This window comes from Micromonospora sp. NPDC049274 (assembly GCF_040678875.1).
In the GTDB taxonomy this organism is placed as follows: domain Bacteria; phylum Actinomycetota; class Actinomycetes; order Mycobacteriales; family Micromonosporaceae; genus Micromonospora.
In genome coordinates this window covers 216865-274535 of the sequence record NZ_JBFAQS010000001.1, presented here as the reverse complement: position 1 = coordinate 274535, position 57671 = coordinate 216865, and the positions used below count along the sequence as shown (strand labels likewise).

At 72.2% G+C, this 57671-nt stretch carries 41 protein-coding genes and 1 pseudogene (1 of these 42 running past the window's edge); 7 read left to right on the top strand and 35 right to left on the bottom strand.

The features are described from left to right. The 6 genes from AB0K10_RS01200 to AB0K10_RS01175 all read right to left on the bottom strand — a co-directional run. Positions 1–82: the start of a tetratricopeptide repeat protein gene (locus AB0K10_RS01200; protein WP_363678707.1), read on the bottom strand. It extends 575 nt beyond the left edge of the window; the window shows 82 of its 657 coding nt (coding positions 1–82); the start codon lies at positions 80–82; its stop codon lies beyond the left edge, outside the window. Beyond that, positions 82–669, bottom strand: coding sequence for a DinB family protein (locus tag AB0K10_RS01195; RefSeq protein ID WP_363678705.1), 588 nt, complete (start codon positions 667–669; stop codon positions 82–84). Before AB0K10_RS01195 ends, AB0K10_RS01200 begins: the two co-directional genes overlap by 1 nt. A 113-nt stretch (positions 670–782) precedes the next feature. Continuing rightward, positions 783–1223 carry a hypothetical protein gene (locus tag AB0K10_RS01190; RefSeq protein ID WP_363678703.1) on the bottom strand — a complete coding sequence of 147 codons (441 nt, stop codon included), beginning with the start codon at positions 1221–1223 and terminating at the stop codon, positions 783–785. After that, positions 1223–5662: a toxin glutamine deamidase domain-containing protein gene (locus AB0K10_RS01185; RefSeq protein WP_363678701.1), complete on the bottom strand. Its 4440-nt coding sequence runs from the start codon at positions 5660–5662 to the stop codon at positions 1223–1225. Before AB0K10_RS01185 ends, AB0K10_RS01190 begins: the two co-directional genes overlap by 1 nt. Positions 5663–5677: 15 nt before the next feature. Next, complete coding sequence (locus tag AB0K10_RS01180; protein ID WP_363678699.1) at positions 5678–6010, bottom strand: hypothetical protein; 333 nt, start codon at positions 6008–6010, stop codon at positions 5678–5680. Next, entirely contained in the window at positions 6007–6429 is a 423-nt protein-coding gene (locus tag AB0K10_RS01175; RefSeq protein ID WP_363678697.1) for a YbaB/EbfC family nucleoid-associated protein, read from the bottom strand. The genes AB0K10_RS01180 and AB0K10_RS01175 overlap by 4 nt, the downstream gene beginning before the upstream one ends. Before the next feature lie 78 nt (positions 6430–6507). Between AB0K10_RS01175 and AB0K10_RS01170 the strand changes: the two genes are divergently transcribed. Next, positions 6508–7749 carry an SUKH-3 domain-containing protein gene (locus AB0K10_RS01170; RefSeq protein WP_363678695.1) on the top strand — a complete coding sequence of 414 codons (1242 nt, stop codon included), beginning with the start codon at positions 6508–6510 and terminating at the stop codon, positions 7747–7749. Positions 7750–7825: 76 nt separating this feature from the next. Here the strand turns inward: AB0K10_RS01170 and AB0K10_RS01165 are convergent, their stop codons facing one another. The 9 genes from AB0K10_RS01165 to AB0K10_RS01125 all read right to left on the bottom strand — a co-directional run bounded on the left by AB0K10_RS01165 (position 7826) and on the right by AB0K10_RS01125 (position 15669). Beyond that, a complete protein-coding gene (locus AB0K10_RS01165; protein WP_363678693.1) occupies positions 7826–8494 on the bottom strand; it encodes a hypothetical protein in 669 nt (222 codons plus the stop codon). A gap of 107 nt (positions 8495–8601) precedes the next feature. After that, positions 8602–9357, bottom strand: coding sequence for a G5 domain-containing protein (locus AB0K10_RS01160; protein WP_363679556.1), 756 nt, complete (start codon positions 9355–9357; stop codon positions 8602–8604). Positions 9358–9732: 375 nt separating this feature from the next. Continuing rightward, positions 9733–10569 (bottom strand): ABC transporter permease, encoded by an 837-nt coding sequence (locus AB0K10_RS01155; RefSeq protein ID WP_363678691.1) that lies wholly within the window; start codon positions 10567–10569, stop codon positions 9733–9735. After that, on the bottom strand, positions 10566–11474 hold the full coding sequence (locus tag AB0K10_RS01150) for an ABC transporter permease (protein WP_363678689.1): 909 nt from the start codon (positions 11472–11474) through the stop codon (positions 10566–10568). The genes AB0K10_RS01155 and AB0K10_RS01150 overlap by 4 nt, the downstream gene beginning before the upstream one ends. Beyond that, positions 11471–12625 (bottom strand): ABC transporter ATP-binding protein, encoded by a 1155-nt coding sequence (locus AB0K10_RS01145; protein ID WP_363679554.1) that lies wholly within the window; start codon positions 12623–12625, stop codon positions 11471–11473. The genes AB0K10_RS01150 and AB0K10_RS01145 overlap by 4 nt, the downstream gene beginning before the upstream one ends. Before the next feature lie 2 nt (positions 12626–12627). Further along, complete coding sequence (locus AB0K10_RS01140; protein ID WP_363678687.1) at positions 12628–13812, bottom strand: spermidine/putrescine ABC transporter substrate-binding protein; 1185 nt, start codon at positions 13810–13812, stop codon at positions 12628–12630. Positions 13813–14038: 226 nt separating this feature from the next. After that, positions 14039–14224 carry a DUF397 domain-containing protein gene (locus AB0K10_RS01135; RefSeq protein WP_363678685.1) on the bottom strand — a complete coding sequence of 62 codons (186 nt, stop codon included), beginning with the start codon at positions 14222–14224 and terminating at the stop codon, positions 14039–14041. Next, positions 14215–14985 (bottom strand): helix-turn-helix transcriptional regulator, encoded by a 771-nt coding sequence (locus AB0K10_RS01130; RefSeq protein WP_363678683.1) that lies wholly within the window; start codon positions 14983–14985, stop codon positions 14215–14217. Before AB0K10_RS01130 ends, AB0K10_RS01135 begins: the two co-directional genes overlap by 10 nt. A 315-nt stretch (positions 14986–15300) precedes the next feature. Beyond that, positions 15301–15669, bottom strand: coding sequence for a DUF3499 domain-containing protein (locus tag AB0K10_RS01125; protein ID WP_266249057.1), 369 nt, complete (start codon positions 15667–15669; stop codon positions 15301–15303). 153 nt (positions 15670–15822) lie between these two features. On the opposite strand from AB0K10_RS01125, the gene AB0K10_RS01120 reads away from it, so the two are divergent. Then, entirely contained in the window at positions 15823–16272 is a 450-nt protein-coding gene (locus AB0K10_RS01120; RefSeq protein WP_007455785.1) for a metallopeptidase family protein, read from the top strand. 70 nt (positions 16273–16342) lie between these two features. On the opposite strand, the gene AB0K10_RS01115 is transcribed toward AB0K10_RS01120, so the two are convergent. From AB0K10_RS01115 to AB0K10_RS01090, 6 genes and pseudogenes are all read right to left on the bottom strand, one after another. Then, the gene (locus tag AB0K10_RS01115; protein ID WP_007455784.1) at positions 16343–16600 is read right to left on the bottom strand and encodes a WhiB family transcriptional regulator; all 258 of its coding nucleotides are present in this window, start codon (positions 16598–16600) and stop codon (positions 16343–16345) included. 458 nt (positions 16601–17058) lie between these two features. After that, complete coding sequence (locus AB0K10_RS01110; protein WP_363678680.1) at positions 17059–17388, bottom strand: phospholipase; 330 nt, start codon at positions 17386–17388, stop codon at positions 17059–17061. A gap of 20 nt (positions 17389–17408) precedes the next feature. Continuing rightward, positions 17409–18804, bottom strand: a pseudogene (locus AB0K10_RS01105) (DUF4331 domain-containing protein). Positions 18805–18855: 51 nt separating this feature from the next. Continuing rightward, complete coding sequence (locus AB0K10_RS01100; RefSeq protein ID WP_358106100.1) at positions 18856–19134, bottom strand: hypothetical protein; 279 nt, start codon at positions 19132–19134, stop codon at positions 18856–18858. Positions 19135–19298: 164 nt separating this feature from the next. Then, positions 19299–21842, bottom strand: a complete 2544-nt coding sequence (locus AB0K10_RS01095) for a bifunctional FO biosynthesis protein CofGH (protein WP_363678678.1) — start codon at positions 21840–21842, stop codon at positions 19299–19301. A gap of 322 nt (positions 21843–22164) precedes the next feature. After that, the gene (locus tag AB0K10_RS01090; RefSeq protein WP_363678676.1) at positions 22165–23157 is read right to left on the bottom strand and encodes a hypothetical protein; all 993 of its coding nucleotides are present in this window, start codon (positions 23155–23157) and stop codon (positions 22165–22167) included. A gap of 98 nt (positions 23158–23255) precedes the next feature. On the opposite strand from AB0K10_RS01090, the gene cofD reads away from it, so the two are divergent. Together cofD and AB0K10_RS01080 are read left to right on the top strand one after the other, a co-directional pair. Beyond that, the gene (gene cofD / locus AB0K10_RS01085; RefSeq protein WP_363678674.1) at positions 23256–24203 is read left to right on the top strand and encodes a 2-phospho-L-lactate transferase; all 948 of its coding nucleotides are present in this window, start codon (positions 23256–23258) and stop codon (positions 24201–24203) included. Next, on the top strand, positions 24200–25288 hold the full coding sequence (locus tag AB0K10_RS01080; protein WP_363678672.1) for a coenzyme F420-0:L-glutamate ligase: 1089 nt from the start codon (positions 24200–24202) through the stop codon (positions 25286–25288). Before cofD ends, AB0K10_RS01080 begins: the two co-directional genes overlap by 4 nt. Before the next feature lie 169 nt (positions 25289–25457). Here AB0K10_RS01080 and AB0K10_RS01075 read toward each other — a convergent pair whose 3' ends face one another. Both AB0K10_RS01075 and AB0K10_RS01070 read right to left on the bottom strand, forming a co-directional pair. Further along, positions 25458–26456, bottom strand: coding sequence for a winged helix-turn-helix domain-containing protein (locus AB0K10_RS01075; RefSeq protein ID WP_363678670.1), 999 nt, complete (start codon positions 26454–26456; stop codon positions 25458–25460). 290 nt (positions 26457–26746) lie between these two features. Then, a complete protein-coding gene (locus AB0K10_RS01070) occupies positions 26747–27793 on the bottom strand; it encodes a hypothetical protein (RefSeq protein ID WP_363678668.1) in 1047 nt (348 codons plus the stop codon). 102 nt (positions 27794–27895) lie between these two features. On the opposite strand from AB0K10_RS01070, the gene AB0K10_RS01065 reads away from it, so the two are divergent. Then, on the top strand, positions 27896–28471 hold the full coding sequence (locus AB0K10_RS01065) for an NUDIX domain-containing protein (protein WP_363679552.1): 576 nt from the start codon (positions 27896–27898) through the stop codon (positions 28469–28471). On the opposite strand, the gene AB0K10_RS01060 is transcribed toward AB0K10_RS01065, so the two are convergent. Continuing rightward, positions 28419–29510, bottom strand: coding sequence for a sugar phosphate nucleotidyltransferase (locus AB0K10_RS01060; RefSeq protein ID WP_363678666.1), 1092 nt, complete (start codon positions 29508–29510; stop codon positions 28419–28421). The two genes, AB0K10_RS01065 and AB0K10_RS01060, sit on opposite strands and share 53 nt — an antisense overlap. A gap of 64 nt (positions 29511–29574) precedes the next feature. Then, on the bottom strand, positions 29575–30720 hold the full coding sequence (locus AB0K10_RS01055) for a glycosyltransferase family 1 protein (protein ID WP_363678664.1): 1146 nt from the start codon (positions 30718–30720) through the stop codon (positions 29575–29577). Positions 30721–30872: 152 nt separating this feature from the next. Between AB0K10_RS01055 and AB0K10_RS01050 the strand changes: the two genes are divergently transcribed. Next, complete coding sequence (locus AB0K10_RS01050) at positions 30873–31562, top strand: TIGR03089 family protein (RefSeq protein WP_363678662.1); 690 nt, start codon at positions 30873–30875, stop codon at positions 31560–31562. A 69-nt stretch (positions 31563–31631) separates the two neighbouring features. Here AB0K10_RS01050 and AB0K10_RS01045 read toward each other — a convergent pair whose 3' ends face one another. Together AB0K10_RS01045 and AB0K10_RS01040 are read right to left on the bottom strand one after the other, a co-directional pair. Continuing rightward, entirely contained in the window at positions 31632–33641 is a 2010-nt protein-coding gene (locus AB0K10_RS01045; RefSeq protein WP_363678660.1) for an acetoacetate--CoA ligase, read from the bottom strand. Positions 33642–33783: 142 nt separating this feature from the next. Continuing rightward, a complete protein-coding gene (locus tag AB0K10_RS01040) occupies positions 33784–34302 on the bottom strand; it encodes a hotdog domain-containing protein (RefSeq protein WP_363678658.1) in 519 nt (172 codons plus the stop codon). A gap of 23 nt (positions 34303–34325) precedes the next feature. Between AB0K10_RS01040 and AB0K10_RS01035 the strand changes: the two genes are divergently transcribed. After that, positions 34326–34994: a hypothetical protein gene (locus AB0K10_RS01035; RefSeq protein ID WP_363678656.1), complete on the top strand. Its 669-nt coding sequence runs from the start codon at positions 34326–34328 to the stop codon at positions 34992–34994. A 100-nt stretch (positions 34995–35094) separates the two neighbouring features. Here the strand turns inward: AB0K10_RS01035 and AB0K10_RS01030 are convergent, their stop codons facing one another. From AB0K10_RS01030 to AB0K10_RS00995, 8 genes are all read right to left on the bottom strand, one after another. Continuing rightward, complete coding sequence (locus AB0K10_RS01030; protein ID WP_363678654.1) at positions 35095–36387, bottom strand: multidrug effflux MFS transporter; 1293 nt, start codon at positions 36385–36387, stop codon at positions 35095–35097. A gap of 456 nt (positions 36388–36843) precedes the next feature. Then, positions 36844–37644, bottom strand: coding sequence for an alpha/beta fold hydrolase (locus AB0K10_RS01025; protein ID WP_363678652.1), 801 nt, complete (start codon positions 37642–37644; stop codon positions 36844–36846). An 11-nt stretch (positions 37645–37655) separates the two neighbouring features. Beyond that, positions 37656–44831, bottom strand: coding sequence for an amino acid adenylation domain-containing protein (locus tag AB0K10_RS01020; protein ID WP_363678650.1), 7176 nt, complete (start codon positions 44829–44831; stop codon positions 37656–37658). Beyond that, the gene (locus tag AB0K10_RS01015; RefSeq protein ID WP_363678648.1) at positions 44831–50629 is read right to left on the bottom strand and encodes an amino acid adenylation domain-containing protein; all 5799 of its coding nucleotides are present in this window, start codon (positions 50627–50629) and stop codon (positions 44831–44833) included. The genes AB0K10_RS01020 and AB0K10_RS01015 overlap by 1 nt, the downstream gene beginning before the upstream one ends. Continuing rightward, entirely contained in the window at positions 50626–54312 is a 3687-nt protein-coding gene (locus tag AB0K10_RS01010; RefSeq protein ID WP_363678646.1) for an ATP-binding cassette domain-containing protein, read from the bottom strand. The genes AB0K10_RS01015 and AB0K10_RS01010 overlap by 4 nt, the downstream gene beginning before the upstream one ends. A 2-nt stretch (positions 54313–54314) precedes the next feature. Beyond that, a complete protein-coding gene (locus AB0K10_RS01005; protein WP_363678644.1) occupies positions 54315–54869 on the bottom strand; it encodes a DUF6817 domain-containing protein in 555 nt (184 codons plus the stop codon). Beyond that, positions 54866–55837, bottom strand: a complete 972-nt coding sequence (locus AB0K10_RS01000; protein WP_363678642.1) for a TauD/TfdA family dioxygenase — start codon at positions 55835–55837, stop codon at positions 54866–54868. The genes AB0K10_RS01005 and AB0K10_RS01000 overlap by 4 nt, the downstream gene beginning before the upstream one ends. A 45-nt stretch (positions 55838–55882) precedes the next feature. After that, on the bottom strand, positions 55883–57671 hold a 1789-nt coding region (locus AB0K10_RS00995), incomplete at its 5' end, for a condensation domain-containing protein (protein WP_363678640.1).

Sequence of the window (57671 nt, the reverse complement as noted above, 5' to 3'; positions counted from 1 at the left end):
ACGACTTCGCGTCGCCGCCGAAGACCGCCTGCTCGTAGCGCTCCCGCGCCCGCGTCAACCGGACGTCGAACCCCTCGGCCATCACTGCCCCACCCTTCCGTCGATACGCTCGCGTAGGAGATCGGCGTGGCCATTGTGCCGCGCGTACTCCTCGATCATGTGCACCAGCAACCTGCGCAGCACGATGACGTTGCCGTCCCGCTGCCGCCCCTGCACTCCCAGATCCGCCGCCTCGGAGACGAACCGCTCGGAGAACTCCACCTCCGTACGCCAGGCCCGGTACGCCTCGTCCACCACCGCCGGATCGGCCACCGCGCCGTCGAAGTCGCCGTCGGGATCGTCGTCGGAGCAGTACAGCTTGGGCGCCACCTGGCCGGCCATCGTCCTGCGGAACCACCCACGCTCCACTTCGGCCAGGTGCCGAATCAGCCCGAGCAGCGACATCGTCGACGGCGGCACCGCACGCCGGGCCAACTGCTCGACGTTCAGGCCGGCACACTTGAGTTCGAACGTGAGGCGCTGGTCGCGCAGATACTCGACGAGGACGCTCCGCTCGTCGGCGAAGTTGCCATCCGAGCGCGGATCCTCGTCCGGATGAACGAACAGGTACGACCAACCGAAGGCTCGCGTGGGCTCGGGGGTCGTCGCCTCGGCGTACGAGTCAGCCATACGGCGACTCTCGTCGATGCCCACCCACCTCGGCAACCGGACGCGCGCTCCCCAGCGACGGGAAGTCGCGAGAGCTCCGACAGCCCGGCTCGCGCCTCGGTTCCGCACCTGGATCACGTTGCGTGGTCCGCCGCCACCTCGGGATCGGCACCCGGGTCGCCGGCTGCGCGCAACTGTTCCTCGAACATCACGAAGGTCCGCTGTCGGATCCCCCGGATGAGAGCCCGTTCCTTCGGGGACAACTGTCGCCCCTGAGCTTTCGCCGCGTCTCTGAGCGCCTGCACGGTCTCGTAGAGGGCGAAGATGGGGCCTTCGCCTTCCAGGTAGTGAGCCCGGAAACGCTCAACCTCCTGCACGAAGTCCTCGGGCGTCCGCCGGAAAATGTCGCCCCCAACGCCGAGGGTGATCTCGCCGAAGATGTCGTTCTTCTCCTGCCATCCCCCACTATCGATCGAAAGGCGCCAGACCCGAGCGCCACCATCCGGCGTTTCCACGATCTTCACCGGCGTTGAGTAATAGAGGTAGTAGGAGGGAAGCGAAATATCTCCGGACATCAGGAATCCTCTTCAAAGGTCGACTGCAAAGCCTCCCAGAACAGTTGGCGCTCGCGGTGACGGATGCCTGCGCTAATCGCTCGCTCCTTCGGCGTCAACTCTCGCCCCTCAGCCTGAGCAAGGGCTTCGAGATCGCGTCGTACCTCATAGAGCCCATGCTCCCAAACCGCGACAGCGTCAAGAGCTGCCAAGTGCAGCCGGAACTCAGCCAGGTGACCACTGTGTGTCTGCAGCACGAGTTGCACGTCACGGTAGCCACTATCCATGGGTGAGACGAAACGGTCGTCACAGGCCACGATCATGACGTCAGGGTGATCGCGTATGCGTCCGAGTGCCGCGTACAGGTCGACAAGGCTGCGAAACTCGACCTTGGCGGCGGCCAGATCGAGCAGTTTCGAGGCGTCACCCCCGTACTTGTTGACCTTGTCCTCGGCTCGGCGGCGGTCCTTGGGCTCGGTGCGCCAGCCAGGCTCACCGACCTGACGGTCACCTACCTGGGCAAGCGACGTCGCCAACTGATTCAGCTCCAGCTGAGCGACAGCGGCCGCGGAGTAGAGGTCGTCGAGGTAAAGCTTCCGATAGGACCCGTTGCGTCGTTGCTGACTGTCGAAGCCTGGCTGGGTCGGCGGATCATCCGGCAACTGGATGCTCGCGCTGATTTGGCGCTGCTCATCAGTGAGGGGCGTCGGCTGCGGCTGGGGCGTCCCCCGATCGGTCGCCCCTGGCCCTGCCGCCTCCTGCTGGGTCAGATTGTCGAGCACGTCGGCGAGGGTGTCGATCGCCTGTTGATGGCTCGCGAGGTGATGCAGCGTCAGCGGGCGGGCCGTCAGTGACGCCGCCAGTTCGGGAGTGCCCAGGATGATTCGCGCCAGATCCGGTGCCTGTGCCAACTGCTGGGCCAGGTGCACGGCCAGATTCGGCTCGTTCGGGGGTGGCTCTCGCAGGGCGGTGTCCAGCATGTCGCGGACACGGGCGTCGGCGAAGAGTCGCGACACGTCCTGCGCGTCCGCGTCGTCCAGACCGGGCACCAACCGCTGGAGGGTCGGTGGGTCCACGGCTCTCGCGAACTCGCCCGGGCTCACCCCGGCGGAGAAAACCTCGTCCAGGCCGCCGGCCAGCGCGAGCACCCGGACCGGGTCGCGGTGTCCCGGCGGTTCATCGCCAGCCGGACCGGACGGACTCCCGCCACCGGCGTCTAGGGCGCCCGGGCCGTCGAGCAGGAGGTACATCCGGTTGATGTACGGATCGCCGTGGCCGCCGCCGTCCTGGGCCGGCGGGTGGTAGGGCAGGTCGGGACGTTCACTGAACCGCCCCCGGGGCAGCCCGCCGAGCGGCATGGGCCGGCCGTCCCCGCCCAGCACGAGCGCGTCGATGCCCACCACGTCGGGGTAGAGCGGCCGGTCCCGGACGAGGCCGGTCTGCGGGTCGACGTAGAGCACCGTGCCGTTCTGGTTGAGCGCCACCCAGGCGTGTGAGCCACCGCCCGCCCACTCGGTGATCAGGAACGCGTAGCTGCCATGGCCACCGAGCAGCAGTTGGTCGTGCAGGTTGGCGTAACCCCGGTCGGCGGCCTGCCGCGCCTGCGCCGGGTGTGACTGTTGGCCGGATGACGGGGCGAGGACGCGCTGGAAACGGCCGCCGGTCACGTCCTCTACCCGGCCAGGGCCACCCGCCTCACCGCGGATCGGGCGTCGGGTGTCGCCGTCCAGGTAGCCGTCGAAGGTGCGCGGCGCGGACACCCGGGGCCGGCCGTGCACCCAGGTCTCGAACAGCGACAGCGTGCAGTCCAGGCAGTTGATGCCCCGGGTGGCGTCGGCCTGGGGGCCGCCGTCGTTCAGCAGGCGGAACCAGCCGCCCCGGCGGGGATCGGCGGTACGTACAACACCGCCGTCGAGGTCGCGGGGCATCTGCCGTTCGACGTCGACCTGGTGCAGGGCGAGCGGTGGACGTAGCCCGCCCGGCTGCCCGTACGGCCGGGAGTCGTCGATCGGCGGGGGAACGTCGTCGCCGGTGAGCCGGGACGGGCCGGAGCTTTCCACCGCGCCGAGCGCGAGCGCGCCCACGTCGGTGTTGGCGTGCGCGAACGTGCCGTCGGAGATGTCCACGACCGCCGGTGCCCTGATGCCCGCCAGCACGTCGTCGGCCAGGTCACGCCACTGGGCGTACGCGCGTGCCTCGTCGTTCGCCGCCCGCTGCCAGCCGTCGGCCCACCGCCGGTGCCCCGCCTGGTGCAACTGTCGGGCGTAGTCGGCGTACTCGACAGCCCTGCGGTCGTGCTCCGCCGCGCGGGCCCGCAGACGGGCGGCCTCCGCCTGCCGGCGATTGGTCTCCAACCCGGCCCGTTGCAACTCGTAGTGGCCCTGGTAGCGCCGCCGCTCGGCCGCCTCCGCCTCGGCCACCCACCGGGCGGCGTACTCGTCGCTCTCGGTCCTGGGCACCGACGGATCGCCGAACGCCAGCACGTCGACGGGAACCGAGGCCCGACTGCGGGTCCGTTGACGGGGGACGCGAGCCGGCGCCAACGCCTCCTGCGTGGAGAACCGCTCGGGTGCGCTGTGCCGCCCCATCGGCGCGCCGGTGACCGTTTCGGTCCTGACCTCACCGGGCCTGCCTGCGGCATCGGGCGGCGGGCCGGGCACCGACCCGGAGGGTATGGGCGGGGATGCCGGTCCGGGGGTGACGGTCGAAGCGGGACCGGCGGACGCGGCCGGCGACGCCACACCCACGGCGCTCGCCGCCATCGACGGGGAACCCGCCCCCGCCAACGGTCCCGCGAACGGATGCATCGAAGCCGATGGCGGACCCGGCGACAGGGGTACCGCAGCCGACGACGGGCCGGTCGACGGGGACCAACCGGCAGCTGACGAGAAGGCGGGGGTTGGCCCGGTCGACGGGTGCCCGACAACCGAGCCGTTGGCGCCCGGGGCGGGCGCACCCGAGGCGACCCCCTGCGACGCGCCGACCGTCGGCCCGGCGCCGACCGCCGGCCCGCCGTGCGGGTCAACGGCGCCGGCTACGGGCGCGGTGACCGCCGAGAGCGTGGGATCGGCCGTCACGGCAGGAAGCCCAGGGGCCGCGACGGCCGAGAGCGTGGGCTCCGCCCCGACAGCAGGCCCTGCGGCCGCTGAGAGCGTGGGATCCCCGCCGACAGCCGGACTCGTGCCGTGCCCAACGCCTGGCGACGTCGCGTCGAAGGCCGCCGGTACCGATGAGCCGACGGTGGCCGTACCCGTCTGGCGGGCACCATCGGCCACCGGGAACCCCGGCGAGGACGCCGCCGCGGACGAAGACTCCAGAGCCGAAGACGCCGCAAACGTAGAGGCAGGAGACGCAGATGGTGACGCCAGGTCCGGGGTCGAGACATCCACTCCGGACATGGCGGGGGGCGGCAGTGGCGGGCCGGTGAAGGACGCGCCGGCGAGGGCGTTGGCCTGCGCGTGCAGCCGGGCCTGTAGGGCGTGGTCGGTCTGCCCGGTCGCCGAGCCGGTGGCGCCGGACGCGGCGGCGCGTACCGCGTCCTCCACCGACGTCAGGCCCTGCCCGGTGGCGAGGCTGGCGGCGCTCTCGGCGAACATCTCGCCGGTCATCTCCCGACCGAAGTGCTCGCCGATGCGCGCGGCGCGGCCCGTCGCGTGGCGGCCCAGGCCGGCCAGCGGCGCGACCGCTCCCCCGGCGAGCCCGCCCACCGCCGACGCGCCCAGGTCGGTCAGGTCCACGCCGTGCGCCCGGCCCGTCGTGTTCTGGTACGCCTGTGTGGCCAGGCTGACCCCGGACTCCTCGGCGGCCTCCTCCAGCCCTTCCCGGGTGGCGCGCTTGGCGAGGCCGCGCACGCCACCTTTGGCGATCTCCTTGGCGGCGCGCTCGCCGGCCTCCTTGAGGCCGCGACGGAGAGCCTTGGTGGCCAGTTGGCCCATCAGGCGTTTGAAGATCTGCTGGATCACCAGCCGGGTGGCGGTGATCGCCGCGCCGGCAGCCGGGGAGGCCGCACCGGCGGTGAGCACCGCCGCCACCGCGACCGAGAGCAGCTCGACGACCAGGATGCCCAGCTCGATCCAGACTTCGAGCTTGGCGCCTTCGATGTCGCAGCCGCACTCCTCGACCAGGCGACCGAGGTCGGCGGTGACCGCGAGGAGCACCGGCAGGGGTGCGTCGTCACCCTCGGCGATTCCTCGCCAGGCCGCCTCGAACGCGGCGTCGACAGCTCCGACGCCGCCGTAGCCGCTGCGCACCTCGGTGGCGGCCGCGGCGGCGTCGGCATGGGGGCCGGCGAGGACACCGGCGACCGCGTACCACCTGTCGGCGACGTCCCAGACGGCCCGCTCGTTCCCCTCGGGCCACTGCACGCCGACCGCCCAGTCGAGGGCCTCGTAGATCCACCCGGGAACGTCCCAGGGTGCGTAGTCCAGCGGGTGCGGGATCGGGCTGGGCAGCACGCTCATCCGGATCGCCCGCCGTCAGCGCCGGTCGGCGGCCCGGTCGAGCCGGGCAGCGCTGCTCTGGTCGGTCTGCACGCTGGCGTCGACCGCGCTGACCACGTCGGCGCCCAGCTCGGTGAGCCGTTGCCCGACGCCCGCCCAGGCACGCAGCACGGTCTGCTCGATGCCGCGGTAGCTCCGTTCGAACGCGCCGCCGATGTCGTCGCGCCCCCACGGGCGGGCGCCGCTGGCGGCCTCGATCTCGCCGCCCTCGGCTGCGCGGCGGGCCGTCACCGCCTCCCCGGACAGGGCCAGGTCGGCGCCACCGCGCCGGGCACGGGAGGCGTCTAGCCAGAGCTGCTCGTCGGTCATGCCGCCCCCTCGCCGCGGCCGAGCACGGCGTCCGCGCGACCGAGCAGAGAGCCGAAATCGCCGGTACGCAGGAACTCCGTCGAACCGGACCCGGCCGGCATGGTTTCGGCGACCAGATCCTGGGTGGCCTGGGTGGCGGCCGCCACGGCGGCGTGGACCGTCTCGGTGACCGTCCGGCTCAGCGCCTCGGCGTCGCGGTCCCGGTAGATGGCCGGGGCCAGGTCGACCGCGATCAGCTGGCCCTGCGCGCCGACGGTCGCCGTGACGTGGCCGTCCGGCGAGCGTCGAGTCACCCGCAGTTGGGCCAGCCGCGTTTGCAGAGTGTCCAAACCGGACCTGAGCTGCTGATACTGGCCGTACACGTCGTCGAATCGGGCCCGTAGCTCGCGATTGGCGTCCCGGTCCACGCGTTCGCTCACCGCCGCTCCTCCCGTCACCGTCGGTAGGGAAGACCATACCGGCCGCCATCGATCCGCGTAGTCCGGTAGTTTCGATGTGTGATCGACCGTCAGCAGGCCGAGCAGCTCGCATCCGCTTGGGCGCGGCGCGATTCGCAGCGCCTCGGCCACGAGTGCATCCCGGTGGTCGACGAGTTCGATCTGGGTTTCGTCGTCACCTCGATCGTGTCGAACGGGGTGCGGTCGATCCCCGGCGATCTCCCGACCACAGTCATCGACAGGCAGACCGGAAAGGTCACCACCTGGCCTCGCGTGCCGAGCGAGGTGGTGGCGGACCTGTATCGGCGTAGCCAGCCCAGCGGGCCGGCGGCACCCCGCACCGTCGACGCGTCGAGCCTGCTGATCCGTGAGATCCGTCGGGCGCCGACGCCGAACACGGTGGCCCACCTGACCCTCGACGGTCGCATCTGGACTGCCCAGGGCACGAAGGGCGCGGTCGCGCTGAACCACCACCCGCTCGTCCGCAGCTTCCTGGACGAGCGGCCTCCGGGCGAGTTGGTCCGCGGCGCCGAGTGTCACGCCGAGCTGATCGTGGTCTCCGACGTGCTACACGAGTACGACCACCGCCGGGCCGCCGAGGGCATCGAGCCGATGGGGCGGGCCGAGGCGGGGGCCCTGCTGGAGGCGGCGCGCTTCGAGATCTTCCGGATCCGCGAGCCGGGTGACCCGGCCGGTGGCGCCGCGGATCGGCCCTGCGACTCGTGCATCGAATTTCTGGTGCGCGCGAACGTTCTGCCGGAGGCGGCGCGGGCGTACACCGAGACGTGGCTCGCCCCGGCGGAGCCCGACCCGGACCCGGGTCGCTTTCCGCCCGAGGTGGCCAACGCGCTGGTGGCGGCGGGCTGGCGGCCACATTTCGGTGACCAGATCATGGCCGCCGCCGGCGTACGGGATGTCGTCGCCGTGCCGGGGCAGGCCCACCGACACGAGGTCTTTCCCGCCGCCGTGGAGGCGCTGACCACGTTCCCCAGCCTGGTCGGCGCCCGACGCGGCCCGGGCGCACAGGTGTGGATCTCCCGCTTCGACATCCGCCCGCACACCATCGCGCACACCGCCGACACGCTTGCCGATTTCGGCGCGGTGCTCGGGGTGCGGCTCTTCCCGATCGGCACCGAGCAGCAGGACAGCATCCTCGCCGTCGACGAGCGCGGCCGGGTCTTCGCCCTCGACCAGGCCGGCGAGTGGTTCCTCGGCGACACCATCGACGCCGCGCTCACCACGTTGCTGCTCGGCCGCGCCCCAGCCCGGGTGCGCGACGACGGCACCTGGCAGACCGACTAGGGCGACGCGGGCCGCGGCGAAGGCCGGCGGCGGTGGCGATGGTCGACCACCACCACCCCCGGCCGGCCTCCGACTGTCAGCGCAGCACCTCGACGACGTTGCGGCGGACGAGGTTCTTGCCCGGTTCCCGGATCTGGTCCATCGCCGCGGTGTTGAGCAGCACGCAACTGCCCGACGGACCGGTCACCGTCACCGTGGTGGCCCGGTTGTTGTCCAGGTTCGTCACCCGCAGCCGCGTACCGACCGGGAACTGGCCGCTGGTCGCCGCCGGCCCGGCCGTCTCTTCGAAGAAGGTGATCGCCCCTGCGCACGCCGAGCGGGGCGCCGGGCCGGGGGCACCGGGCGATGCGGCACCGGGACGGACCGTGCCGGGGTCGACGGGCTGCGCGGCGCCGCCGTCCAGCCGTTCCACCACGTTGCGGCGGACCACGTTCTTGCCCGGCTCGCGGACCAGCTCCATGGCGGCGGAGTTGAGCAGCACGCAGCTGCCCGACGGGCCGGTCACCGTCACCGTGGCCGTACGGTTGTTGTCCAGGTTCGTCACCCGCAGCCGCGTACCCACCGGGAACCGGTCGCTGGTCGCTGCCGGCGCCCCGGCCTCCGCCGAGAACGTGACCGAGCCGGAGCAGACGGAGTGCCGCGCCGGGGCGGTGTCGGCGAACCCGAAGCCGGTCCCCACCGCCACGCCCGCCGCGGCGAGCACCGCCACGGTCGCCGCCAGCACGTGCCTGCGCTGCACCCTCATCGCCGTCACTCCCGTCCTCGGTGGTGTCCTTCACCGCCTGGTACGGATGACAGCGCCCGACCGTTCAGCCCGCACGGACCCCGATCGACCGAGAAGCACCGCACGGGTCAGTCGCAGCCGTAGCCGTCGTTGTCGCGGTCCAGGTCGTAGATGTCGTCACCGATGACCGTGACCACTCCGCTGACGTAAGCCGGGCCGTTGCCGGAGCCGCCCGCGCAATCCACGTCACTGGCGATCGGGACGCAGGGGCTGTAGTTCGGGTCGCAGTTCGACTTCTTCTTGGTGCCGACGGCCACCACCTCGGTAATCGGCTGCTTCGTCACCGTGGACTTGACCAGCTTCTTGCCGGTCTGCACGCCGTCGGTGGTGGTCACCTGGTAGGTAAGCGTCCGTACGCCGTCGACGCCCCTGGTGCGGACCACCCGCTTGCCCTCGGCCAGGGACGCGTCCTTGACGGTGCGCTCGCCGTGCCGGATCGCGGCGCGCTCCGTCACTGTCGTCACCCGCACCGTCGGCGATGGCGAGACGCTGGAGGGGGTGGGCACCGACGCTGCGGAGGGCGGCGCCTCCGGCGACTGCGCCTGGGCAGGCGCCTCCCGCGTGGGCTCGGCGGGGGCCGCCACGATGGGTTGCTGCGCCTGTTCGGCCGCAGTGCCCGTGCGCTTGGGTTCCGGCTCGCCGGTCAGCGCGCCGACGATGGCGGTGCCGGCGCAGCAGAGCAGCAACACGGAGAGCGCCACCGAGCCGAGGATCACGGCGACGCGGCGGCCTGGGCTGGCGCGGCGGAACCAGTTCGGGGCGGCGGCTGGCTGAGGTCCGGGGCCGTACGGCGGTGGATGCGCGGGCCCCGGCGGTGGTTGCATCGTCACGGCGATGAGTGTCGTCGCAAACACTGTCGGCAATATCCACCGTCACGTCGGTCACCTGCGCCGTTCGCTCCGGCGAAGATGATCGAGGGGTCCTGATCAGCACCGCCGATCGGGCGTTGAGCGTGACGAGCCGGCAGATCGGGTGACCTCTCGGGCGGGGCGGTCAGGGCCGATCGTGCGGCCTTCCGTAGCGACAAACCGTCGCATTGGACCAAATATCGCGCCGGAGCGCGGCCGGGCAACCGGCAGTGGATTGCGTGCCGCCTCGGCCTGTCGGGATGCCGTCAGCAGACGCGGTTCGGCGCTCCTTCATGGCCCGGGATGAGCAGACACGACGGCAGCCCGTCGAACATTTCGCTACAACGGTGGTCATGACGGCCGACGCGTCTGCCGCACCGGGCCGGCCAACAGCGCGGCGCGGCGAGCACGTCGCCCGCGAACCGAGCTGAGGCCGACCAGCAGCAGCGCGCTGGCGAACATCGCGGTGCCGATGACGTTCACCTGCGGCGGGATGCCCCGCTGGGCGGCGCCCCAGACGTACATCGGGAACGTGACTGTCGTGCCGGCGTTGAAGTTCGTGATGATGAAGTCGTCGAAGCTCAGCGAGAACGCCAGCAGCGCGGCGGCCACGATGCCGGGCAGCACCAGCGGCAGGGTGATCAGCCGGAAGGTCTGCCACTCGTTGGCGTAGAGGTCCATGGCGGCCTCCTCCAGCCGCCGGTCCATCCCGGCGAGCCGCGCCTTGACCGTCACCACCACGAACGACAGGCAGAACATCACGTGCGCGATGACGATGGTCCAGAAGCCCTGCGGCACCCCGGCCGAGACGAACAGGGCCAGCAACGACGTGCCCATCACCAGCTCCGGGGTGGCCATCGGCAGGAAGATCAGCACGTTGATGCCGGCGCTGCCACGGAAGCGGTGCCGCACCAGCGCGAACGCCATCAGGGTGCCGAGCACTGTGGCGACCACCGTGGCGAGGAAACCGATCTGGACGCTGCGGACGACCGCGTCACACATGTCCGAGGTGGCACAGGGGTGCCGCCAGTTGTCCACTGTGAACTCGTTGAAGTCGTACGACACTCGGCTCGACGGGCGGTTGAAGGACAGCCCGGCCACCACCAGGATCGGCAACGCCAGGTAGCCGAGCACCAGCAGCGCCACGATCATCACCCAGCGGTCGGCGAGCCAGCGGGAGAGTCTCACAGGACCTCCTCCGTGCCGGTAGTGCGCAGGTAGCCGAGGACCACCGCGAGGATCGCCGCCATCAGCAGGAACGACAGCGCGGCGCCCTGCGGATAGTCCAGCCGGACCAGGAACGCCGAGTCGATGACGTTGCCGACCATGTACTCGTTCGGGGTGCCGAGCAGTTCGGCGTTGATGTAGTCGCCGCTGGCCGGGATGAAGAACAGCAGCGTGCCGGCGATCAGGCCGGGCATGGACAGCGGCAGGGTCACCCGGCGGAACGCCTGAACTCCGCTGGCGTACAGGTCGCTGGCCGCCTCCAGCAGCCGGGGGTCCAGCCGCTCCAGGCTCGCGTACAGCGGCAGCACGAGGAACGGCAGAAAGTTGTACGTCAGCCCGAGCACCACCGCGAACGGCGTGGCCAGCAGCCGCCCGTCCGGGGCGAGCAGGTGCACGTCGCGCAGCAGACCCACGAGCGCGCCGTTGTCGGACAGGATGGTCTTCCAGGCGAGGGTGCGGACCAGGAAGCTGGTGAACATCGGGGCGACCACGCACACCAGCAGCAGGTTCTTCCACCGGCCGGCCTTCTGCGCGATGGCGTACGCCAGTGGGTAGCCGAGCAGCAGCGCCAGCACCAGGGCCAGTCCGGCGAAGCCGAACGAGCGCAGAAGCTGCGGCCCGTACGCCTGCACGACGTCCGGATAGTTGCCGAACGCCCACGTCATCGCGTACCCGGTGGAGAGCGAGCCGCCGGGGTCGTAGAGGCTGACGGCGGCGAGTTGCAGCAGCGGCACGGCGAAGAACACCAGCAGCCAGGCCGCGCCGGGCAGCAGCAGGAGGTACGGCAGCAGCCGGCGCCGCCCGGACCGGGCTGCCGGTGGCGCGGGCGGCGGCTGCCCCGCTCCGGTGGGCGCCAGGAGGGTCACGACGACGTACCCACCGGCTCGGCGAACACGGGGGCGGTCCGGTCGGCGTCGGTGGTGTCGCGGGGCAGCAGGAACGCGTGCCGCGGATCCCAGTGCGCCACGGCCTCGCTGCCGACTGCCACGGGTGTCGACGTTCCGCTGTTGGCCGCGAAGACCGACAGCTCGGTGCCCCAGCCGGTGCGCAGCAGGTACTGCGTGCTGACGCCCACGTAGGAGGCGTCGGTGACCACCCCGGTGACGTGTTGGTGTCCGTGGGGGACCTGGTCGGCGGAGCCGACCAGATGCAGCTTCTCCGGGCGTACCCCCAGGTGGACCGGCCCTCGGTCGGCCCGCGACCGGCCGGCGGGCACCGAGAAGCGCGCGCCGTGCGCCGTCACCGCGACCTCGCCGCCGGTGGTGCCGGCGGCCTCGCCGGCGAGCAGGTTGGACTGGCCGAGGAAGTTCGCCACGAACGCGGTGGCCGGGAACTCGTAGAGGTCGGCCGGGGCACCCTGCTGTTCGATTCGGCCGGCGTTCATCACCGCGACGGTGTCGGCCATGGTCATGGCCTCCTCCTGGTCGTGGGTGACGTGTACGAAGGTGATGCCGACCTCGGTCTGGATGCGCTTCAGCTCGATCTGCATCTGGCGGCGCAGCTTCAGGTCGAGCGCCCCGAGCGGCTCGTCGAGCAGCAGCACCTGCGGCTGGTTGATGAGCGCGCGGGCCAGCGCCACCCGCTGCTGCTGACCTCCGGAGAGCTGGGCCGGGCGGCGGGGGCCGAACCCGTCGAGCTGCACCAGCGACAGCATCCGCCGGACCTGGTCGTCGACCGCGCGGATGCCGCGCCGCCGCAGCCCGAAGGCCACGTTCTCGAAGATGGTGAGGTGCGGAAAGAGCGCGTAGCTCTGGAACACGGTGTTGACCGGCCGCCTGTACGGCCGCAGCCGGGTGATGTCGGTGTCGCCGAGCAGCACCTGGCCGCTGGTCGGCGTCTCCAGTCCGGCGATCATCCGCAGGGTGGTGGTCTTGCCGCACCCCGATGCGCCGAGCAGCGCGAAGAACGAGCCCTTGCCGATCGTCAGGCTGAGGTCGTCGACGGCCGTGAAGCTGCCGAACCGCTTGGTGAGGTCGGCCAGGCGCAGATCGCCTGCGGGTGTCTCGCGCGCCATCACCGTCACGCCCCGATGACCTGCTGGAACTTGCCCTCGTACTCGCGTTCCTGCTGCTCGTCCAGGGTCATGAATACCGTGGACTTCGCCAGCAGCGCGTCGTCGGGGAAGATCAGCGGGTTCGCGGCCAACTCCGGGTCGATCTTCTCCATCTCGGCCTGGGCACCCTTGACCGGGCAGATGTAGTTGACGTACGCGGCGAGCTTCGCGGCGACGGCCGGCTCGTAGTAGTAGTTGATCAACGCTTCGGCGTTGCCCCTGTGGGTGGCCTTGTTCGGGACCACCATGTCGTCGCTGTAGAGCATCGCGCCGGAGTCCGGCGCGACGAACCGCACCTTGTCGTTCGCGCTGGAGAGCTGGATGACGTCCCCGGACCAGCCGATGCACGCGGCGATGTCGCCCTTGGCCAGGTCGGGCGCGTAGTCGTTGCCGGTGAACCTGCGGATCTGCCCGGAGTCGACTGCCTTCCTGAGCTTGTGGAGCGCGTCGTCGAACTGGGCTGCGGTGAAGTTCGACGGGTCGTGCCCGTTCGCGCCGAGCAGCAGGCCCATGGTGTCGCGCATTTCGCTGAGCGCCGTCACCCTGCCCCTGAGGTCGGGGCGCGTCAGCAGCTCGTCGACGGTCCGCAGCTCCCTGGTCACGCTGCCGTTGTACGCCAACCCGGCCAGGCCGGACTGCCACGGGATCGAGATGCGGTTCTCGGCGTCGAACGGGCGGTTGAGCAACGAGGGCAGCAGGTTCGCCTGGACGTTGGGGATCTTCCCGGGGTCGAGTTTCTGGATCCAGCCGAGCCGGATCATCCGCGCGGCCATCCAGTCGCTCAGCACGATGATGTCCCGGTCGGTGCTCCGGCAGGCGGCCAACTGGTTCTGCACCTTGCCGAAGAACTCGTTGTTGTCGTTGATGTCCTCGGTGTAGGTGACCTGGATGCCGCTGGTCGTGACGAACTCGTCCAGGCTCGGCCGCTTGGACTCGTCCTTCTCGTCGACGTCCATGTACTGCGGCCAGTTGGAGAAGGCGATCTTCTTCTCGGTGCCGGACAGGTCTTCGCTGACACAGCCTGCCTCGGTCTGTTGCGCGCCCTTGGTGCCGCAGCCGGCGAGGCTGCCGCCCGCGGCGAGCAGGGCGGCCGATCCGAGAGTGCCGGTGAGCAGTCCACGCCGGGAGAGGGACCGGAGGGGAGTACGCATGACGACTCCTAGAGGGGTCATCGTCGGCGGGCGAGATGCTGTGGACGCGCGCCGGCGGGAATGTCGGAAGGATCAGGTGCCAGGGACCACTGATCTTGACATTGGCGAGCGCACGATGAGGAACCGGCTGGACGAGAGCGGTGACCCGCGCTTGATCGGCTCGGCTTCCTGGAAGTGGAGGCGTCCGGGTCGCGCCGATGCCCCGGTTTCCGTGAACCTGAGTGGATCAGCGACGGACGGCGCCGACGAAGGACGCCCAGGCGGTCGGCGCGAAGGCAAGGGTGCCGCCGTCGCGGTCCTTGCTGTCGCGCACCAGCACCCGGCCGGGCAGGTTGTCGGCCACCTCGACGCAGTCGCCGCCGTTGTTGCTGCTGCGGGTCGCGGTGCGCCAACGGGCGTCGGTCATGTCCATGTCGTCGCCACTTCCCTGATCAACTCGATCGACCGGCGTCGGGGTAACGCCTCACCCGTGACGCTCTCCCACCTGCGTCCCAGGTTAGCGACGTCGAGGGGGTCGGTCACGACCTGACCGCGGAGCTGGTTGTCGAGATACGCCAATTCCGTCCCGTCGGGCAGCCGGCCCAGCACGAAGGGCCCGGCCAGGCCGGTGTGCCACGGGCTCTCGGCGGGGATGACCCGGACCTGCACGTGCTCCCACTCGGCCACCCTCGCGAGGTGGGCCAGTTGGTCGGCCATCACGCTGTGGTCGCCGACCGGCCGGCGCAGCACCACCTCGTCGATCACCGCCACGAGCTGGGGCGGGTCGTCGCGGCACAGGACCGCCTGCCGATCGATGCGGCTCGCCACGATCTGGTCCACCTCGGCCGGTGCGACCAGCCCACCGGTGCCCAGGATCGCGCGAGCGTACCCCTCCGTCTGCAGCAGACCCGGCACGAGCAGCGGCTGGTACGACCGCAGCGACGCGGCGTCCTGCTCCAGCTCGGCCCACGGTCGGAACCACGGCAGATCACGGCGGCGGAACGGTTCCGGCCACAGGTCGGCGGCGTCGCGGCGCAGGACCTCGGCCACCGCGATGCGGGTACGCGGATGCGGGATGCGGCCGGAGGCGACCCACCGTGCCGCCGTCTTCGGGTCGACGCGAACCTTCTCGGCCAGCGACTCGACCGTCTCCCCCGCCTCGGCCATCGCCACCCGCAATGCCTCGTTACCCATCGGATCCTCCCGCCGCTCACGGATATCGCGTCGCAGCCGAGCGGGAGCCCCACCCACCAGGAGAACCACGACGGCGCTCTATGCACGCTGCGGCGCACGTTAGCGACGCTGCGTGTCCGTGTCTGCTGACTGTCGGCGTGTTGCGGTGGGACGTGTTGGCAACCGACCAGGAGGCCCCCGGACCGCCCCCAAGGTGTCCCAGCAGCGTCCCCAGACCCATCCGCGCTTGATCCACTCGGCTTCACTGAAGTCGCGGTATCAACCGCGCCCCGACGCCCCGGTTTCCGTGAACCCGAGTGGATCAACGACCTCGACTCAGTGGTTCGGGGGGATCACCCGGAGGTGGCCTCGGCGACCGGTCTGGTGGGGGTTGTCGTGGTGGCCCTGGTCGGGCTCCGGCGGGCGAGGGGCCGGGCGGGCGGCCTCGCGGACCGCCTCGGCCAGCGCCACCAGGTCGTCCGTGGTGGGCGGGGGCGGCTCGAACTCGCCCTCGTGCCGTACCACGTCCCAGCCGCGCGGCGCGGTGAGGCTGCGGGCGTGCTGCTCACACAGGTCGTACGTGTGCGGCTCGGCGAACGCTGCGAGCGGACCCACCACCGCTGTCGACTCGTTGTAGACATAGGTCAATGTGGCGACCGCTTGCCGGGGGCAGCCGTTACGGGAGCAGCGCCGTGGTGACCTCACGTGCGGCAGGGTATCTCCATTACCGGGTCCGGCGCATCGCTTCGCGTTGCGACACGCCCGTCGCGGTGATCACAATTCGCGGTTCGGGTCGCGCCGCGCCAGGGGTGCGGCGGTGCCGCTGGCCGGCCCGGCACGGGGGCTACCCTTTGCCTCATGACGAGCCCGGAACACCGCCGCCCCGGCCCCGGCCGGCGTGCACACCGCGACCGGCACGGGCGTGGCCTGCGCGGGCGTCTGGTGCCGGCGACAGTGCCGTTGGCCCGGACGAAGGCCGAGGTCTTCGACGACCTGGTGCTGGACACCGTCGAGACGCTGGAGCGACGGTTCGCCAAGGAGCTGGCCGGTGTCGAGTTCGCCGTCGAGGACGTCCCGCCGGACCTGAACGTCTACGACTCCGACGTGCTGGAGGACGGCGAGGTGCCGCTGGCCCGGCTCCTGCCCGGCCGCCCCGGTCGCCAGGAGGTGCCGCCGCGGATCGTCCTGTACCGGCGACCGCTGGAGTTCCGCGCCATGGACCGCGAGGATCTCGCCGACCTCGTCCACGACGTGATCATCGAACAGGTGGCGAACCTGCTCGGGGTCGACCCCGACGAGCTGGCCTGAGCCGTACGCACCTGTCGCACGCGTACGACGGCTGAGCCGGGCGGCCCCCACCGCCCCGACCCTGCACCGCTCAGGCGGCCCGCCGCTTCAACTTGCGCCGCTCCCGCTCGGAGAGCCCACCCCAGATGCCGAACCGCTCGTCGTGGCCGAGAGCGTATTCGAGGCATTCGGTCTTGACCTCGCAGCGCGAGCAGATTCGCTTCGCCTCGCGGGTCGAGCCGCCCTTCTCGGGAAAGAACGCCTCGGGGTCGGTCTGCGAGCACAAGGCTCGCTCCTGCCACTCCGGCGCGTTTCCGAGCAGGTCGGCCACCTCAAGCTGGCCGTCCATCAAATGCCTCCTTGTCGCGCACCGGCGTCATCGCCGCTGCAACCCCCCACGCGAAAGGCGTGCTTGTCCGTCCGGTCCCTTTTTGTTGCGTTCCGTGCGAACAACCCCATTCAAATTACACGCGTGTAATGCGTGCGCCGTCAAGCCAAACTTGATAATGGAGTCGCCCTCCCGACACCCCTGGTCGGCCACCAGGACCGTCCCAGCCTCGCAACCTGCCCTATCGATTCAGACCCCGGCCGGGTAACGCCCTCTCCGGCGAGTTGCCCGACTTTTCTGCCGTGGCGCTCCCCTCGACGGGCCACCGCCCGGGAAGCACCGGCCCCCCTTTCGCAAAGCTGATCTTGGTGGGGGACAGGTTAACGCGGCACGGCGCAGACCGCCCACCGAGTCGTGGACAGCACTCGCACCCCGCCCACAATGTGGACGGGGTGCGAGTGGAAAAGGGTGCTTCGAGGTCAGCCAGCCGCCCCGAAAGCGCTGCTCGGCCACGCGAACTCGGCTATTACTCCACCGTGGACAGAAACTGTGCCGGCGGACGTGATCTCGTCCCACCAGATGGTATAAATACCGGCGGGCAGATCGGGATAGACCGCACTGTGGAACGACCCGTCCCGCACCCGCCGCTCCCGTACCGCCGAGTGGACCCGCCGATCATCGCCGCGGCTGATTTCGATCTCCCGGCCGTGCAGATCCCGGCCGGTGTAGACGATCAGCGCACCGGTGTCACCGCCCAACTCCAGGACGACGCTGCCCGTCTCCGACGGCCCGTACGTGTGCTCGTGCATCCGCTGCTCCCCGTCGACGGTCAGGACGGCGCCGGCGGGTTGTTGAACCCGTCGTACGGCGTACCGAGGTAGGGGAAGTTCGCGAGGAACGGGGCCGTCACGTCGGCGGCGCTCAACCCCGGGGTGACCGCGCCCGCCGCCGGGTCCGGGCGGAACGTCTTGTCCACAAGCGGGACGGTCACCCCGGCGATCGCCCGCAGCGCGATGCTCACCACGTCGTCGCCGACCCGCCGCCCGTTCGGGAATCCCGCGAGGTCGCCGCCGAGCACCCCGAACCGGTCCGGCCGTTTGGTTGGCGCGATGGCCGTGTTCAGCCGCAGCATGTCGGCCTGCACGTCGCCGGTCACGTTGGTGAAGCCGTCGATCAGCCCGGCCGGTACGCCGGTGAGCAGGATCGCCACCAGGTCGGCCCGGGCCTTCTTCGACTTGTTGAGCTTGTCCAGGTTGGGAAAGACGTCCGGGTAGAGCGCCGGCAGCAGCGCGGCCAACTCGGGTCGCTCGACGAACTGCGCGAACCGCTTGTCCTCCGACGGCGGCAGCGAGTTCCACAGGTCCTTCTTGGACATCGGCACGATGACCTCGTTGAACAGCGGATTACCCAACCGGGAGACCTGGGTGAACGGGCCGGTGGAGGTGTCCTGCGCGACCCGGTCGCCGAGCACCCGGACCTGTCGGCGCGACGCTGACGTCCACACCCCGAGCACCGAGGCTGCGTCGGCCGCGCCGTACCGGCTGGCACGGCGGCGCACCTGCTTCAGCGGCACCTGCACGGCGAGGCTGTGCACGTTCATCCGGTCGGTGGCGTTGACCGGCTCCCCCTCGGCCTTGAAGATCTTCTTGCCCGCCACGTGCAGCTGTTGGAACGGCCGCAACGTGCCGAGGTCGAAGATCGCCCCGAGGTCGACGAAGAAGCCGTCCGCACGCTGCCCGGCGAAGACCCGCTCCCCCGTCGACAGGGTGTAGGTGGCCTGCCGGACGAGGTCGGCGTACTTCGGGGTGGACAGCGGGCCGACGTTGCACGGCGGGCAGGGCAACTTGTGCGCGAGCCGGTGCTCCCGGCCGTCGGTCACCCGGGTCAGGCTGTAGAACTGCCTGCGGTTCCAGTTCTTGCTGTCCAACGAGTCGATCGGCCCCGTGTTGTAGAGGAAGCTGTTCGGGTTGGTGATCTCGGTGGTGAACTCGAACCGGTAGGTGATGTCCGGCTGGCCGTCACCGTCGTTGTCGATGTGGATCTCGTAGCGCACGTCGTCGCCGAACTCGAAGAAGTTCGGCCCCCCCGGACGGAAGCTGCAACGGCACGTAGTTGGCGATCAACGTGACCGTGTCGGGCTTGTCGGGGCTGACGAACGCGTACAGGTCGGAGCTGTCGGCGACCGGATCCTTGGCTATCTCCGGAGCCTCGCGGTGGGAAGACATGGCGTACCAACCTCACTGGGCGGGGGCTGATGGCGGGGCGGGGCGTGCGGGTCAGCGCCGGGCTGCGCGCCGCAGCCGGTCCGCCAGGCCGCGGTCGCGTACCTCGATCCGGGATTCACCGACGAAGACGTCCATCGTTCCGGACGCGGCGTCGCGCAGGTGCACGACTATCGGTTCGTCGTCCCGGCCGGCCGCGCCCGGCGCGTTCTGCGCGGCCGACAGACCCGGCACGGTGAGCGCGGCGGCGCCGAGGGTGGCGCTGGCCGCGGCTGTCAACGTCTGCCGGCGGGTCAGTCGCGGCCACTGCCGCTTCCGCTGATCACTGGTCATGGGCAACCTTTCCGGCGGCGGCGCGGTACGCGCCCGCGGTGACGGACGGGTCCGGTGCCGTCGACCGACGCCGCCGGGCCCCCTGGGGGAACACCGGCGGCGGTCCTCGCCGCGACCGCCGCCGGCACCGCGTGGTACGGCCGGCGGCGGGAAAAGGTTCGACGTCAGCGCGGGGCGTGACCGTACGCGGTCGACCGCTTGCGCGCCGGACGGCCGGCGGCCTTCGCGATGGCCCGCAACTGCTCCTCGGTACGCGCCGACCCGTTGTCGGAGCCGGCCATCCGGGAGATGGTCTCCTCCATCAGCGTGCCGCCCAGGTCGTTGCAGCCACCCTGGAGCATCGCGACAGTGCCGTCGTCGCCGAGCTTCACCCAGGAGCACTGGATGTTGTCGATCCGGCCGTGCAGCAGCAGCCGGGACATGGCGTGCACCACCCGGTTCTCCCGCCATGTCGGCCCCGGGCGGGCGATGCCGGCCAGGTAGATCGGCGCGTTGGTGTGCACGAACGGCAGCGCCACGAACTCGGTGAACCCGCCGGTGCGGTCCTGTACGCCGGCCAGCACCCGGAAGTGCGCCAGCCACTGCCCGGGGTGGTCGACGTGGCCGTACATCATCGTGGAGCTGGACCGGATGCCCAGCTCGTGGGCCGTGCTGACCACGTCGACCCAGGCGGCGGCCGGCAGTTTGCCCTTGGTGAGCACCCAGCGCACGTCGTCGTCGAGGATCTCGGCGGCGGTGCCCGGGATGGTGTCCAGCCCGGCCTCGCGCAGTTGCGTCAGCCACTCGCGGACCGGCACGCCCGCCTTCGCGGCGGCGGTGACGATCTCCATCGGGGAGAACGCGTGTACGTGCATCCCCGGCACCCGGGCCTTGATCGCGCGCACGATGTCGGCGTACCCGGTGACAGGCATCTTCGGGTCGATGCCGCCCTGGAGGCACACCTCGCTGGCGCCGAGGGTCCACGCCTGCTCGGCCCGGTCGGCGACCTGGTCGACGGAGAGCCGGTACGCGTCGGCGTCGCGCTCACGCTGGGCGAAGGCGCAGAATCGGCAGCCCACGTAGCAGACGTTGCTGAAGTTGATGTTGCGGTTGACCACGTAGGTGACGTCGTCGCCGACGGTGTCGCGGCGCACGTCGTCGGCGAGGCGGCACACCTCGTCGAGCGCCGGCCCGTCCGCACCGAACAACGCCAGCGCCGCGTCGGTGTGGCGGGGGTCGAGCAGCGCCGCCGGGTCGTCGGCGGCCAGCCGCAGCCCGGCCGCCAGGTCGCGGTCCGCACCGCTTCCGGCCGCCACCTGGGGTACGCCCGCACGCCGCGCCGCCGCCTCCGGTGTCACCTTGCCGGCGACCTCGGACCAGTCTCCGTAGACGCTGTCGAAGTCACCCCGCCGATCGTCGGTGCGGCCGGTGGTGTCGATCGTGGCGTGCAGGTCGGTACGCCCGCCGAACGTCTCCTCCGGCTCCTGCCACGGGTGGCCCTGCGGCAGGGCCGACTCGACGGCCATTCCCGTCACCGGATCGGCCAGGGCGTTCACGTGCGGCAGCAACCGCGGGTCGAGCCACGGATCACCGGCGCGCACGTACTCCGGGTAGATCGTCAACCGCTCGCGCAGCGTGAACCCGGCCAGCTCGGTGTGCCGGGCCAACTCCTCGATCTGCGGCCACGGGCGCTCCGGGTTGACGTGGTCGGGGGTGAGCGGGGAGACGCCGCCCCAGTCGTCGATGCCGGCGCGCAGCAACAGGTCGTACTCGCCGGCGATGAGGTTCGGCGGGGCCTGGATGCGGGCCTTCGGGCCGAGCAGCAGTCGGGCCACCGCCACCGTGGCGGCCAGGTCGTGCAACTCGGCGTCGGGCATGCCGCGCATCGCCGTGTCCGGCTTCGCGCGGAAGTTCTGCACGATCACCTCCTGGAGGTGCCCGTACTCCCGGTGCGCGCGCCGGATCGCGAACAGCGCGTCGACCCGCTCGGCCGGGGTCTCCCCGATGCCGATCAGGATGCCCGTGGTGAACGGCACCCCCACCCGGCCGGCGTCGTCGAGCACCCGCAGCCGGACCGCCGGCTCCTTGTCCGGCGAGCCGTAGTGCGGACCGCCCGGCTCGGACCACAGTCGGGTCGCGGTGGTCTCCAGCATCATTCCCATGCTCGGGGCCACCGGCTTGAGCCGTTGCAGCTCCGACCAGGACAGCACGCCCGGGTTGAGGTGCGGCAGCAGGCCCGTCTCCTCCAACACGGCCACCGCGCAGGCGCGCAAATAGTCCAGAGTGGAGTCGTAGCCACGCTCGTCGAGCCAGCTCCGGGCCGCCGGCCAGCGCTCCTCCGGCCGATCGCCGAGGGTGAACAGGGCCTCCTTGCAGCCCTGCGCGGCCCCCTGCCGGGCGATGTCGAGCACCTCGTCCCGGTCCAGGAAGGGCGCCGGCAGCCGGTGCGGCACGGTGGCGAACGTGCAGTAGTGGCAACGGTCCCGGCAGAGCCGGGTCAGCGGAATGAAGACCTTCTTCGAGTACGTGACCACGCCCGGCCGCCCGGCGTCGCGCAGCCCGGCGTCGCGGATCCCACCGGCGGTCCGGAGCAGCTCGTCGAGGGCGTCGCCACGGGCGGCGAGCAGCGCGGTCGCCTCGTCGACGTCCAGCGCGCGCCCGGTCGCGGCCCGGCCCAGGGCCCGCCGCACGCTCGCCTCGCTCGGACCGGAGTGGGTGCGATCAACCATCCGCTCAGCCTATGCGCAGCGCGAGCCCGCCCCACCAGTCCCAGCCCGGACCGTGGGAAACGGCACCCCTACCCCAAGCGCGTCCACCCAGGCGCGTCCGCCCCCACCCACTCCCGCCCTGCCCCGCTCCCGCCCCCGCCCCCACCCGCCCCCGCCCCCACCCGCCCCCCCGTCAGCCCCGGTGATCATGAAGTTATTGTCCCGACACGCCGAGTGGTCGGGCAATAACTTCATGATCACCGGGGGGCGGGAGTGGGGGGCGGGGCAGGGCGGGAGTGGGTGGGGGTGGGGGTGGGGGTGGGGGTGGGGGTGGGGGTGGGGTTCAGCGGGGCTGGTCGGGGTGGTTGGCCGGGTTGATGTGTTGGGTGCGGTCGGCGTCGAGGTCGGCCGGGCGCGGGATGGCCTGGGTCGGGTCGGCGGAGGCCGGCTCGACGGACTGGCGCGGGATCGCCTGGGTCGGGTCGGCCGACGGCGGCTGCCCGAACGGCGGCGCGGGCGGCGCGGACTGCGGGGCGGGGTTGGCCGGCGGCGCGGACTGCGGGAACGGCGGCGCGGACTGCGGGGCGGCCTGGAACGGCGGCGCGGACTGCGGGTGCGGCGGCGCCGACTGCGGGGCCTGGAACGGCGGGGACGGCTGGCCGTACTGGCCGGAGAACTGCGCCTGCGGGTAACCGCCCGGCTGGCCGGCCTGCGGGTAGCCGCCCGGCTGGCCGGGAGCGGGCCACCCGCCCTGCGGCTGCGCGCCGGGCTGACCCGGGGCCGGCCAACCACCCTGCTGCTGCGGCCAGCCCGGCTGCGGCTGGCCGTAGACGCCCGGCTGGGGCTTCGGCTTCGGCACGTAGTAGAACGCCTTCCAGATCGTGAAGACCACCCAGGCGGCCACCGCGAAGATCACCAGCCAGGCGAACCGGGTGAGGATGCCGAGCAACGCGTCGAGGATCTCGGCGTCGGCGAGCCGACCCACCGTCCAGATGAGCATGGTGAGCGTGCCGAGCACCGCGCTGACGGCGTACTCGCCGAGCGCCACCTGCGTGATCAGCTTCGCCTTCGGCAGTACCGGCGCGACGTGGGTGGCCAGCAGGACGGCCAGCAGCGGCAGCACCACGGCCACCACCCCGATGAACGAGGAGAACTGGTCGCCCGCTCGGTCGGTGAAACCGCCGTAGTCGTTCGGAGTGAGCAGCCGGAGCAGCCCCACGAAGAGGAACACGGCGTTGGCACCGAGCAGGGCGAGCGCACCCAGTTCGCGCAGTGGCTTGGTCAGCTGGCGGGCCTGCGTCGCGTCGGCGGACGCGGGCTCGGCGGGGCTGGTCACGAGCTCCCCCTCGGGGTATGGACGGACAGATCGCACGTGAGCCTAGTCTCGCCGGGCACCGGCGGACCGGAGGCGTCACGTACGCGAGGATGGTCGACATGCGCATCGTGGTTCTGGCCGGCGGCATAGGCGGCGCCCGGTTCCTGCTCGGCGTCCGGGCGTACGCCCGTGACGTCGGCGCGGAGGTGACCGCCGTGGTCAACGTCGGCGACGACCTGTGGCTGCACGGGTTGAAGATCTGTCCCGACCTGGACAGCGTCATGTACACCCTCGGCGGCGGCGCCGACCCCGAGCGGGGCTGGGGACGGGCCGGCGAGAGCTGGACGGTCAAGGAGGAGCTGGCCGCGTACGGAGCGGAGCCGACCTGGTTCGGCCTCGGCGACAAGGACATCGCCACCCACCTGGTGCGCAGCACCATGCTCAACGGCGGCTACCCGCTGAGCGCGGTCACCGAAGCGCTGTCGACCCGGTGGCAGCCTGGCGTACGCCTGCTGCCGGCGACCGACGACCGGCTGGAGACCCACGCCGTCGTCGAGGACGGCCAGGGCCAGCGGGCGATCCACTTCCAGGAGTGGTGGGTGCGGTACCGGGCCGACATTCCCACGCACCGTTTCGTCTTCGTCGGCGCGGAGACGGCGAAGCCGGCACCCGGGGTGCGGGACGCGATCGGCGCGGCCGACCTGGTGTTGATCGCGCCGAGCAACCCGGTGGTGAGCATCGCGCCGGTGCTTGCCGTACCCGGGATGCGCGAGGCGCTGATCGACGGCCCGGCGCCGGTGGTGGGTGTCTCACCGATCATCGGCGGCGCCCCGGTGCGGGGAATGGCCGACCGCTGCCTCGCGGTGCTCGGTGCCGAGTGCAGCGCGGCCGGGGTGGGCCGGCTCTACGGCGGTCGGGCAGCGGGTGGGTTGCTGGACGGCTGGCTGGTGGCCGAGGAGGACGCCGACACGCTGGTGCCGGAGGTGACGGTCCGCGCGATGCCGCTGCGGATGACCGACGAGGCGGCGACGGCGGCGATGGTCCGCGCCGCGGTGGAGTTGACGTGAGGCTGGAGATCCTGCCGGTGCTGGGCATCGGCCACGTGACCGAGGGTGACGACCTGGCGGCGGTGATCGCCACCGCCGCGCCGTGGCTGCGCGACGGCGACGTGCTGGTGGTGACCAGCAAGATCGTCTCCAAGGCGGAGGGGCGGCTGGTCGACGTGCCGGCGGACGGGCCGGAGCGGCTGGCCGCCCGCGAGGAGGTGCTGGCCGGCGAGACCGCTCGCGTGGTGGCCAGCCGAGGGCCGACCCGGATCGTGCAGACCCACCACGGCTTCGTGATGGCCTCCGCCGGGATCGACGCGTCGAACGTCGACAAGACCCGGCTGGTGCTGTTGCCTGTGGACCCGGACGCGTCGGCCCGGGAGCTGCGCACCGCGCTGCGGGAACGGTACGACCTGGACGTCGCTGTCATCATCAGCGACACCATGGGTCGGCCCTGGCGTAACGGGCTTACCGATGTCGCGCTCGGGGTGGCCGGGATGCCCGCCATCCGCGACCACCGGGGCGAGGTGGACCCGTACGGCAACGAGCTGCAACTGACCCAGATGGCCGTGGTGGACGAGCTGGCCGGCGCCGGCGAACTGATCAAGGGCAAGTGTGATCAGGTGCCGGTGGCCGTGGTGCGCGGCTATCTCGCGGCCACCCGTACGGACGACTTCGACGGCGCGCGGGCGCTGATCCGTGATGCGGCGCAGGACCTGTTCTCGCTGGGCACCGCCGAGGCCCGGGCGGCCGGGCTGGCCGAGGCCGCGACCCTCGCCGAGGCGGTCGGCCCCGAGCCGGCCGACCCGGCCGCGGTGCGACGGGCGCTCGACGCGGTCGCCGAGGTGGTCACCCCCGGCACGGTCTTCACCCTTGTCGACGAGGCTGAGGTCCGCGCCGGCCTGGTCGCCGAGGTGCCGGGCTGGCCGGCCGACGCCAGCGCGCTGGTGCTCGGCACCGCGCCGGCGCCGCTCGACCCGATGGACCTGGTCCGCTTCGGCGCCGACCTGCATCGGTTGCGCGTCGCCCTGGCCGCCGAGGGGGTCCGGTCGACGCTGCTGCCACCACCCGCCGGCAGCCCGGCCAGCGCCGCCCTCGCCCTGTAACCAAACCCCACCCCCGCCGCCCCTCCCCCTGCGTCGCCGCCCTCCGCTCTCCGCTCGTCGATCATGAAGTTGTTGCCCGTCATCTCGGCGTGTCAGGGCAATAACTTCATGATCGACGCGCGCAGAGACGCGCGGGGAGACGCGCGGGGAGACGCCCGGGGCGGCTCGGTCAGGCGTCCAGTACGGCTCGGCCCAGTGGGGTCAGCGTGTGCAGCACGGTGTTGCGGTCGCGCTGACTGACGAGCAGGCCGGCGTTGCGCAGCACTGTGGCGTGCTGGCTGGCCGCCGCCGGTGAGATGTTGAGCCGGCGGGCCACCTCGCCCGTGGTGCAGCCGTCGTCGCTGGCCTCCAACACGGCCGCCCTGGTCCGGCCGAGCAGCGCGGCCAGCGAGTCGCGGCCGGCGCTCGACGTGGCCAGCGCGTCACCGTCGGTCGCGGCGAGCCCGCCCAGCCGGTCCACCGGATAGACCAGCACCGGCGGCAGCGCCGGGTCGAGCAGGGCGACCGGGGTGCCCGCGCAGAAGAACGACGGCACCAGCAGCAGCCCTCGACCATCCAGGTGCAGCTCCCGGCTGTGCGGGTAGTCGCGCACCTCCAGCACCCCGCTGTCCCAGCGCATCCGTGGGCGGAGACTCGCCAACAGCCCCTCGACGCCGCCGTCGAGCAGGGCCCGCGCGCGGCGGGTGCGGTCCGCCGCCACCGCCGACTGGATCCGACTCCAGTACGGGCTGATCGCCAGCGACCGGTACTGCTCCATCGAACCCGCGAGGTGGCGCAGTGTCGCCACGTCACCTCGGGCCAGCGCGGCGGCGGAGGACGGCAGTTGGTTGTCGGCCGCCACCAGGGTCAGGTCCCGCTGGAGCAGCGAGGTCGGCGTACTGCGAACCGCTTCCAGCCCCGCCTCGAAACCCTCGACACTGGCGTACGGCGTGAGGAAGTCGGGGAAGTAGCCGCGCGGCGGGTTCAGGGCGAAGAGCAGTCGGAGTTGATCGGAGGCGGCATCCTGGCGCAGCCCGCGGGTCACGGTGCGCCGCCAGGCCGACGTCAGCGGGTCGCGGTTGCGGCCCTGCAACACGTGCAGGCTGAGGACAAGCTCCCAGACCGGGTCGGCCGCCGGCGCCACCCGGGTCCGGAGAATGTCCTCGCCGGAAAAGTGGATCTTCAGCATGGAGCGCTCCCGTATCGCCGGCAGGGGGATGCCGGGTGACCGTTCGACTCTACCCGGCCGGCAGTTATCTCCATCTTTAAGCCTGGACTGAAAAACCTCGACGCCTCCGGGGCCGGTTAGGCATGCTTCCAGTGCCCGAGCACGGCACCGACGCGTCCTGGACGCATCCGGTGTCGGGGCACCGGGGACCGGGGAGGGGCCGGTGATCGGGCGGCACCACGAGGGTCTGCGGCCCTTGCTCCGCAGAGGTGCCGTCCGGTCATCCCATCGCCGTGGCGCGCCTACCCCGCTCAGCCGACCCAGAGCGCGACCCGATGGTCCTCGTCCGTGACGTAGAACTGTCGCCCGTCCAGCTCGGCCAGGCCCTCGACGTGGTGGAACGGCGCCAGATCGGCCACCGACTCCCCTACCAGTCGGCACGATTCACCCGTCCGCCCCGCCGGCAGCCGGAACCGCACGTGCCGGGACGTGACCGCACCCCCGCCCGGATGGTCGTCGAGCAGCACCGACCCCTTGCCCAACGCGTCGATCGAGCCGATCACCGCCGCGTACCCGCCGTCCGACGTCGGCACCATCGCCCGGAAGCCGGTCAGCTCGCCCGGCGGCGTCACCCCGGTCAGCGCGTACGCGCCCAGCGCCCGGGGCCACACCGGGTCCGTGGCGAACATGCCCGGCACGCCGGACACCTCCACCAGGATCGGCTCGCCGGCCTCGGTGACCGGGAAACGCAATCCGAGCAGCGCCGTGCCGGCCGGGGTGAAGGCCGCGGCCTCGACGTTCAACGGCAGGTCGTCCGGGGCCAGGCGACTCACCCAACTCTTCGCCCGGCTGGTCCCCCGGGCCAGGGTCTCCACGATGAAGCGGTCGCGCACCCGGTCCCCCGCCGGCAGCAGGGTCAGCGGTGACGCGGCGAGGGCGTCGTTCACCGCCCGGTGCAGCCGGAACCGGTTGCGCACCACGTGCACCGACAGCGGGCCGGCCGCCGCGTCGTCCTCGCGAAACCGGGCCACGAACGCACGTCGGGGGCGCAGCGGACCCGCCTTCGAACCGAACTGGGAGCCGAAGACGTACACCCAGCCGTCGTGGTGGGCGAGCGCCTCACCGTCCTCGGTCCGGCCGTTCTCGGGCCCGGCGTCCGCGCTGACGTGCCGGGCCGTCCACTGACCATCGTCCAACTCCAGCAGCAGGGCGAGGCAGCGCTCGACCGGGCCCTCGTCCAACACCGTCCAGAAACCCCGCCGAGCGCCGTACGACCGCAGCAGCGCCGACGAGCGCACCGGTAGCAGATCACTGGCCTCGTTGCCGGCCACCACGAATTCGACGAGTCGTAGGGTCACCGCGCCAGGGTACGAAGCGCGCGCTCGTACAGTGACGGGGTGCCCGACACCGCGCTCACCGGACCCGCCGTCGACCCCACCGATCCCGCGTCGTACGCGACGCTGCACGCCGACACCGTCACGCTGCTCGACGGCTGGCAGCCGACGAGCCCGGCGGCGGCCGACGCGCGGGATCGGACCCTCGCGCTGCTCGCCGCCGGACCGGTCGCGATGAGCCGGCACCACCGTCCCGGCCACGTCACCGCCAGCACGCTGGTGATGGACCCGACCGGTTCCCGGGTGCTGCTCTGCCTGCACGGCAAGTTCGGTCTCTGGTTACAGCTCGGCGGGCATTGTGAGCCTGTCGACCAGACCCTGGTCGGAGCCGCGCTGCGCGAGGCCACCGAGGAGTCCGGGATCGCCGACCTGCTCATCGATCCGGTGCCGATCGACATCGACGTGCACGAGGTGCTCTGCCAGGGCGGGTCGCGCCACTACGACGTACGGTTCGCCGTCGTCGCCCCGGCCGGCGCTGTGGAGCAGGTCAGCGACGAGGCCGAGGCGTTGGGGTGGTTTCCACCGGACCGGCTGCCCGAGCCGCTGGCCAGCGGGACGGCGCAACTGGTCGCGCCGGCTCTCGCGGCCCTCAGACGTAGCCCTCTTCGCCCCGCTCCTTCAGCTCGTCGACCAGGAGCTTGACGTCCTGAGCCCGCTCACGCGGGCAGACCAGCACCGCGTCCGGAGTGTCCACCACGATCAGGTCGCGCACACCGAGGACCGCCACCAACCGACCCGACTGGGGCACCACCACCAGATTGGCGGTGTCCCGCAGGAGCACGCCCGGCTTGGCGTCGGTGCCGAGCACCACGTTGCCCGCGTTGTCGGCGGGCAGCACGTCACCCAGGGTGTGGAAGTCACCGACGTCGTTCCAGCCGAAGTCGCCCGGGACGGTGGCGACCCGACCCGCGGTGGCCGCCCCCTCCATCACCGCGTAGTCCACGGAGATCTTCGGCAGCGTCGGCCAGACCGTACCGAGCACGTCGTCCTGCTCCGGGGTGCCCCAGGCGGCGGCGATCGCCGTGACGCCCGCGTGCATCGCCGGCTGTTGGCGGACCAGCTCGGCGAGGAACACGTCCACCCGCCAGACGAACATGCTCGCGTTCCACAGGTGCCGGCCCGAACGGACGTACGCCTCGGCGACCTCGGCGGCAGGCTTCTCCTTGAACTCGGCCACCGTGCGCCACGGCGTGCCCTCGGTTTCGTCGCCGGTCTCCAGGTAGCCGTAGCCGGTTTCCGGCCGGGTCGGGGTGATGCCGACAGTCATCAGCATGCCGTGCTCAGCCCCCCGGACCGCCTCCTGCACCGTGCGCACCCAGCTGTCCGGGTCGCGGATCAGGTGGTCGGCCGCGAAGCTGCCCATCACCGCGTCCGGGTCACGCTGCGCGATCACCGCCGCGGCCAGAGCGATCGCCGCACAGGAATCCCGAGGAGACGGCTCGACCAGGATGTTCTCCTCCGGCAGCCCGGTCAGCTGCCGGGCGACCGCCGCGACGTGCGCGGCACCGGTGACCACGAGGGTCCGATCCGGCGTGGTCACCGGCGCGAGCCGCTCCACGGTCGCCTGGAGCAGGGAGGCGCTGGTGCCGGTCAGCGGGTGGAGGAACTTGGGGTGGCCGGCGCGGGACAACGGCCACAACCTTGTGCCGCTGCCACCTGCCGGGATGACCGCATAAAGCATCCGCACATCATGCCCGACGCACCCCCGCCAAGTGGCACGGGTCACCACGGAAGGGCACGAACGGTCACGACCGGGCTCGGCTCCACGCGGCGATGTGCACCTCGGCGCTGGACTCCCAGGTGAACTCCTTGGCCCGGTCGAAGCCGGCCTTCGCCAGCGACAGCCGACGCTGCTCGTCGTCGAGCAGGGCCGCCAGGTCGGTGCCGATCTGCTCCGCGTCCTCCGACGTGTACGCCACGGCGTCGCCGCCCACCTCGGGCAGCGACAGCCGGGGGGTGGTCAGCACCGGAGCGGCGCACGCCATCGCCTCCAGGATCGGAAGCCCGAAACCCTCGCCGTAGGAGGGGTAGGCGGCCACCAGAGCGCCGCCGAGGAAGCCGGGCAGGTCGGCGTAGCGCAGGTAGCCGGGGCGCAGCAGCCGCAGGTGGGACGGGACCTCCGCCACCGCCCGGTCGATGTCGTCGTCGTGCCCCTGCCCACCGGCGATCACCAGGGCCGGCGGGTCGGCCCGATCGGCCACCGCACGGGCCCAGCCGCGGATCAGGTTGGGCACGTTCTTGCGCGGCTCCTTGGCGCCGAGGAAGGCGACGTACGTGCTGTTGCCCAGCCCCAGCCGGGCGCGCACGCGGGCCTTCTCCTCCTCGCTCGGGGCGTGGAAGGCGTCGTGATCGACACCGTGGTAGGCCACGTCGATGCGGGTCGGGTCGGCGTCGAGCAGCCGGATCAGCTCGTCGCGGGTGGCCTTGCTGGGCACGATCACCCGGTTGGCGCGGCGCATCGAGGTCTTGATGGCGCTGCGGAAGAACGTGCGGCGGGACTTGTCGTAGTGCTCCGGCTCGGTGAAGAACGTCGCGTCGTGCACGGTGACCGTGACCGGCACACCGGCGCGCAGCGGGCAGGTGTAGAAGGGCGAGTGCAGCACGTGCGCGCCGACCTGCTGGGCGAGCAGCGGCAGACCGGTCTGCTCCCAGGCGAGCCGCGCCGGGCGGTGCGCCACGGCGGCCGGGGCGGGGATGATCTCCGCGCCGGGCAGCATCCGGGTGTAACGCTCCAGGTCGGTGCGCAGACTCACCACTGCCAATTCCACCCCCGACCCGCACACCTTGCCGAGGGCACCGAGCAGACCGTCGACGTATCGACCGACGCCACCACGGTCGGCGGGGACACTCGTGGCGTCGATGAGCACGCGGGGCGGGCGACCGGCGGTCACGGGGCGACTCCTTGAAGGTGGGTCTGTGGGGAACAACACTCCGGGGGTAAAGCCTACGCCGGAGTACGGGGCCGACGCTGACTGCGACCCGACGGTACGCCGACTTGTCGTCGTCATCGAGTACGGGCGGCAGAGGCGTATCGTTCGCGCCGATGGCCGACAACATTGCCCGGGTGTTCGCCGACGCGATCGCGTCCGACCCGACCCGACCGCTGCTGACCTGGTACGACGACTCCACCGGCGACCGCACCGAACTCTCCGGCGCCACCCTCGCCAACTGGGTGTCGAAGACCGCCAATCTCCTCGTCGACGAGGTCGGCCTCGCGCCGGGCACACCGGCCGGCGTGCTGCTCCCTCCGCACTGGCAGACCGCCGCCGTGCTGCTGGGCTGCTGGTCGGCCAAGGTGACAGTCGTCGACACACCGGGCGCGGTGGACGTCCTCTTCGCCGCAGCCGACCGGCTCGACGAGGCCCAGTCCTGGTCCGCCGACGAGCGGTACGCCCTGGGCCTCGCCCCGCTCGCCGCCCCGCTGCGGCAGGTGCCGCCCGGCTTCGCCGACTATGTGGTCGAGGTACGCGGCCACGGTGACCACTTCACCCCGCAGGCCGGTCCCGGCCCCGCCGACGCGCACCTGTTGGCCCGCGCCGAGGCCCGCGCCACGGAGCTGGGCATCGAGCCCGGCGCCCGGGTGCTGGTCGACGCCGCCCGTCATCCCGACCCGGTCGACTGGCTGCTGGCGCCACTCACCCGGGCCGCCACCGTCGTCCTCTGCGCCAACCTCGACCCGGCCCGCCTGGCGGGCCGGCAGAGCACGGAGAAGGTCACCCACGCCCTGCCCTGACTCGGCCGTCGTGCCCAGCGCCGGGCCTGCGTCCGCGCCAGGCCCGGGTGAGCCGTTCCGCAGGAACCTTCAGGCGGGCTGCTGGTGTGTGGTTCGGCGTTCGGCGAAGGTGGCGAAGGACTCCAGGGACTCGGGATTGACGAGGGCGCCCTTGGCGGCGGCCTGGTCGACGGGGGTGCCGGTGAGGATCTTCTTGACCGGCACCTCCAGCTTCTTCGCCGAGAGGGTGCGGGGCACGGCGCGCACCTGGTGGATCTCGTCGGGCACGTGCCGGGGCGAGAGCGCGGTACGCAGCTCACGGCAGATCTTCTTCCGCAGCGCGTCGTCCAGGGTCAGCCCGTCGGCCAGCACCACGAACAGCAGCAGCTCGCCGGCACCGCCCTCGTCGTCCTCCAGGTGCACCACCACCGAGTCGACGACCTCGTCGAGGCCCTCGACCACCGAATAGAACTCGGCGGTGCCGAGCCGGACCCCGCCCCGGTTGAGCGTGGCGTCGGAGCGCCCGGTGATCACACAGCCGCCCCGGGAGTTGATGGTGATCCAGTCGCCGTGCCGCCAGACGCCCGGGTAGACGCTGAAGTACGCCTCGGCGTAGCGGGTGCCGTCCGGGTCGTTCCAGAAGCCCACAGGCATGCTCGGCATCGGCTCGGTGATCACCAGCTCGCCCAGCTCGCCGATGACCGGGGTGCCGTCGGCCGAGCGGGCCTCCACCTTGGCGCCCAACGCGCGGCAGGCGATCTCACCGGCGTACACCGGCAGCAGCGGCACGCCACCGACGAAGCCGGTGCACACGTCGGTGCCGCCGGACAGCGACTGGAGCTGCACCTGGTCGCCGACGGTCTCGTACACCCATCGAAAGCCCTCGGCGGGCAGCGGCGCACCTGTGGAACCGACGCCGCGCAGCGCGGACAGGTCCGCGACCTCGCGGGGCACCAGGCCGGCCTTGCGACAGGCCAGCAGGAAGGGCGCCGAGGTGCCGAAGTACGTGGTGCCGGTCTCCGCCGCCAGCCGCCACAGCGCGCCCAGGTCGGGCTCCGCCGGCCGGCCGGGCTCCACCCGGACCCCCGGGTTGCCGTCGAAGAGCACGATGCTCGCGCCCACCGCCGGCCCGGAGACCAGGAAGTTCCACATCATCCAGCCGGTGGTGGTGAACCAGAAGAACCGATCGGTCGGGCCGAGGTCGTGGTGCAGGGCGAGCATCTTGAGGTGTTCCAGCAGGATGCCGCCGTGGCCGTGCACGATCGGCTTCGGCAGGCCCGTGGTGCCCGAGGAGTAGAGGACGTACAGCGGGTGGTCGAACGGCACCGGCGTGAACGTCAACGGCTCGTCGGTGGGCGCGGCCAGCTCGGCCCAGCTCAGCGCACCCTCGGGCACGGGACCCGCCGGGTCGAGGTAGCCGATGCTCACGGTGTGCCGCAGCGACGGCAGGGCGGCCCGGATGGCGGCGACCTCGGCGCGGCGGTCCACCGGCTTGTCGCCGTAGCGGTAGCCGTCCACGGCGACAAGCACGGCCGGCTCGATCTGCTGCCAGCGGTCGGTGACGCTGCGCGTGCCGAACTCGGGCGCGCAGGACGAGAAGATCGCGCCCAGGCTGGCGGTGGCCAGCAGCAGGACGTACGTCTCGCCGATGTTCGGGGCGTACGCCGCCACCCGGTCCCCGGCGGTGACGCCGAGCCGGCGCAGACCGGCCGACACCCGGCGGACCTGCTCGCGCAGCTCCCGGGCGGTGAGGGTGACAGGCGGCCGGGTCTGGCCGTGCGCGATGACCACTGGGTCGTCGTCGGCGCGGCCCGGCATCCGCAGCACGTTCTCCGCGTAGTTGAGGGTGGCGCCGGGGAACCAGCGGGCCCCCGGCATCCCCCGCTCGGCCAGGGTGGCGGTCGGCGGGGTGTGCGCGATCACCTCGAAGTGGTCCCAGATCGAGCGCCAGAACGCGTCCAGGTCGGTGACCGACCACCGCCACAGCGCGTCGTAGTCGGCGAAGTCCAGCCCACGATGCTCCCGCAGCCAGCGCAGGTAGCCGCCGATCCGGGACCGCTCGAGCACGTCCGCCGGCGGCGTCCACAGCACGTCACCCACTGCTCCACCCTCCCCTGGCCCCGCACGACACTGTGAATGGGCCGTGGCGCCATCTTGCCCTACCTCGAAGCGCCATTCTGCGCACCGGGTACGCCGATCGACGCGTGCCCGGCCCACACTGCGGCCCGCCCACCCATGTGGTTCAGCCAGCCCGGTGCGCCTGGATGGCGCGGCGGCGGGCCAGGCGATGCTCGCGCCGGATCTCGGCCTCCCGGTACCGGCGCTCGTCCTCCGGCGTCTCCGGCAGCACCGGTCGGACCGTACGCGGTGCGCCGCCGACGTCCACGCCGACGAAGACCAGGTACGCCGTGGCCACCCGCACCGGCGCGTCCTCGGCCGAGTCCCACCGCTCGGCGACCACCCGCACGCCCACCTCCATCGACGTCTGCCCGGTCCAGTTCACCTGGGCGTGCGCGTGCACCAGGTCACCGACCCGGACGGCCTCGGAGAAGACGATCTCGTCGATCGCCGCGGTGACCGCCGTCCCGCCGCTGTGCCGGGCGGCGGCGGCACCCGCCACGTCGTCGACGAACTTCATCAGAACCCCGCCGTGGACGGTTCCGTAGAGGTTCACGTCCACCGCGGTCATGATCTTGCTGAGGGTGACGCGGGAGTACGACGTCGGCTTGCCGGTCGGAGCGTCGGAGAGGTGCTCGGTCATGCCGGAAACGGTACGGTGCGCGGATGCGACATCTCTGGAGCTTCCTCGCCGGGTTGGTGGTGGCACCCATCACGTGGGCGCTTGTCACACTCGGGCAGGACGGGTCGAGCCGGACGGTCGACCGCTGGGTGGAGATCGGCACCTTCAACACCGCCAACCTGATCGAGCCGGCCGTGTACCTCGGCGTCGGCGGTGTCCTGCTCGGGCTGCTCGGCACACTGCGCTTCTCACCGGCGGGCCCGCTGGTGGCCGGGCTGCTGCTGGTCACGCCGTACGTCGGGATGTTCGTGGCGCCCTTCGAGGTGCGCGACGCGATCCCGCAGGGGTGGAAGGTGCTCGGCGACCCGCTGCCGCTGCGGCTGCCGGTGGAGAACGGCACGCTCTTCCTGCTCGGCCTGCTGCTGTTGATGGCGACGTTCAGTGGTCAACGGTGGCGGCGGTGGCCGCAGGCGGCGACCGCGCCGGCCCTGACGCCGGCGCCGGCGGACGGGCCGCGCGCCGACGACTTCACCCTCACCGACTGGCCGTCGCCCGAGCCCGCGGAGCGCGACACCGCCCCGCTGACCCTGGGTTACCCGGCCGATTCGACGCCTACCGAACCGCTGCCCCGCCGGGTGGGCGGCGAGTCGCCGTGGTCCGCCCCGCCGCGCGGCCAGTCGCGCCCCGAGGACAACACCACCGAGATCCGCTGATCGTCGGGCGGGCCGGGAGACCCGGCCCGCCCACTCTCCGATGCACGGCGACGGCCAGGGCCGGGCTCGCTAGTGCACGGCGACGGCCAGTCCGGGCTCGCTAGTGCGCGGCGACGGCCAGGTCCGGGTCGACCGCGCCGAGGGTGGCGCGGGGCACGACCAGGACCATGACCGCGAGCGCCGCGGCCATGCCGCCCGCGATCACGATCGCCATCGGTACGCTTCCCGTGCCGAACAGACCCGCCAGCGGCGCCGACAACGCGCCGACGCCGAACTGCACGGCCCCGAGCAGCGCCGCAGCGGTGCCGGCGGCCTCGCTGTGCCGGCTCATGGCCAGCGCCGGAGCGTTCGGCAGGGCCAGACCCGCCGCGGCCAGCACGAGCCACAGCGACGCGAGCAGGGTGCCGAGACCACCGAAGCCGGTGGCGGCGAACACGATCAGCAGCAGCCCGGCGGCCGTTCCGGCGATCAGGGCGCTGATCAGGATCTGCTGCGGGGTGTAGCGCCGCAGCAGCCGGACGTTGAACTGGGTACCCCCGATCAGGCCGACGGCGCCGGCACCGAAGGCCAGGCCGAACTGCTGCTCGTCGAGGCCGTACTGGTCCTGCAGGACGAAGGACGACCCGGAGACGTACGCGAACAGCGACGCCATGGCCAGCCCGGCGACAAGCACCAGCCCGACGAACGCGCGGTCGTTGAGCAGCCCCCGGTAGTCGCGCAGGGTCGCGGCCACCCCGCCGTGTCGACGGCGTGCCACCGCAAGGGTCTCCGGCAGCTGCAACGCCGCCACGACGATCAGCAACGCGCCCAACACGGCAAGCGCCGCGAAGACACCCCGCCACTCGGTCCAGCGCAGCAGCCCGCTGCCAAGCGTCGGCGCGAGGATCGGGGCCAGCCCCATGACCAGCATCAGGCGCGAGAAGATCCGCGCGAACGACGTGCCGCTGAACAGGTCGCGGACGACGGCCGTGGCGACCACTGTGGCGGCCGCCACCCCGAGGCCCTGCAGGACGCGCAGCGCGCCGAGCACCGCGATGTTGGGCGCGAAGACGCACAGCACGGAGGCCACGATGTGCGCGGCCAGCCCGGCGAGCAGCGGCATTCGCCGACCGACCACGTCGGAGAGCGGCCCGACCAGCAACTGGCCCGACGCCAGGCCGATCAGCGTGCCGGTCAGCGTCAACTGCACGGCCGTCTCGGTTGTCCGCAGGCCCGCAGTGATGGCAGGCAGCGCCGGCAGGTACATGTCGATGGTCAGTGGGCCGATCGCGATCAACGCGCCGAGCACGAGCACGAGCCGCGCCCGCTGGCGGTTGGTCATCAGGTCGCCGGGCAACACCTCTGGCTCCGCGGCGGCTTCGGGACCGGTCTTGTCCACCAACTGCTTCATCATCTCGAACTCTCTACGGATGCTTGTGCGTCACGACATCACCGCATCCACGGATGCGAGGGTGCACGGCGTGAGTGCCCGACGGTGGGCAGCGGAAAGGGCCGAGACGGGGTCGTGGTAGGGGCGCCCGGATGAGGGACCGTCCGGTGGTGATTCTTCCGGTCGCCAACGCCCAGAAGCCCTACGACGTTCCCGCTGTGTGGGAGGTCACGCCGCGTCGAACGCGAACGCACCGGGCTTGAGTCGGCGCGCGGACCGGGCAGACGGAGGGCGCAGGCTGGAAGGTTTGGCAGCTGCTCGTCGAGCAGCCCGGCGCTCACGTCGGGCAGCACGCCGTGCGGGCAGACGTGGGGTGACGGCGGGCGTGGTCGCTGGAGGTGGCGCAGCAGGTCGTCGACCAGGGGCGTCACCGCGCACCGGGTGCCCCGCGACTCTCCAGCGACCCAAACCGCTACCGGGTCACGCTCTGGCCCCAAGACCGTCTGCCGCCAGCGTGGCGCGGACCGTGTGCAGCACGGCGGCCCGGGCGGTCATCGGGAAGAAGTGCCCGCCCGGCAGCACATGCAGTGCGAACCCCGCCGACGTGTGCTCGCGCCACGGAGCGATCTGCTCGGGGGGCACGTGCTCGTCCCGGTCCCCTGCGAAGGCGACGATCGGGCAGCTCAGTGGCAGCTCCGGCGTGTACTCATAGGTTTCGCAGACAGAGAAATCCGCGCGGATCGCGGGCAGCAGGACTTCGAGCAGTTCGGGCTCGGCCGCGATCTCCTCGTCGAGACCGCCGAGCCTGCGCAGCCGGTCGACGACGATCGCGTCCGGCTGGTCGTGAATGTTCGGCGACGTGCGCCGCAGCCCCGGTGCGAGGCCCCCGGCTGCGAAGAGGACCCGCGGCTGCGGGGCACCGCGCCGGCGTAGCTCGCGGGCCAGTTCGAAGGCCACCAGAGACCCCATGCTGTGCCCGAACAGGGCGTACGGCACATGCAATTCGCCGGTCAGCGCCGAGGCGAGGTCTTCAACCAGCGGCCGCACCCGCGTGTAGACCGGATCACGCCAGCGGGACTGCCGGCCGGGCAGCTCGACGGGGCAGACCTCGACGTCAGGACCGAGCAACTCCTGCCAGCCGCTGTACGCCGAGGATCCCCCGCCGGCGTACGGCAGACAGATCAGTCGCGCAGCGGGGACGGCGGGGACGGCGCGACGGCGCGGCCCAGCGACGAGCCAACCCCTGGCACGGCCGGCCGGATGTGCGGTGAGGCGATTCACGGACGGACCTCCTAGTACGTCGGCTCGTTGGACAGCAGGGAATTGGCTTCCTCGTCGGACATCTCCTCCAGCTCAGCGAGCAGTTGGTCCTCGATGGCGAGCGCGGCGGACTCCAGCGTGGGGCTGTCGAAGAGAACCCGGATCGGCACCTGCACGTCGAGCGCCTTGCGCAGGTGCACCACCGCCCGCATCGCCAGCAACGAGTCGCCGCCCAAGGCGAAGAAGTTGTCGTGCGCGCCCACCCGCTCGACCCGCAGGATGGTTGACCAGACCTCGGCGACGGCCTCCTCCAGGGCGGTACGCGGTGCTTCGTACGGCACCTCGTCCGCCTCGGTCGCGTCGGCCGGTACCACCAACGCCCGCCGATCGATCTTGCCGTTGGCGGTCAACGGCAGCTCGTCGATCTCGTAGAACGCCCCCGGCACCATGTAGCCGGGCAGCTTGCCGGCAAGGAACTCCAGCACGTCCGGCGGCATTTCGCCGGGGACCTGCGGCAGGACGAACGCGACGAGGCGCTTGGCCCCGCGCGGCTCGCCCTGCGCCACGACCACCGCGCCCCGTACGCCCGGGTGCTGCGCGAGCGCGGCCTCGATCTCGCCGAGTTCAATGCGATACCCCTGCACCTTGACCTGGAAATCCTCCCGACCGAGAAACTCGATCTCGCCGCTCGGCAGGAACCGGCCGAGATCCCCGGTGCGGTACAGGCGCTCCCCGGTCTCCGGGTGGACGACGAAGCTGGCCGCCGTTCTCGCCTCGTCCCGCAGATAGCCGCGGGCCACGCCGACGCCGCCGATGTAAAGCTGCCCGGGCACCCCGGTCGGTCGGGGCCGCATCGCGTCGTCGAGGACGTGGAAGGTCTGGTTCCGCATGGGACGCCCGTACGGAATGCTCGTCCAGTCCGACGGCACCTCCCCGACCTCGTGGAGGATCGACCAGATGGACGCCTCTGTCGCGCCGCCGAGGCTGACCACCCGGGGCGCCCCGAGCACCTGACGGATCCGGTCCGGCAGGGTCACCGGAATCCAGTCGCCGCTGAGCATGACCAACCGCAGCAGACCGGCGGCCTCCCGGAGGGTGAGGTGCTCGACGAACAACTCCATCAACGCCGGCACCGAGTTCCAGATCGTGACGTCGGCCTTGACGACGAGGTCGAGCCACGCCGCCGGGTCCCGGTGTGCCGCCGCCTCCGGGATCACCACCGCGCCCCCGACCGCGAGCGGTCCGAAGACGTCGTACACGGACAGGTCGAAGCTCAGCGACGACAGGGCCAGTGCCCGGTCGTCCTCGCCCACGTGGAAGCGTTCGTTGATGTCGACGACGGTGTTGAGGGCACCCCTGTGATCGATCATCACGCCCTTCGGCTGGCCTGTCGAACCGGAGGTGAAGATGACGTACGCGAGGTCCGCGGGCGTGGTGGCGATCGCGGGCAGAGCCGCCTCCGGCCGGGGCGTCAGTTCGTCCACCCGCAGCACGTCGACGTCGTCGAACCGCCGGGCGCCGGCGTCCGCAAGGCGCCCCTGGGTCAGCACCGCGCGAACCTGTCCGTGTTCCAGCAACAGGCGCACCCGCTCGTCGGGCAGCTCGGGGTCGATTGGCAGGTAGGCGGCACCGGCGGCGAGGATGCCGAGCACGGCGGCGCACTGCTCCCAGCCCTTGTCCATCACCACGGCGACGAGTTCGTCGGGGCGCACCCGCAGGCCCGTGAGGTGGGCGCAGACCGCCCGGGCGTGACCCGCCAGCTCGCCGTAGGTGAGGGTGCGGGTCGGCGTGATCACGGCCGGACGTTCGGGCACCCGGTTGGCCGTGGCGAAGAACGGCTCGTGCAACAGGCCGGCCGGCACCGCCCCCTCGGTGCGGTTGTACGAGGTGCGGACGGCAAGCTCGGTGTCGGGCACGAGCGGGCACACCGGGTCGGACCAGTGCGCCTCGTCGGCCGCGAGCCAGTCCAGCACCTTCAGCGTCGCCCCGTGCATCGCCGCGACCATGCCCTCGGGGAAGAGGCCCTCGACGGCGTCGATGTCCAGCACCAACGCGCCGTCCACCTCGTACACCTGGGTGTCGATCCAGATTTGCGGTGTCTGCGAGATGCTGTAGACCACCTCGCCGATCTGCGGATGCCCGCCGACGCCCTGGAAGAGGCTGGTGAACACCACCGGCATGACATCGGCCGCTTCGCCGCGTACCCGCTTCAGCTCCCGCGCCACGCGCACGCCGCTGAACAGCCCGTGATCCAGGTCCGAGAGGAGTTGATCGCGGACCGCCCGGGCACGTGCCTCGAACGGCGCCGCGGCGGCCACGTCGATCTCCAGCAGCGTCACCGACGTGAAGTCGCCGAGGATCGCGTCGACCTGTGGGTGCAGCGGCAGCCGGTTCGCCATCGGCAGGTTGAGGGTGAACCGCTGATTCTTCGACCAGGTGGCGACCACCTCCCCGTACGCGGCCAGCAACAGTGCGGTCGGAGTGAGGCCACGCCTCGCGGCGGCGGCCTTGACCCGGTTCCACTCCGGCGCCGGCAACTGCCCCGTCAGGCGGGCGAAACGCGGCGCGGTGATGGTCCCCGGATCGACTGCCAGCGGCAGCTCCGGGGCGAGGGCCAACGTCGGCACCCGCTCCTGCCAGTACGCGGCGGCCCGCCGGTACCGGTCGGTCTCCTGGGCGGCCTGCGCGGCGAGCACGTAGTCGCGGAAGCTCAACTCCAGCTCCGGCAGCGTGGCGTCCGGCTCGTGGTAGAGGAGGGTCAGCTCCCGCATCACGATGCTCGACGCCCACGCATCGGTGAGCAGGCCGTCGATGCTGTAGTGCACCCGGCCCAGGCCACCGTCCAACCGAGTGGCCCGCAGTTCGAACAGCGGCCAGCGGTCGGGGACGAAGACCTGATGCGACATCGCGGCGCGGGTCCGTTCCAGGGCCGCGGTCGCCTCGGTCGCCGGCCGAGCCCGCATGTCCTCGGTGGCGATCACGTAGTCCGGAACCTCGTCGAGGATCTGCTGTTCGCCGTGCGGCAGCACGACCGCCCGGAGCATCCCGTGCCGCCGGATCAGCCGGCGCAGCGCCCGCTCCAGCCTGGGCACGTCCAGCCCGGGGACGTCGAACTCCTCGTAGCCGTGCATGCCGACGTTGCCCAGATCGAACACGCCGGTACGGCCGATCCAGTACGCCTGCTGCACGTCGGTGAGCGGGAACGGCAGGTGTGCCGACGCCCGATCCGGGACGACCGCCGGCAGCGTCTCCGGCGCGGTGCCGCCGCCCGCTGCCCGGGCGGCGTCGACTGCGTTGGCGAGACCTCGGATCGTCGGCTCGGCGACGAAGGCGCGTAGCGGGACGTCCACCCCACAGACCCGGCCGACCTGCGCGACGAGCTGCGCGGCGAGCAGGGAGTGCCCGCCCAGCTCGAAGAAGCCGGCCGTGGGCGCGATGTCCGGCTCGCCGAGCAGGTCCGCGACGATCGCGGCCACCTCGCGCTCGGTCTGGCCCGCGTACTCGGGGAGGTCACTGGCCTTCGTCACGTTGCTCTCCTCGACCTCGTCGAGGGCCGTGACCAGGAGGTGGCCGGCGAAGGCGGCGGCGCCCACCACCCGCCCGACGGTCCGTTCGACCGCCGACAGATCACCGGCGGGCCACAGGTAGACCGCCCACTTCACCTCGGACTCACGGCCGTTGGCGGCCACGTGGGCGGCGATCCGACCGGCGAGCGGCGTCTCCGGCGTGCCGCCGAGAACGTGCACCTCAACGGCGGTGACCGCACCTCGCGGGTCGGCGCCCACCTCGGCCAGCATGGTCAGGGCCAGGTCGACGGGGGCCCGGCCGTCCACGGTGACGAGGATCGTCGCGGGGGTGGCGCTACCGTTCCGGTCGGCGCTGAGGTCCTCGACGGCGGCCCCGCGGGCGGTGAGACCCCGGCGGAACGCGGCGGCCGCCTCCACGTCCCCGGCGAGCAGGTAGCGCGCGCCGGTGTGCCGGTCCGGCGGGGCGACCGGCGCCGGGACGACATCCGGCACGAAGCGGTGCGGGCCGCGCAGGGCGACGACCGGCTCGGGACGCGCCAGGCGAATCTCCGCCGCCACCGCGGCGGCCAGACGCCGGGCGGCAGCCGGTGTCGGTGCCGGGACCACGTCGAGCAGCGTCCGGGTGCCCGGCGTGCCGCCGGCCGCCCAGCCGGTGAGCACTCCTAGCGTCGGCGCCAGTTCCTCCGTACCTGTGACGTCGAGTGCGCCGACGGCGATGACCACGATCCGCGGGTAGGCGGCGCCCCGAGCGGCGAGGGCCGCGTCGAGGGCGGCGAGGGCCGGCAACGGGTCGCCCTGCCCGGCCGCGAACAGCACGCCGGTGATCCGCTCGTCCGACGCCAACTGCGCGGAGAGCCGTCCGGCGACCGGGTCGAGGGCGGCCGGGACCACCCGGGCGCCCGCCTCTCGCATCTGGTCGACGACATCGTCCGGGAGGCCCGCGCCGCAGGCCAGCCAGATGCCGGCCGCCGCGCCCACCGGCCCACCGAGCCCGGTCCGGCGGAAGCCGCGCACGGCAAGCCCATCGCCACCCGACTGGACCGCGACGAGACCCCGCGGAGGATCAACCCAGCATCGCTCACGCTCGAACGGGTACGTGGGCAGGACGGTCCGTCGTGGCTTCTCGGTGCCGTGCAGCGCCGCCCAGTCGACCGGGGTACCCAGCCGCCACAGCGCCCCCACGGCGGTGAGCAGTTCGGTCTCCCCGTCGGCGTCCCGCCCGGCCGACGGCAGCGAGGCGACGGCGCGGGCGGCCGGCCCGCCGGCGAGGCGGGTCAGCACCCGTCCCGGGCCGACCTCCAGCAGCACGGCGTCCGGGCGGTGCAGCGTCGCCAGACCGTCGGCGAAACGGACGGTCGACCGCAACTGTCGGGCCCAGTACGCGGGGCTGGTTGCCTCCTCGGCGGTGATCCAGGTGCCGGTCACGTTCGATACGAAGGGAATCTCCGGCGCCGATCGCCGCACCTTGGCGACCTCCGCCTCGAATGCCGTCGCGGCGGCGTCCATCGAGCGGGAATGGAACGCGTGCGAGGTGACCAGCGGAGTCGAGGCCAGCCCCCGCTCGCGGAGCCGGACCGCGAACGCCGCGACGTCGTCGGGCGCCCCGGAGACGGTGCACTGCCGGGGCCCGTTGACGGCGGCGACGTCCAGCCCGTCGTCGAGCAGTGGCAGCAGCTCCGCCTCGGGCAGCGGCACCGCGAGCATCGCGCCCGGTGCCGCCTCCTGCATGAGCCGGCCGCGGCCGGCGACCAGCCGCAGCGCGTCGGGCAGCGAGAACACCCCGGCCAGGCAGGCAGCCACCATCTCGCCGACGCTGTGCCCGAGCAGCGCCACCGGGCGGACCCCCCAGGACGCCCAGAGCTTCGCCAGCGCGTATTCGACGACGAACAGCGCGGGCTGCGCGTACCGAGTCTGGTGGAGCAGGTCCTCGGCGGTGGCCCGCTCGGCGTCGGTGGGGTACAGCAGGCGACGGATATCCCTGCCGAGCAGCGGTTCCAGCAGTACCGCCGCTTCGTCCACCACCGTGCGGAAGACCGGCTCGTCGGCGTACAGGGCGTGGCCCATGCCGACGCGCTGCGCACCCTGACCGGGGAAGGTGAAGAGAACCTCCCGGTCGGTGGCGCTCTCGGCGGCCCCCGCGGGGGCCGGCCGGTCCAGCGCCGCGGCGGCCGCGGCGGGACTGTCGCCCACCACCGCCCGGCGGTACGGCAGGGTCCGGCGACCCTGTTGCAGGGTGTACGCCACCTCGGCCAGTGGCACGTCCGGGTGCGCGGTCAGGTGTGCGGCGAGCCGGGCCGCGGTCGCGTCGAGGGCTGTGGGCGTGGCCGCCGAGATGGGCAGCACGTGCCGGCGTCGCCCCTCGGCAGTGGTCGGCGCCGGTTCGGGCGCCTCCTCCAACACGACGTGGGCGTTGGTCCCCCCGATGCCGAACGAGCTGACTCCGGCACGCCGCACCTGGTCGGGCCACGGGCTGTGGGTCGTGGCGATCCGGAAGGGACCTCCGTCCAGGCCCAGCTCGGGGTTGGGCGCGGTGAAATGCAGCGATGGCGGGATCTCCCCCGCCCGCAGCGCCAGCACTGCCTTGATCAGACCGACGACCCCGGCGGCGGTGTCGAGGTGCCCGATGTTCGTCTTGACCGAGCCGAGGGCGATCCGGCCGGCCGGCACGCCGTGGAACACGCTCTTCAGCGCGGCCACCTCGATCGGATCGCCGAGCGGGGTGCCGGTGCCGTGGGCCTCGACGAAGCCGATCGTGTCGGGTTCGACGGCCGCGACGGCGAGTGCCTCGGCGATGACGTCGGCCTGCCCGTCCACGCTCGGCGCGGTGAAGCCGACCTTGCGGGCACCGTCGTTGTTCACCGCCGAACCCCGGATCACCGCGTGGATCACGTTGCCGTCGGCGACCGCGTCGGCGAGCCGCTTGAGGACGACGACCGCCGCGCCGCTACCGGCCACCGCGCCGGTGGCGTCGGCGTCGAACGCGCGGCAGTGCCCGTCGGCGGACAGGATGCCGCCTTCGGCGTACCGGTAGCCGCGCCGACGGGCGATGACTGTGGCACCACCGGCCAACGCGACGTCGCACTCGCCGGCGAGCAGCGCCTGGGCCGCCGTGTGCACCGCGACCAGCGACGTCGAGCAGCCGGTCTGCACGCTGATGCTGGGACCGTGCAGGTTCAACTTGTAGGACACCCGCGTCGGTACGAAGTCCTTGTCGTTGCCGAGGGACGTCTGGAACGCGCCTACCCGCGCCACCAGGTCCGCGTTGGGCAACAGGTTGTGCAGGAGATACGAGCTCTCCCCCACCCCGGCGTAGACGCCGGTCACCGCGTCCGCCGCGTCGAAGGCGTGCCCGGCGTGCTCCAGCGCCTCCCAGGCGCACTCCAGGAAGATCCGGTGCTGCGGGTCGAGCAATTGCGCCTCGCGTGCCGAGAAGCCGAAGAAGCGGGCGTCGAAACCGGCAGGGTCGGCGAGGACACCCTGGGCGCGGACGTAGTCGGGGCGGCCGAACTCCTCCGGCGAGACACCGTCGGCGATCAGGTCGGCCTCGCTGAGCGTGGTGACGGACTCGACGCCGTCGCGCAGGTTGCGCCAGAAGTCGTCGAGGGTGTCGGCTCCGGGAACCCGGAGCGCCATCCCGACGACGGCGAGGGCGGTGTCGGGCAGCGAACGTCCCTCGGTCATCATGCTTCTCCCGTGTGTCGGGGCCCGCCCGGCCGACGTCGCGGCGGTCGTTCCCGCTGGATGGTTCTGCGCGTCTCCGCGCGGTGCTGTCCGGTGCTCGGCACCGACGGCGGTTCCCCGGTCGCCAGGTGTCGGGCAAGCGCACGCACGGTGGGATGCCGGAACAGGTCCACGATCGGCACCGGGCGACCCAGCCGTTCGGCCAGCCGGGCCTGCACCCGCACCACGAGCAGCGAGTGCCCGCCGATGTCGAAGAAGTTGTCCTCGGCGCCGACGTGCTCCACCGTCAGCACGTCCCGCCAGATCGCCGCCACCGTCCGTTCCAGGTCGCCGCCGGGCACCGTGTCCCCGGTGGGGGCCTGCGTCGGCGGAGGCGGAAGAGCGCCCCGGTCGACCTTGCCGCTCTCGCCGCGCGGCAACCGGTCGATCGGGACGATCACCGCCGGCACCATGTAGCCGGGCAGCCGGTCCGCCAGGTGCGCGCGCAGCGCCGCCACGTCGACGTCGAGCGGCGTCACGTAGCCGACCAGGGTGGGCCGCCCGGGCACGTCCTCGCGCAGCATCGCCGCGGCCTCCACGACCCGAGGGTGAGTGCCGAGCGCCGCCTCGACCTCGCCCAACTCGATCCGGAAGCCGCGCAGCTTGATCTGGTCGTCGTTGCGGCCGAGGAACTCCAGCACCCCGGCGGCGCCAAGGCGTACCCGGTCGCGGGTGCCGTACATCCGGGCACCGGGTGGCCCCCACGGATCGGGCACGAAACTGGTGGCCGTACGGGCCGGGTCGTTGACGTAGCCCTGCGCCACGCCCGGACCGCCGAGCCAGAGGTCGCCCGGAACCCCGCGCGGCACCGGCCGCAGCCCGCCGTCGAGGACGTACGCCCGCACACCGGGCAGTGGTCGCCCGATGGAGACGGTGCCGCTGACGCCTTCCCGGTCGCCGCACGGTTCGTGGACGGTGGCGGTGATGGTGGTCTCCGTCGGGCCGTAGGCGTTGAGCCACCGGACGTGCGGCGCGGCCGTACGCCACTGGGCGAGCCTCCCCGCGTCGACCCGCTCGCTGCCGACCACGACGAGCCGTAGGTACGGGCAGGAGGCGACCGGATGCCGGTCCAGGGCGGCGACCCATTCGTGCCAGTACGACGCCGGAAGGTTGAGCACGGTGAGCCGCTCCCGGTCGGCCAACGCGGTCAGCTCGTCGAGGCCGGGTACCGGTCCGACCGGCGGCAGCACCACGGTGCCGCCGCGGATCAACGTCGCGAACAACTCCTCCGCGGCCACGTCGAAGGTGAGCGCGGCGAACTGGAGCACCCGGTCGGCGGGGGTGAGCGCGTAGTGCCGGGCCACCGCCTCCAGCGTGTGCACCAGGTTGCCGTGACTGACGAGTACGCCCTTGGGCAGGCCGGTGGTGCCCGAGGTGTAGAGCACGTACGCCGACGCCGACGGGTGCACCGGCACCGGCACGGCGGACGCCGCGGTGGCGAACGCGTCCTCGACTGTGGTGAACGGCACGGCGGTGTCGGGCGGTCCGGCGGCCCGTGAGCCGAGTACCAGCACGGCGGCGGAGTCGGCGAGGACGTACGCCAGCCGTTCCCGCGGGATCGACGGGTCCAGCGGCACGTACGCGGCACCCACGGACAGGACGCCGAGCAGGGCGGCTGGCCAGTCGAGGGTGCGGTCCAGCAGCACGGCGACGGTGTCGCCGGGGCGTACCGCCCGGCTGGCCAGGTGGGCGTGCACGGCGGCCGCGCGAGCCGCCAACTCCGCATGGCTGAGCGTCCGCCCGCCCTGCACGACTGCGGGCCGGTCCGCCCACCGCCCCGCCGCAGCTCCCACCAACCCGTGCACCGTCGCCCCGGTCGTGGACAGGAGGGGCCTCCCGTCGTCGCCCTCGGTGCGGGCGGTGGCCCCTCCTGACGCCGGGGTCGGGTGCGCCGCGGCGACGACCGGGGCGGCCGGTGCGATCGGCTCGGGACCGGGCAGCAGGTCCAGGGTGGCGACCGGCATGTCGGGTGCGGCGAGCGCCGAGTCCAGCAGCGCCCGGTAGCTGTACGCCATCCGCTCGGCCGTGTCCCGGTCGAACAGGTCGACGTCGTATTCGACGATGCCGCGCAGCTCACCCTCGGCGGTCGGCACCTCTTCCCAGGCCACGGTGAGGTCGAACTTCGCGACCCGGCCGGGCGGCTCGGCAACCGCGACGGACAACCCCGGGAACGCGTCGGTCGACGCCGGCACGTTCTGCGCCGACAGCATGACCTGGAACAGCGGGGTGCGGCTGGGGTCACGGGGTGGCCGGACCGCCTCGACGACCTGCTCGAACGGCACGTCCTGATGCTCGTACGCGCCGAGGACCGTGTCCCGGGCGCGGGCCAGCAGGTCGGCGAACGTGTCGGTGTCCCGCCAGCGGGCCCGCAGCACGACCGTGTTGACGAAGAAGCCGATGAGATCGTCGAACTCGGGACGGGTGCGTCCGGCCACCGGGCTACCGACACTGACGTCACGCACGTCCGCGTACCGGCCCAGGAGCAGTTGGAATGCGGCGAGCAGCACCATGAAGCGGGTGACGCCGTGCCGCCGGGCCACCTCGTCGAGCCGCTCGAGGATGGCTGCGGACAGCCGTACGTCGAAGGTCTCGCCCACGTGCCGGAGGGTTGCCGGGCGGGGCCGGTCGGTCGGCAGGTCCAGCGCGGCGGGGGCGCCGCCGAGCTGGTCCACCCAGTACGTGAGCTGCTCCGCCCGGGCCGGGCCGGCCAGCAGGTCGCGCTGCCACCTGGTGTAGCCGGGGTAGTCGACGGTGAGCGGAGCCGGGGTGGGCGCGGCGGTGGTGCGGGCCGTGTAGAGCGCACCGAGATCGCGGATCAGCACCCCGACCGACCCGCCGTCGAAGACGGCGTGATGCATGACCACAAGCAGCAGGCAGCGTCGATCGGACAGCCGGACCAGGAGCCACCGTGCCAGCGGCCCGGTGGCGAGGTCGAACGGCTCCGCGGTGGCGCGGCGCAGCAGGGCATCCGCGTGACCGTCCCCGCAGTCCGCCCCGCGCAGGTCGTGCACGGCGAGGACGACCGACGGTTGGTCGTCGATCACCTGCCGTGGCTCGCCGTCGATCGTCACCAGCCGGGTCCGCAGCGCAGCGTGGCGCCGGACCAGTGCGCACAGGCTCGCGTCCAACGCCTCCACGTCGAGCGGTCCGTCGATGGTGAACACCAGCGGCACCGAGTACAACGCCTGCTCGGGGTCGAGCCGGTCGAGGAACCACAGCCGTTGCTGCGCGTACGACAGCGGATGCGGCCCCTTGTCGCCGGCGACGGGGACCGGCGGTCGTGCCTCCCCGTGTCGGGCCCCGGCGATCCGTGCGGCCAGCGCGGCGACCGTGGGCGCCTCGAAGACCGCGCGGACGCCCAGTTCGACGCCCGCACCGGCGGCGACCCGCGCCACCATCTGCGCGGCGAGCAGCGAGTGGCCGCCGAGGGCGAAGAAGTCGTCATCGGCCGACTCCACCGGCACGCCGAGCATCTCCCGCCAGGTCCGCGCGACCAGTTCCTCGACCGGACCGTGGGGCGCAACGCCGCCGACTCCCCGCACGCCGTGCCGCGCGGCCGGTTCGGGCAGCCCCGCCCGGTCCACCTTGCCGTTCGCGTTGAGCGGCAGCACGGCCAGTGGCACGTACCAGGCGGGCACCATCGCCTCGGGCAGCCGGGCCGCCAGGTGGGCGCGCAACTGCCCGGCCGGGATCGGATCGCCGACCGGTACGACGTACGCGACCAACCGGCGCGCGTCCCCGTCTCCCCGCACGTCCACGAAAGCCTCCCGGATACCCGGGCAGGCGGCGAGGGCGCCGGCGACCTCGTCGGGTTCGATACGGATCCCGCGAATCTTGACCTGGTTGTCGACGCGACTGAGGAACTCCAGTTGGCCGTCCTCCCGCCACCGCACCACGTCGCCGGTCCGGTAGAGGCGCTCGCCCGGCTCGAAGGGGCTCGGCACGAACCGCTCGGCGGTCAGGTCGGGCCGGCCGAGGTACCCGTGCGCCAGGCCGGCGCCGCCGATGTGCAGCTCGCCCGGCACGCCGACGCCGGCCTGCCGACCGTGGTCGTCGAGGACGTACAGCCGGGTCCCGCCGACCGGCCGGCCGATCGGGACCCGGACCGCGTCGCCGGGCAGGTCGGTCACGTCCCAGGTCGCTGCGAACGTGGTGCACTCCGTCGGCCCGTACGCGTGGACCAGCCGCAACCCGGGCAGTGCCCCGCACAGCGCCGCGACGCGGCGGGCGTCGGCCGCCTCACCGCCGAAGATCAGACTGCGTAGCGGCGCGAAGATCGCCGGGTCGGCATCCACGCAGCGGTTGAACAGGGCGGTGGTGAGGAACATGGTGGTGACGCCGTGCGCGGCGAGGCGGTCCCCCAACCGGGCGGGCGTCAGCGCGTCGTCCTTGGCGACGCCGACCAGCCGAGCGCCGTTGAGCAGCGCACCCCACACCTCGAAGGTGGCCGCGTCGAACGACACGTTCGCCACCTGGGCGACCACGTCGGCCGGACCGAGGCTGACGTAGCCTGCGTCGCGGGCCAGCCGGACGATCCCGCCGTGGGTCACCTCCGCGCCCTTCGGACGCCCGGTCGACCCGGAGGTGTAGAAGACGGCGGCCCGTTGCGCGGGGTGCACCCGTGGCCGGTCGGCGGCGGTCCGTCCGACCGGCGGGAGCGGCCGGTCGACCCGCAGCACCGGCAGATCCCCCGCGAAGTCCACCGCGCCGTCGGCGATCAACAGCCTCGCGTCGCTGTCGCGCAGCATGTACTCCTGGCGCTCCGGCGGGTGCACCGGGTCCAGCGGCAGGTAAGCCGCCCCGGCGGCAAGCACCGCGAGCATCGCGACGACGAGGTCCGCGGAGGGTGCCATCGCCAGCCCGACGACGCCTCCCGGCGTGATCCGGTGGGCGCCCACGGCGGCCGCCAGTGCGTCGGCCCGCGCGCGTACCTCGGCGTAGGTGAGGGTGACGCCGTCGAATTCCACCGCGATCGCGTCCGGCGTCGCGTCGGCCCGGGCCAGGAAAGCCGCCGGCACCTCCGACGCTTCCGCGGAACTCTCGCCGGTGCCCCACGCGGCGAGCAGTGCGCGCTCCCCGGCGCAGGTGTGCGCGAGGGTCGAGACCGCAGCCTCGGGCGTGGCGAGGGCGTTGTCGAGCAACGTCAGGTAGTGGTCGCTGAATCGGCGGATCGTCGCCCGGTCGAACAGGTCCGGGTCGTAGCCGATCACGCCGGACAGCCCGTCCGCCGTCGGCTCGCCCCAGCTCACGGTCAGGTCGACCGGCACGTCACCCGTCGCCGGAACCGCGTCCTGTGCCAGCACGACCGGGCAGAGCACGGCCCGGCTCGGATCGGGGGGCAAGCCCAACGCCTCGGCCACCCGGGCGAGCGGGACGTCGGCGTGCGCCACCGCCGCCCGGCTCGCCGTCGCGACCCGGGCGAACAGTTCGGCCGCCGACGGGTCGTCCGCCCACCGGGTACGCAGCGCCACCAGAGCACCGGCCACGAGCGTGCCCACCATCACGTCCCGGGTACCGGTGCGCCGACCCAGCACCACCTGTCCCACCGCCAGCAACGGCGCGAGGGGCGGGACGCCGTACGAACTGCTGACCTCGATCAGCCGACGGGCGGTGTCCCGGCCGGCCGTGAGCGGGATCTGCTCGATCCGGTTGCGTCGGCGGGCCGGCCGGACCCGGTCCGTGACCAGATCCAGGGTGGACGCCCCGGCCAGGTGATCTCGCCAGTAGGCGGGACCGGTCGACGGCTGCGCTCCGGTCACGACGCCGACGCCGCTGAGTCGGCGGTACCCCCGCGCGGGCCGGCCGGCTCCGCCACTGAGCCAACCAGCGCCTCCGCCCGGTCGTGCTCGACCATCCGTCCACTGCTCATCGTCACCACCCGATCGGCGCCCGCCAGGGTCTCCCGGCGATGGGCGATGGTGAGCACGGTGGCTCCGACGAGGTCGGACGCGAGCAGCCGCTGGATCCGGGCGTCGCTCTCGGCGTCGAGGTTGGCGGTTGCCTCGTCGATGAGGACGAGCTTCACCTCGCGCAGCAGCGCCCGGGCCAGGCACAGCAGTTGGCGCTCGCCGGCGCTGAGCCGGCCGCCGCCGGCCGACATCACCGCGTCGAGGCCGTCTCCGCCCGCGCCGAGCAGCCGGTCGGCAAGACCGACCTTGGTGAGCACGGCGATGATCTCCTCGTCCGGGTACACCCCGGCCGGGTCGAGGTTGTCCCGCACTGTGCCGGGCAGCAGCACCGGGTCCTGCGGCACCACCTCGACCGCCGCCCGCAGGTCTGCCAGCCGCAGCGTCGCGGTGTCCACCCCGTCGACCAGGACGCGCCCGTGCTCCGGCTGCACGATCCGCAGCAGCGCGGTGAACAGACTGGACTTGCCGCTGCCGGTCCGACCCACGATGCCGACCTTGCTGCCGGCGGGTGCGTCGAACGAGACACCGTCCAGCGCCGGCGGGGCGCCCTCGGCGTAGCGCAGGGTGACACCCTCGAAGCGGACCTCGCCCGCCGTCGGCCAGCCCGCCGGAGCCGGCCGACCGTCGGTGCTCTCGACCGGCAGCCGGGTGTAGTCGTCCACGCGCTCGAAGCTGGCCAGCGACAGGTCCATCATCTGCACCGTCATCAGGCTCATGGCCAGCGCCTCCATGAGGGCGTACACGAGGCTGATCCCGACGCCGGCCAGACCGGCGCCGATCCCGCTCACCGTGACGATCAGCATCCCGTACGCCAGCAGGACGACCGCGCCCAACATGTCCAACCTCAGGTTGAAGTGCCGGGACAGCGCGTTGACGGTGTAGTCCGCGTGGTGCGCGGCCTGGGCCCGGCTGCCGAATGCTGCCTGGTAGCCGCGTACCCGGGTGGCCCGGCCCTCAATGGAGGTGACTCCCTCGATCGCCTCGCTGAGCAGCGCGAGCATCGGCTCGTTCGCCTGCTTTGACAGCCGGGACGCCGCCACCGTGCTGGCTCGGGTGAGCCGCTGCCACCGGAGGAACACCACCAGCAGCAGCGGCGCCGCGAGCAGGATCAGCGGGCTGGTGAACGCAAGCGCGGCCAGCGGCACGACCAGGCCGACCACGACCCGCAGGGTGTCCATGGTGGTCTCGGGCAACTCCAGGTCGATGGTCTCCATGTCACCGGAGAACCGGGCCAGCACGCGGCCTGAGGAGTTGCGGTCGAAGAACGACAGCGGGGCCCGGAAGACCCGGTGCAGCATTGAATTGTGCAGGTTCCGGCCGGCCGTCACGCCCCGGGCGAAGGCGAAGCTGAACAGTCCCCGGTCCAGCACGAGCGCCAACAGCCCGATGGCGGCGAAGACGGCCGCGTAGAACGGCGTGTCCTGCCCCGCGTGCTCGGTCCAGTGACCGAGCCAGAACGACGAACCGCCGAGCACCGCCTGACCGCCGGCGGCCAGCCCGAGAAGCACCACGACCAGGGCGCCCGGCACGAGCAACTGGAGGTAACGACGGTAGGTGGCCGTGCCGACCCCGCCTGCCCGGACCACCTCGGCGGGATCGTCGACGATCTCCTCGATGGTCTCCTCGGGCCCGCCGGCGTCGAGGTCGGGCTGGGCGGTGGCCTCGGCGGCGACGGCCGGCAGCAGCTCCGGCATCCGGGCCGCGACCTCCGCGAACGGGCCCGCCGCGACCACCCGCCCACCGTCGAGGACCAGCACCCGGTCAGCCCGCCGGGCCACGTCGAGGCGGTGGGTCGCCACGATCCGGGTACGGCCGGCGAGCACCCCGTCGAACAGGTTCTCCAGGATGGTGCCGGCCACCGCCTCGTCGACCGCGCTGGTGGGGTCGTCGAACAGATAGACGTCGGCGTCCTCGTACGCGGCCCGCGCCAGCGCGATGCGCTGCCGCTGCCCGCCGGAGAGGTTCGCCCCACGCTCCCCGATCACGGTGGCGTCCCGGGCCGGCATCGCCGCCAGGTCCGCCTCCAGGGCGGTGGCGCGGACGACAGCCGCGTACCGATCGGGGTCGTCCGGGGAGAAGCAGCGGATGTTGTGCGTGACGCTGCCCTCCATGATCCAGGGCTGCTGCGGCAGGTAGACCACGCTGCCGCCGACACGCGCGGAGCCGGCGGAAGCCGGCATCGTCCCGGCGAGCGCGGAGAGCAGCGCGGACTTGCCGCTGCCGACCCGGCCCAGTACGCAGACCAGCTCACCGGGGGCGACCCGCAGATCGACACCGGCCAGGACCGGTGCCGCGTCGGCGTCGGCGCCGGGCCAGACGAACGACGCGCCGTCGAGGTCGACAGCCCCGGCCGGCGTCCCGTCGTCCTTCGTGGTCCCGGTGTCGTCCGGTGCCTCCAGGAACGTCGTCACCTTGCCGAACGCCACCCGCCACTCATTGCGCATGTCCAGGTAGCGCACCAGCTCGGGGAGTTGGGACCGGAGAACGGTGAGCACGGCGATCGCGGCGAAGACGTCCGCGGCCCGCAACTCGTTGCCGAGCGCCGCGTACGTGACGAGGGTGGCCATCACCATCAGCACCGGGGCTGCGGCATTGACCAGATAGAGCGTGGCGAGACGCTTCTGCCTGCGGACCAGCAGCTCGTTGAGCACTGCGCGCTCGCGGTCCACCGCCTGCTCGGCGACGTCCTCCCAACCGTGGGTACGCAGCGTCCGTATGGCCGCCAGATAGTTGCTGACCAGACCGATCCGTACGCCGTTCGCCTCGCGGATCGGCGGCACCAGCGCGAACACCCGCTCATTGGCCACGTGGGACAGCCACAGCCCGGCAATGAGGATCGCGATGCCGACGAGCGCCGCCCAACCCAGCAGTACCCACAGAATCACGCAGGAACCCGCGATGCCCAGTGGGACCGCCCACGCCATGTGGGTGAACGCGACCCGCCCGACGCGTCGCGCGTCCGAGGATGCCAGGGTGATGACCTCACCCGTGGGGTGGGCCAGCCGCGCCCCTCGGTCCATGCCCAGGTACTTGCGCAGGATCTCCATACGCAGCAGCCCGGTGATCGAGTGGGCGGTCTTCCACACCTCGGACCACTGGTGCTTGTGGGCCAGCGAGTCCAGGATGTAGAAGCCGGCCAGGCCGGCGGCGATGAGCAGACCCTCCGTGACCGGGCCTCGACCGTCGCCCTCGAACCAGGCGATCAGCGCACGCACCAGCAACGGCCCGAGGGTCGCGCAGGCCTGGTAGGCCAGGAAGATCAGAGCGGCCCACCAGAACCGTCGGCGGTAGGTCTGGTACAGAGCCCGACGCAGCCCGTCCGGCTGACCACGCCGGGCGGCCCAGGCGCGGTCGAAGACGGGGGTGACCCGCTCCAGGTGGTCGTAGCGGGGAGGCGTCAGGCTGTCGGACAGTTCCAGCGGGCGGCGCAGGGCCGTCTTCACCAGGACCGACGGCCACTGGACGAAGAGACGGGAGAGGACTCCGGCGTCCTGCTCGGCGCTGGGGCGTACTGGCGTGTCGATGTTCGCCACGGTTACTCGTTTCCGGCGAGGGCGAGCGGAGCGAACCCGTAGGCGCGTTCCAGGGCGGTACGGACGGTCTCCGGCAGATAGCGGCGCATCGCGTCGAACTCACGGGCGCGGCTGAGCTGTTTGGCCTCGGCGAACCGGGGTCGCTGCTCCAGCCAGTTCGCCACCGTCAGCGCGGCGAGGTCGGCGTACTGGCCGCCGGTGACCCCGACGCACCCGCCGGAGCGGTCCTCCAGCAGAAACGGCGGGCCGTCGAACGCGGCGTCGAAGAGGGCGCTACGGGTGACAGTGCCGAACAGGTACGCCAGCGTCTCCGCCTCGGCCCCGATCAGCTCCCGCACGGCCGGCCGTAGCTCGTGCGGGATCGCGCCGGTCGGGTAGATCTCGGTGCCGTACACCGAGTGGAACAGTCCCGCGTCGCACAGCGCCGGCCCCGAACCCCACTCCGCCAGCAGGTCGTGCACGCCCCGCAGGTGCGCCAACAGGTTGGCCTCCGAGTGCGCCAGGTCGGCGACGCCGTTCGACTCCAGAAAGGCGATCTTCTCCGCGTAACCGGTCACGCCGACCCCCGGCTGCCGTACGACCCGGTCATCGCCACCAGCGTCTTGCGCGGCCCGGTGAAGCTGGACCGGCCGTGGGCCATGGCCATGTTGTCCACGACCAGCAGGTCGCCCTGCTGCCAGGGGAAGGCCAGCGACTCGGCGTCGAACGCGTCGCGAATCGCAGCGAGGTCGGCGTCGGTGATCGGACTGCCGTCCCCGAGGTATGCGTTGCGCGGCAGGTCCTCCTCGGCCATCAACTCCAGCAGCGCCTCCCGGGTGGCCTCGGGCAGGTTGGAGACGTGGAAGAGGTGGGCCTGGTTCATCCACACCGTCCGCCCGTTCACCGGGTGGATCGCGACCGCCTGGCACGTCTCGCTGGTCCGAAGATCGCCGCCGTCCAGCCATTCGTAGGTGATGCCGCGCTCACGGCAGAAATCCTCCACGCCCGCGCGGTCCATCCCGGGGAACGTCTCCTGCCAGGAAACCCCGAGGCCGGTGCGGTAGTTACGCACGTAGCGCACGCCGTGCCGTTCGAACCGCTCCCGGATGTCGGCCGGGATCCGCTGCCAGACGGCGTGGCTGTCGGCGAGCGGAGTCTCCCCACCGGTCTGCGCCGGGATGTGCGAGTAGAAGAAGAGCCGCCGCGGCCACACACTGGTGTAGGCCATCTCGTTGTGCAGCGGGATGACCTCGCTGGCCGGGTACTCGGTGGAGGTGTAGACATCGCCGACCTTGCTACGCGGGGTCGATCGATAGGTGTATTCGGCCATCTCCTCGCCGAAGACGCGGACGAAGGCAGAGAAGGCCGGTGCGTCCGGGGCGTCGAAACCGCGCAGCAGGACGGCCCCGTAGGCGTCCAGCCGCTCGTTGATCACGTCCAGGTGCTCCGACGCCCACCCGGCGGGCGAGATCCCGGGCGCGGTGGCCTCGATGCACGCCACCCGGTTGCGCTCGGGGTAGAGGCAAGATTCTTTTACGTTGTCCATGTCGCAGGTCCCTCCGGGGACGTCGGATCGGGGTCGGGGTCGGGGTCAGTCGCCGTCGGGCCGGACGAACGACCGGAGGGCGGCCAGGATCAGAGCCCCGAGCCGCTCGATGTTCTCGCGATCGTTCAGGTTGCGGCTGTACTTCAGATGCAGCTGCAGCTCGCCGTCCTGGAAGCGGCCGAAGACCTGCAACTTGTGCATCCGTTGTAGCTGCGGCATCGGCCACAGGTCTTCGATGGGCGGTCCGAGCAGCGGCGATTCCTCGGGCTCGTGCGTGAACTCACCCCAGTTGTTGAGCAGGATCGGCGGCTTGCCGAGCGGGGCGAGAGCCTCCGCCACTTCCGGGCGCGCGCCGGTGTAGCGCAGCAGGCCGTAGGCGAGCCCTCGCCGGGGGACCAGACCGATCTGCTCGCGGACCGATTCCAGCAGCGCCCGCGGGCCGGGCTTCTCCGCCCGGTGCAGCAGGCGGGGTGAGGTCATCGAGAACCGGCCGATGGCACGGGACAGATCGAGATCGTCCCCACCCATCTCCCGACCCCGGGCCACCACGTCCACGAGGAGCGAGGACTGACCGGACCAGTCGGTGAAGCCTTGGAGCACGGCGGCGAGCAGACCGTCGTTGACGCTCAGCCCGTACTCGCGCGGCAGCAGCCGGCGCAGCTCGGCCGTCTCGGCCGCGTCGAGACCGACGGCGATGGTCTCCTCCGACGACATGCAGTCGTCGCCGTCCTCATGGTCCAGCGGCCAGGTCGGGACGGGCTCCTGGGCCAGCGCCGTCCAGTAGTCGACGTCCTCGGTCAACTCGGTCGACCGGGCGAGCGCGTCCAGGTTCCGTGCCCATGCGGCGAAGGTGGCCGTCGATGCCGGCAACCGCGGATCCTGACCAGCCTCCAGCGCCTCGTACGCGGTCCGCAGGTCCTCGACGAGGACGTCCCAGGAGCTGTTGTCCATCAACTGGTGGTGGACGATCACCGCGAGCATGTCGGGTCGCGAAGCGCCGAATCGGATCAGGGCGATCTGCAGCAACGGTCCATTCGCCAGGTCGAGCCTGCGGTGCAGGGACCGGTCCAGCCGCCGGAAGGCGACCTCCTGCTCCGCCGGGTCGAGCGCCGACAGGTCGACGCTGATGAACGGCGTGGGCTGGTACGGCTCGTTCACCCGCACGGAGAGCCTGCCGTCCGTGCTCGGGAAGCTGATCCGCAGCGAGTCGTGGTGCGTGACGACCGCCGCCACCGCCCGCTCCACCAGCGCCGGGTCCAGCGGGCGGGCCGCCTCGAACATGAAGATGTGCGTGTAGACGTGCGGGTCGGCGAAGTTCCGCTCGGCGAAGGCGAGGTGCGACGGTACGGGCGGTATCGAGCCACTGTCCGTACGGCGGTCCCCGCCGACGTCCGCCCCGGTGGCGCCCGCTGCGGTGGCGGCTGGTCCACCGGCGATCGACGCGAGGCCGGCGATCGTCGGATGCGCGATGAACTGCGCCGGGGTGATCACTACCCCCGCCTTGCGGGCACGGTCCACCACCCGGATCACATGCAACGAATCCCCACCCAGGGCGAAGAAGTCGTCCCGCACACCCACCGACGGCAACCGCAGCACCGCCCGCCAGATCTCGGCCAGAATCTCCTCCACCGGGTTGCGGTGCGTCTGCAGGTCGTCGGCGACCGCGGCGAGGCCGGCGATCGTCGGATGCGCGATGAACTGCGCCGGGGTGATCACCACCCCCGCCTTGCGGGCACGATCCACCACCCGGATCACATGCAACGAATCCCCACCCAGGGCGAAGAAGTCGTCCCGCACACCCACCGACGGCAACCGCAGCACCGCCCGCCAGATC

Bases quoted from the DNA above. Each gene is read 5' to 3' on its own strand.
- AB0K10_RS01110 (WP_363678680.1), bottom strand. From the start codon at position 17,388: ATGCACGAGCACACGTACGGGCCGTCGGAGACGGGCAGCGTCGTCCTG.
- AB0K10_RS01160 (WP_363679556.1), bottom strand. From the start codon at position 9,357: ATGCAACCACCGCCGGGGCCCGCGCATCCACCGCCGTACGGCCCCGGA.
- AB0K10_RS01075 (WP_363678670.1), bottom strand. From the start codon at position 26,456: ATGCTGAAGATCCACTTTTCCGGCGAGGACATTCTCCGGACCCGGGTG.
- AB0K10_RS01030 (WP_363678654.1), bottom strand. From the start codon at position 36,387: ATGATGAAGCAGTTGGTGGACAAGACCGGTCCCGAAGCCGCCGCGGAG.
- AB0K10_RS01035 (WP_363678656.1), top strand. From the start codon at position 34,326: ATGCGACATCTCTGGAGCTTCCTCGCCGGGTTGGTGGTGGCACCCATC.
- AB0K10_RS01060 (WP_363678666.1), bottom strand. From the start codon at position 29,510: ATGCTTTATGCGGTCATCCCGGCAGGTGGCAGCGGCACAAGGTTGTGG.
- AB0K10_RS01100 (WP_358106100.1), bottom strand. From the start codon at position 19,134: ATGACCAGTGATCAGCGGAAGCGGCAGTGGCCGCGACTGACCCGCCGG.
- AB0K10_RS01135 (WP_363678685.1), bottom strand. From the start codon at position 14,224: ATGGACATGACCGACGCCCGTTGGCGCACCGCGACCCGCAGCAGCAAC.
- AB0K10_RS01190 (WP_363678703.1), bottom strand. From the start codon at position 1,223: ATGTCCGGAGATATTTCGCTTCCCTCCTACTACCTCTATTACTCAACG.
- AB0K10_RS01040 (WP_363678658.1), bottom strand. From the start codon at position 34,302: ATGACCGAGCACCTCTCCGACGCTCCGACCGGCAAGCCGACGTCGTAC.
- AB0K10_RS01050 (WP_363678662.1), top strand. From the start codon at position 30,873: ATGGCCGACAACATTGCCCGGGTGTTCGCCGACGCGATCGCGTCCGAC.
- AB0K10_RS01020 (WP_363678650.1), bottom strand. From the start codon at position 44,831: ATGACCGAGGGACGTTCGCTGCCCGACACCGCCCTCGCCGTCGTCGGG.
- AB0K10_RS01115 (WP_007455784.1), bottom strand. From the start codon at position 16,600: ATGGACGGCCAGCTTGAGGTGGCCGACCTGCTCGGAAACGCGCCGGAG.
- AB0K10_RS01140 (WP_363678687.1), bottom strand. From the start codon at position 13,812: ATGCGTACTCCCCTCCGGTCCCTCTCCCGGCGTGGACTGCTCACCGGC.
- AB0K10_RS01185 (WP_363678701.1), bottom strand. From the start codon at position 5,662: ATGAGCGTGCTGCCCAGCCCGATCCCGCACCCGCTGGACTACGCACCC.
- AB0K10_RS01195 (WP_363678705.1), bottom strand. From the start codon at position 669: ATGGCTGACTCGTACGCCGAGGCGACGACCCCCGAGCCCACGCGAGCC.
- AB0K10_RS01130 (WP_363678683.1), bottom strand. From the start codon at position 14,985: ATGGGTAACGAGGCATTGCGGGTGGCGATGGCCGAGGCGGGGGAGACG.
- AB0K10_RS01180 (WP_363678699.1), bottom strand. From the start codon at position 6,010: ATGACCGACGAGCAGCTCTGGCTAGACGCCTCCCGTGCCCGGCGCGGT.
- cofD (WP_363678674.1), top strand. From the start codon at position 23,256: ATGCGCATCGTGGTTCTGGCCGGCGGCATAGGCGGCGCCCGGTTCCTG.
- AB0K10_RS01120 (WP_007455785.1), top strand. From the start codon at position 15,823: ATGACGAGCCCGGAACACCGCCGCCCCGGCCCCGGCCGGCGTGCACAC.
- AB0K10_RS01095 (WP_363678678.1), bottom strand. From the start codon at position 21,842: ATGGTTGATCGCACCCACTCCGGTCCGAGCGAGGCGAGCGTGCGGCGG.
- AB0K10_RS01165 (WP_363678693.1), bottom strand. From the start codon at position 8,494: ATGAGGGTGCAGCGCAGGCACGTGCTGGCGGCGACCGTGGCGGTGCTC.
- AB0K10_RS01000 (WP_363678642.1), bottom strand. From the start codon at position 55,837: ATGGACAACGTAAAAGAATCTTGCCTCTACCCCGAGCGCAACCGGGTG.